General features: G+C 62.7%; 46 protein-coding genes, 1 tRNA gene and 1 riboswitch (1 of these 48 cut by a window edge). Of the genes, 27 read left to right on the top strand and 20 right to left on the bottom strand.

Annotation, left to right across the window (positions count from 1 at the left end; all coding sequences use genetic code 11):
- Positions 1 to 57 precede the first annotated feature (57 nt).
- Together shc and GJ654_RS20825 are read right to left on the bottom strand one after the other, a co-directional pair.
- Positions 58 to 2073, bottom strand: a complete 2016-nt coding sequence (gene shc / locus GJ654_RS13570; RefSeq protein ID WP_155446705.1) for a squalene--hopene cyclase — start codon at positions 2071 to 2073, stop codon at positions 58 to 60.
- An 82-nt stretch (positions 2074 to 2155) separates the two neighbouring features.
- Positions 2156 to 2767 carry a hypothetical protein gene (locus GJ654_RS20825; RefSeq protein ID WP_196305555.1) on the bottom strand — a complete coding sequence of 204 codons (612 nt, stop codon included), beginning with the start codon at positions 2765 to 2767 and terminating at the stop codon, positions 2156 to 2158.
- Between the two features lie 236 nt (positions 2768 to 3003).
- Between GJ654_RS20825 and ilvD the strand changes: the two genes are divergently transcribed.
- The 9 genes from ilvD to GJ654_RS13520 all read left to right on the top strand — a co-directional run bounded on the left by ilvD (position 3004) and on the right by GJ654_RS13520 (position 15094).
- Entirely contained in the window at positions 3004 to 4845 is a 1842-nt protein-coding gene (gene ilvD, locus GJ654_RS13560) for a dihydroxy-acid dehydratase (RefSeq protein ID WP_155446704.1), read from the top strand.
- 126 nt (positions 4846 to 4971) lie between these two features.
- A complete protein-coding gene (locus tag GJ654_RS13555) occupies positions 4972 to 5682 on the top strand; it encodes a DUF433 domain-containing protein (RefSeq protein WP_155446703.1) in 711 nt (236 codons plus the stop codon).
- Between the two features lie 9 nt (positions 5683 to 5691).
- On the top strand, positions 5692 to 6141 hold the full coding sequence (locus tag GJ654_RS13550) for a hypothetical protein (protein ID WP_155446702.1): 450 nt from the start codon (positions 5692 to 5694) through the stop codon (positions 6139 to 6141).
- Between the two features lie 490 nt (positions 6142 to 6631).
- Positions 6632 to 6946, top strand: a complete 315-nt coding sequence (locus GJ654_RS13545) for a DUF485 domain-containing protein (RefSeq protein WP_155446701.1) — start codon at positions 6632 to 6634, stop codon at positions 6944 to 6946.
- A complete protein-coding gene (locus GJ654_RS13540; RefSeq protein WP_155446700.1) occupies positions 6946 to 8640 on the top strand; it encodes a cation acetate symporter in 1695 nt (564 codons plus the stop codon). The genes GJ654_RS13545 and GJ654_RS13540 overlap by 1 nt, the downstream gene beginning before the upstream one ends.
- Before the next feature lie 69 nt (positions 8641 to 8709).
- Positions 8710 to 10500, top strand: a complete 1791-nt coding sequence (locus GJ654_RS13535) for a putative nucleotidyltransferase substrate binding domain-containing protein (protein WP_155446699.1) — start codon at positions 8710 to 8712, stop codon at positions 10498 to 10500.
- Positions 10501 to 10512: 12 nt separating this feature from the next.
- The gene (locus GJ654_RS13530) at positions 10513 to 11184 is read left to right on the top strand and encodes a 3'-5' exonuclease (protein WP_155446698.1); all 672 of its coding nucleotides are present in this window, start codon (positions 10513 to 10515) and stop codon (positions 11182 to 11184) included.
- Positions 11185 to 11553: 369 nt separating this feature from the next.
- Positions 11554 to 13533, top strand: coding sequence for an HsdM family class I SAM-dependent methyltransferase (locus GJ654_RS13525; protein ID WP_196305554.1), 1980 nt, complete (start codon positions 11554 to 11556; stop codon positions 13531 to 13533).
- A 1-nt stretch (position 13534) separates the two neighbouring features.
- Positions 13535 to 15094 (top strand): hypothetical protein, encoded by a 1560-nt coding sequence (locus GJ654_RS13520; RefSeq protein WP_155446696.1) that lies wholly within the window; start codon positions 13535 to 13537, stop codon positions 15092 to 15094.
- A 698-nt stretch (positions 15095 to 15792) separates the two neighbouring features.
- Here the strand turns inward: GJ654_RS13520 and GJ654_RS13515 are convergent.
- Entirely contained in the window at positions 15793 to 16383 is a 591-nt protein-coding gene (locus GJ654_RS13515) for an acetate uptake transporter (protein WP_155446695.1), read from the bottom strand.
- Positions 16384 to 16636: 253 nt separating this feature from the next.
- Between GJ654_RS13515 and GJ654_RS13510 the strand changes: the two genes are divergently transcribed.
- Positions 16637 to 17407, top strand: coding sequence for an enoyl-CoA hydratase (locus tag GJ654_RS13510; RefSeq protein WP_246664744.1), 771 nt, complete (start codon positions 16637 to 16639; stop codon positions 17405 to 17407).
- Between the two features lie 271 nt (positions 17408 to 17678).
- Positions 17679 to 18176, top strand: coding sequence for a helix-turn-helix domain-containing protein (locus GJ654_RS13505; RefSeq protein ID WP_196305553.1), 498 nt, complete (start codon positions 17679 to 17681; stop codon positions 18174 to 18176).
- A gap of 140 nt (positions 18177 to 18316) precedes the next feature.
- Here the strand turns inward: GJ654_RS13505 and GJ654_RS13500 are convergent, their stop codons facing one another.
- The gene (locus GJ654_RS13500) at positions 18317 to 18652 is read right to left on the bottom strand and encodes a hypothetical protein (RefSeq protein WP_155446692.1); all 336 of its coding nucleotides are present in this window, start codon (positions 18650 to 18652) and stop codon (positions 18317 to 18319) included.
- A 150-nt stretch (positions 18653 to 18802) separates the two neighbouring features.
- Here GJ654_RS13500 and GJ654_RS13495 point away from each other — a divergent pair, with 150 nt between their 5' ends.
- The 3 genes from GJ654_RS13495 to GJ654_RS13485 all read left to right on the top strand — a co-directional run bounded on the left by GJ654_RS13495 (position 18803) and on the right by GJ654_RS13485 (position 22204).
- On the top strand, positions 18803 to 19048 hold the full coding sequence (locus tag GJ654_RS13495; RefSeq protein WP_155446691.1) for a hypothetical protein: 246 nt from the start codon (positions 18803 to 18805) through the stop codon (positions 19046 to 19048).
- 103 nt (positions 19049 to 19151) lie between these two features.
- On the top strand, positions 19152 to 19583 hold the full coding sequence (locus GJ654_RS13490; RefSeq protein WP_246664743.1) for a four-helix bundle copper-binding protein: 432 nt from the start codon (positions 19152 to 19154) through the stop codon (positions 19581 to 19583).
- 431 nt (positions 19584 to 20014) lie between these two features.
- Positions 20015 to 22204: a carbamoyltransferase C-terminal domain-containing protein gene (locus tag GJ654_RS13485; RefSeq protein WP_155446690.1), complete on the top strand. Its 2190-nt coding sequence runs from the start codon at positions 20015 to 20017 to the stop codon at positions 22202 to 22204.
- A gap of 106 nt (positions 22205 to 22310) precedes the next feature.
- On the opposite strand, the gene GJ654_RS13480 is transcribed toward GJ654_RS13485, so the two are convergent.
- The 4 genes from GJ654_RS13480 to GJ654_RS13465 are packed head-to-tail and all read right to left on the bottom strand — an operon-like array spanning position 22311 to position 28863.
- Positions 22311 to 23600, bottom strand: coding sequence for a glycosyltransferase (locus GJ654_RS13480; protein ID WP_155446689.1), 1290 nt, complete (start codon positions 23598 to 23600; stop codon positions 22311 to 22313).
- Positions 23597 to 24229 carry a class I SAM-dependent methyltransferase gene (locus GJ654_RS13475; protein WP_155446688.1) on the bottom strand — a complete coding sequence of 211 codons (633 nt, stop codon included), beginning with the start codon at positions 24227 to 24229 and terminating at the stop codon, positions 23597 to 23599. The genes GJ654_RS13480 and GJ654_RS13475 overlap by 4 nt, the downstream gene beginning before the upstream one ends.
- Before the next feature lie 12 nt (positions 24230 to 24241).
- Complete coding sequence (locus GJ654_RS13470) at positions 24242 to 26527, bottom strand: glycosyltransferase family 2 protein (protein ID WP_155446687.1); 2286 nt, start codon at positions 26525 to 26527, stop codon at positions 24242 to 24244.
- Positions 26524 to 28863, bottom strand: a complete 2340-nt coding sequence (locus tag GJ654_RS13465) for a glycosyltransferase family 2 protein (protein ID WP_196305552.1) — start codon at positions 28861 to 28863, stop codon at positions 26524 to 26526. Before GJ654_RS13465 ends, GJ654_RS13470 begins: the two co-directional genes overlap by 4 nt.
- Before the next feature lie 509 nt (positions 28864 to 29372).
- On the opposite strand from GJ654_RS13465, the gene GJ654_RS13460 reads away from it, so the two are divergent.
- The 9 genes from GJ654_RS13460 to GJ654_RS13420 all read left to right on the top strand — a co-directional run bounded on the left by GJ654_RS13460 (position 29373) and on the right by GJ654_RS13420 (position 44004).
- Positions 29373 to 30452 (top strand): hypothetical protein, encoded by a 1080-nt coding sequence (locus GJ654_RS13460; protein WP_155446685.1) that lies wholly within the window; start codon positions 29373 to 29375, stop codon positions 30450 to 30452.
- A 47-nt stretch (positions 30453 to 30499) separates the two neighbouring features.
- Positions 30500 to 31372 (top strand): calcium-binding protein, encoded by an 873-nt coding sequence (locus tag GJ654_RS13455; RefSeq protein ID WP_155446684.1) that lies wholly within the window; start codon positions 30500 to 30502, stop codon positions 31370 to 31372.
- Between the two features lie 73 nt (positions 31373 to 31445).
- On the top strand, positions 31446 to 33632 hold the full coding sequence (locus GJ654_RS13450; RefSeq protein ID WP_155446683.1) for a peptidase domain-containing ABC transporter: 2187 nt from the start codon (positions 31446 to 31448) through the stop codon (positions 33630 to 33632).
- On the top strand, positions 33622 to 34971 hold the full coding sequence (locus GJ654_RS13445) for an HlyD family type I secretion periplasmic adaptor subunit (protein ID WP_155446682.1): 1350 nt from the start codon (positions 33622 to 33624) through the stop codon (positions 34969 to 34971). Before GJ654_RS13450 ends, GJ654_RS13445 begins: the two co-directional genes overlap by 11 nt.
- Positions 34968 to 36815 (top strand): tetratricopeptide repeat protein, encoded by a 1848-nt coding sequence (locus tag GJ654_RS13440; RefSeq protein WP_155446681.1) that lies wholly within the window; start codon positions 34968 to 34970, stop codon positions 36813 to 36815. Before GJ654_RS13445 ends, GJ654_RS13440 begins: the two co-directional genes overlap by 4 nt.
- Positions 36816 to 36864: 49 nt before the next feature.
- On the top strand, positions 36865 to 38877 hold the full coding sequence (locus GJ654_RS13435; protein ID WP_155446680.1) for a hypothetical protein: 2013 nt from the start codon (positions 36865 to 36867) through the stop codon (positions 38875 to 38877).
- Positions 38874 to 40157, top strand: a complete 1284-nt coding sequence (locus tag GJ654_RS13430; protein ID WP_155446679.1) for a glycosyltransferase — start codon at positions 38874 to 38876, stop codon at positions 40155 to 40157. The genes GJ654_RS13435 and GJ654_RS13430 overlap by 4 nt, the downstream gene beginning before the upstream one ends.
- A 31-nt stretch (positions 40158 to 40188) precedes the next feature.
- Positions 40189 to 40992: a hypothetical protein gene (locus tag GJ654_RS13425; protein WP_155446678.1), complete on the top strand. Its 804-nt coding sequence runs from the start codon at positions 40189 to 40191 to the stop codon at positions 40990 to 40992.
- 9 nt (positions 40993 to 41001) lie between these two features.
- On the top strand, positions 41002 to 44004 hold the full coding sequence (locus GJ654_RS13420) for a tetratricopeptide repeat protein (protein ID WP_155446677.1): 3003 nt from the start codon (positions 41002 to 41004) through the stop codon (positions 44002 to 44004).
- A 6-nt stretch (positions 44005 to 44010) separates the two neighbouring features.
- Here GJ654_RS13420 and GJ654_RS13415 read toward each other — a convergent pair whose 3' ends face one another.
- The gene (locus GJ654_RS13415) at positions 44011 to 45033 is read right to left on the bottom strand and encodes a helix-turn-helix domain-containing protein (RefSeq protein ID WP_155446676.1); all 1023 of its coding nucleotides are present in this window, start codon (positions 45031 to 45033) and stop codon (positions 44011 to 44013) included.
- 224 nt (positions 45034 to 45257) lie between these two features.
- Between GJ654_RS13415 and GJ654_RS13410 the strand changes: the two genes are divergently transcribed.
- Positions 45258 to 46559: a Hint domain-containing protein gene (locus GJ654_RS13410; protein ID WP_246664742.1), complete on the top strand. Its 1302-nt coding sequence runs from the start codon at positions 45258 to 45260 to the stop codon at positions 46557 to 46559.
- Between the two features lie 24 nt (positions 46560 to 46583).
- On the opposite strand, the gene GJ654_RS13405 is transcribed toward GJ654_RS13410, so the two are convergent.
- Positions 46584 to 47783 (bottom strand): hypothetical protein, encoded by a 1200-nt coding sequence (locus tag GJ654_RS13405; RefSeq protein WP_155446675.1) that lies wholly within the window; start codon positions 47781 to 47783, stop codon positions 46584 to 46586.
- Between the two features lie 150 nt (positions 47784 to 47933).
- Here GJ654_RS13405 and GJ654_RS13400 point away from each other — a divergent pair, with 150 nt between their 5' ends.
- A complete protein-coding gene (locus GJ654_RS13400) occupies positions 47934 to 49070 on the top strand; it encodes a polysaccharide pyruvyl transferase family protein (protein ID WP_155446674.1) in 1137 nt (378 codons plus the stop codon).
- 523 nt (positions 49071 to 49593) lie between these two features.
- On the opposite strand, the gene GJ654_RS13395 is transcribed toward GJ654_RS13400, so the two are convergent.
- The 5 genes from GJ654_RS13395 to GJ654_RS13375 all read right to left on the bottom strand — a co-directional run bounded on the left by GJ654_RS13395 (position 49594) and on the right by GJ654_RS13375 (position 51889).
- Complete coding sequence (locus GJ654_RS13395) at positions 49594 to 49878, bottom strand: hypothetical protein (RefSeq protein WP_155446673.1); 285 nt, start codon at positions 49876 to 49878, stop codon at positions 49594 to 49596.
- Positions 49879 to 50023: 145 nt separating this feature from the next.
- A complete protein-coding gene (locus GJ654_RS13390) occupies positions 50024 to 50239 on the bottom strand; it encodes a hypothetical protein (RefSeq protein WP_264586244.1) in 216 nt (71 codons plus the stop codon).
- Between the two features lie 42 nt (positions 50240 to 50281).
- Entirely contained in the window at positions 50282 to 50557 is a 276-nt protein-coding gene (gene rpsU, locus GJ654_RS13385) for a 30S ribosomal protein S21 (RefSeq protein ID WP_264586245.1), read from the bottom strand.
- Between the two features lie 576 nt (positions 50558 to 51133).
- On the bottom strand, positions 51134 to 51346 hold the full coding sequence (locus tag GJ654_RS13380; RefSeq protein ID WP_155446670.1) for a cold-shock protein: 213 nt from the start codon (positions 51344 to 51346) through the stop codon (positions 51134 to 51136).
- 467 nt (positions 51347 to 51813) lie between these two features.
- Positions 51814 to 51889, bottom strand: a tRNA-Ile gene (locus GJ654_RS13375).
- A 134-nt stretch (positions 51890 to 52023) separates the two neighbouring features.
- Between GJ654_RS13375 and GJ654_RS13370 the strand changes: the two genes are divergently transcribed.
- Complete coding sequence (locus GJ654_RS13370) at positions 52024 to 52209, top strand: hypothetical protein (protein ID WP_155446669.1); 186 nt, start codon at positions 52024 to 52026, stop codon at positions 52207 to 52209.
- A 7-nt stretch (positions 52210 to 52216) separates the two neighbouring features.
- On the opposite strand, the gene GJ654_RS13365 is transcribed toward GJ654_RS13370, so the two are convergent.
- The 5 genes from GJ654_RS13365 to GJ654_RS13345 form a co-directional block, all read right to left on the bottom strand.
- Entirely contained in the window at positions 52217 to 52639 is a 423-nt protein-coding gene (locus tag GJ654_RS13365; protein ID WP_155446668.1) for an acyl-CoA thioesterase, read from the bottom strand.
- Positions 52626 to 53141, bottom strand: coding sequence for a GNAT family N-acetyltransferase (locus GJ654_RS13360; RefSeq protein ID WP_155446667.1), 516 nt, complete (start codon positions 53139 to 53141; stop codon positions 52626 to 52628). The genes GJ654_RS13365 and GJ654_RS13360 overlap by 14 nt, the downstream gene beginning before the upstream one ends.
- 6 nt (positions 53142 to 53147) lie before the next feature.
- Entirely contained in the window at positions 53148 to 54974 is a 1827-nt protein-coding gene (gene thiC, locus GJ654_RS13355) for a phosphomethylpyrimidine synthase ThiC (RefSeq protein ID WP_155446666.1), read from the bottom strand.
- 37 nt (positions 54975 to 55011) lie between these two features.
- Positions 55012 to 55112: riboswitch (TPP riboswitch) on the bottom strand.
- Between the two features lie 50 nt (positions 55113 to 55162).
- Complete coding sequence (locus tag GJ654_RS13350; RefSeq protein ID WP_155446665.1) at positions 55163 to 56707, bottom strand: ATP-binding protein; 1545 nt, start codon at positions 56705 to 56707, stop codon at positions 55163 to 55165.
- Entirely contained in the window at positions 56704 to 57213 is a 510-nt protein-coding gene (locus GJ654_RS13345) for a hypothetical protein (protein ID WP_155446664.1), read from the bottom strand. Before GJ654_RS13345 ends, GJ654_RS13350 begins: the two co-directional genes overlap by 4 nt.
- A gap of 195 nt (positions 57214 to 57408) precedes the next feature.
- On the opposite strand from GJ654_RS13345, the gene GJ654_RS13340 reads away from it, so the two are divergent.
- Positions 57409 to 57671 carry the 5' portion of a DUF3775 domain-containing protein gene (locus tag GJ654_RS13340; protein ID WP_246664741.1) on the top strand. Its footprint extends 178 nt past the window's final position, so only the first 263 of its 441 coding nucleotides appear in the window; the start codon lies at positions 57409 to 57411; its stop codon lies beyond the right edge, outside the window.

The raw sequence follows: 57671 nt of genomic DNA, 5'->3' as shown, positions 1-57671 counted from the left end.
TTGCGACGGCGGCGTTCTCCGGCTTTCGCCTGAACGCCCGCCACGTCGCCGCATTCCTCAGCCCCGCTGTATCGCCCGCGCCAAAGCCATCAACGGGAAATAATGGCTGTAGAGCCCGTAGCGCAGCATGAACGCGCGCGACAGCTCCGGTCCCTGCTTCAGCCGCTGCGCCAGCAGGGGATCGTTGAGCCTTATGGTCTGGCCGACGCCGTAACCGGGAAAGCCCGTGCCGGTATAGTGCGGCTCGGGCCAGGTTCCCTCGCGCTGGGTCTCCAGCAGGAAATGGCAGCCGCGCTCGATGGCTTCGCGGTCCTTTGGCCTTTTGGCGGCGAGCAGCGCCATCAGCGCCCAGGCGGTCTGCGAGGCGGTGGCGTCGCCGCGCCCGGCGCCCTCGGCCTGCATGTAGGAGGCGCAGCTTTCGCCCCAGCCGCCATTGGCCTGCTGGCGCGAGACGATCCATTCGCAGGCGCGGCAGACATAGTCCTGGCTCATGTCCTCGCCGATCGCCGCCAGCGCCGGCAGCACCGCGCCGGTCCCATAAATATAGTTCACGCCCCAGCGGCCAAACCACGGGCCGTCGGGCTCCTGCTGGTCGCGGATGTAGCGCAAGGCCCGGACCATGGCGGGATGCTCACGGGAAAGCCCGAGTTTGCCAAAAGCCTCGACCACGTGGGCGGTGACGTCGACCGAGGGCGGGTCCAGCGCCTCGCCAAAATCGCAGAACGGGATTTTGGTGAGGATTTTTTTCGTGTTGTCCTTGTCGAAGGCGCCCCAGCCGCCGTTCTTGCTCTGCATGGCGATCAGCCAGTCGACGCCGAGTTGAATCGCCTCCTCGATGCCGCGCGCCTTCCATTTGTCATGGCTGCGGAACGGGGCGAGGGCGATCAGCGCCACGGCGGTGTCGTCGGTGTCGGGGTAAAAATTGTTGGCGTATTCGAACGCCCAGCCGCCCGGTTTGACCCCCGGCAGTTTGATCGACCAGTCGCCGGGAACGCGGACCTGCCGGCTCAAGAGCCAGTCCACAGCCTTGTCGGAGGCCTCGTTGTCCAGCGCCTCGGCGTCGTCGAAGGCGAGCAGCGTCAGCATGGTGTCCCAGACCGGGCTGTTGGTCGCCTGAATGAAAGTGGCGTCGCCGACATCGACCCGCCAGCCGGGATCGTTGAGCGCATCCAAACCCTTGGCGAGCACCGGATGGGTGAGCGCGTAGCCTTCGACATGCAGCGCCATCAGGCTGTAGATCCACGGCGGCTGGATGCCGCCCCAGGCGCCGTCGGCGTCCTGATGTTTGATGATCCACTCCAGCACATGGCGGATCGCGCCGTTTCGCAGGCCGGCGCGGCCGAGCCAGCCGCCTTGAAGCTTGTGCAGGATTTCATCGGTCTTGCGAAAGAATCGGTCCCAGAAATCGGGGTTCGGCTTGGCCGGCAACGTGTAGTCGAAGGTTTCGCGACCCTCCGGAAACAGGGCGTCGAGCCGGTTTTCCGGCGGCAGCGGGCGGGACGGACGTCGCGCGGACAGCACGGCGATGGGCATCAGCGTCGCCCGCGCCCATTGGGCGAAATGATAGATGTTGAAAGGGAACCACAGCGGCAGCCAGATCACTTCCGGCGGCAGGTTCGGCGTCTTCTCCCACGGCCATTCGCCGATCAGGGCCAGCCAGTAGCGGGTGAAGACGCGGATATTTTTCAGGCCGCCCTTGGCCTCGATCCAGTCTTGCGCTTTTCGCAAGGCGGGGTGGTCCGCCGAAAAGCCGGAGCAGCGCAGCGCCGCGTAAGCCTCTACCGTGGTGTTGATGTCGCCGTTGGGGGCGCCGAAATAAATCTCCCAGGCGCCGTCGGCCCGCTGCGTGTCGAGCAGGGATTGCGCGAGGCGCGCGCAAAGGGGATGGTCGTCGAGTCCCAGGAACCAGAGGGCGAGGCGCCATTGCGCCTCCATGCAGCTGTTGGATTCCGCGCGCCCCACCCAATGGCCGTCGGGTTTTTGTCGCGCGACCAGCCAGTCAACCGCCGCGCTGACGCCCGAGCGCAGCGCGGTCGTGTAATTGTCCCGCGGAACAGGAGAAGCGAAATTCAAGGTTTTTCCCTAAGCCATGACGTGATGAGTGCGAAGCCCATCCCTTAGTCGCGGCGGCGCGAAAAGCCAACCTCGCCTACGGTCACCGCCTGTGGAGCCCGCCGCCATAAGGCGCGTGCGCCAAACCGCCGCCGCCGAAGCCGCCGTAACGGCCGTGGCCGCCGCGACCCCAGGCGCCGCCGCCCCATCCGCCACGGCCGGCCCAAGCGCCGCGGCCGGCCCAAGCGCCGCGGCCGTATCCGCCGTAGCCCCCCCACGAGCCATAGCGGCCATAGCCGGCGTAGCGGCCCACACCGTAGCCGGCGGCATAGCCAAGACCCGCGGCGATGACGCCGCCGCCGTAGCCATACCCGCCGCCGTAGCCATATCCGCCATAGCCATTGTAACCGGAATAGCCGCTGTAGCCGGAATATCCGGCCTGGACCGGTTCGGAGGTGATCTGGCGTGTGTAATAGGTTCGCGGCACATATTGCGTGCGCTGCACGGTCTGGTAGCTCACCACGGGGACGAGCTGGTTGGTGACCACCGGCTGGAGCACCTGATGGGGAACCAATCGTTCGCAATTGCGCACGGTATAGGGCTGGTAATAGGTCGAGTAACTGCAGTTGACGCATTGCGCCTGGGCCGCGACGCCGGTCGCCGCCAAGACGGTCAACCCGCCGAGCGCGGCGAGAACGGAAGCCTTGCTCATCATGACAAGCTCCTGAAAATTGGACAAAACGAACGCTTGCGCAAGGCGGACATAGACGAGACGACGGCGCGGCAAAACATGCCGGAACCATGGTTTCGCTTGGTCATTCCTCGTGCCCGGCCATTGTTGCACTGTCTCGCTCAGGGTCAATTGCGAGTTTAAGACTTCCTTAACTCGCGCATGGACGCGAGGACCGCAAAGATGTAGGACACCGCAACCTCAGAAGACCAGGGTCATCCATGCCTCCCTATCGCTCCCGCACCTCCACCCACGGACGCAACATGGCCGGCGCGCGCGGCCTCTGGCGCGCCACCGGCATGAAGGACGGCGATTTCGGCAAGCCGATCATCGCCGTGGTCAACAGTTTTACGCAATTCGTGCCCGGCCACGTTCATTTGAAAGACCTGGGCCAGATGGTCGCGCGCGAGATCGAGGCGGCCGGCGGCGTCGCCAAGGAGTTCAACACCATCGCCGTGGACGACGGCATCGCCATGGGCCATTCCGGCATGCTTTACAGCCTGCCGTCCCGCGAGGTCATCGCCGACAGCGTCGAATATATGGCCAACGCCCATTGCGCCGACGCGCTGGTGTGCATCTCCAATTGCGACAAGATCACGCCCGGCATGCTGATGGCGGCGCTGCGCCTCAACATTCCCGCCATTTTCGTCTCCGGCGGCCCGATGGAGGCCGGCAAGGTTTTGTTGTCCACGGGCGCGAAAAAAGTCGACCTGATCGACGCCATGATCGCCGCCGCCGATCCGAGCAACAGCGACGAGGACGTGACGGCCATGGAGCGCTCGGCCTGCCCGACCTGCGGCTCCTGCTCCGGCATGTTCACCGCCAACAGCATGAACTGCCTGACGGAGGCCCTCGGCCTGTCGCTGCCGGGCAATGGCACGCTGCTCGCCACCCACGCCGACCGCAAGGAGCTTTTCTTGGAGGCCGGGCGGAAGATCGTGGATCTCGCCAAGCGCTATTACGAGCATAATGATGAACGCGTGCTGCCGCGCGCCATCGCCACCTTCAAGGCGTTCGAAAACGCCATGACGCTCGACATCGCCATGGGCGGCTCGACCAACACCGTTCTGCATCTGCTCGCCGCCGCCTATGAAGCCGGCGTCGATTTCAAAATGTCCGACATCGACCGCCTGTCGCGCCGCGTGCCTGTGCTGTGCAAGGTCGCGCCCTCCGTGGCCAACGTCCATCTCGAAGACGTGCATCGCGCCGGCGGCATTCACGCCATTCTGGGCGAACTCGACCGCGCCGGCCTGCTGAACCGCGACGTGCATTCCGTCCATGCGGGCAGCCTGGGTTCGGCGCTGGAGCAATGGGACATCACGCGCAGCGATTGCCCCGGCCTCGACGTGTTCCACCGCGCGGCGCCGGGCGGCGTGCCGACGCAGGAAGCCTTCAGCCAAAAGGCGCGCTACGAGGCGGTGGATTCCGACCGCGAAAAGGGCGTCATTCGCTCCGCCGAACACGCGTTTTCCAGAGACGGCGGCCTCGCCGTGCTGTTCGGCAATCTCGCCGAAGACGGCGCCATCGTGAAGACGGCGGGCGTCGATGAAAGCGTGCTCAAATTTACGGGACCGGCTGTCGTTTACGAGAGCCAGGACGACGCGGTGAAGGGGATTCTGTCCGGCGCGGTCAAGGCGGGCGACGTGGTGATCATCCGCTACGAAGGCCCGCGCGGCGGTCCGGGCATGCAGGAGATGCTCTATCCCACCAGCTATCTGAAGAGCATGGGTTTGGGCAAGGCCTGCGCGCTGATCACCGATGGCCGCTTCTCCGGCGGCACGTCAGGCCTGTCCATCGGCCACGTCTCGCCGGAGGCGGAGGAGGGCGGTGTGATCGGTCTGGTCGAATCGGGCGATTCCATCGTCATCGACATTCCCAATCGCGTGCTCAAACTCGATGTCGCCTTGTCCGAGCTGCAGCGTCGTCGCGAAAAAATGGAGGCGAAGGGCAAGGCGGCGTGGAAGCCGGTCGCCCGCGAGCGAAACGTGTCGGCGGCGCTGCGCGCTTATGCGGCGATGACCACCAGCGCCGCCAGGGGCGCGGTGCGCGTCGTCCCGGAGTGAAGGTGGCAATTGGCGAGGGACCACCAGCGCGTTTCGAGTAACGAGAAACGACAGGAGACGCGGCCAGCGCTCGGTGTTATCTTCGCCGAACGCAAAGTGTCCGGAAGTTCAGCTAGGGCGTAACAAATGGGGGTAGCGCCAATTTCGAAGTCCGCGGGCGATCCATTCGCCGGGGGATTTTACACCGTTCGAGAGGCTGCGCGCCTGCTCAACATGCCAAATGCCGGCGTCATTGCGGCTTGGCTGAAGGGGCGCGGCAAGAACGGGGCGCCCGTGATACGGCGGCAATACGCTCCAATTGGCAACGCTCAAGAGCTAGGTTTCCTTGACCTGATCGAAATTCGCTTCATCGAACATTTTCGTAAGCTGGGCTACAGCCTGCAAAGCTTGAGGAAAGCGGCTGAAACGGCTCGATTGGAGTTGAAATGCGAACATCCGTTCGCCTTATACGGCGCCAGGTTCGTTGCTGAACGCAAGGATATATTCCTTGAGGTGGCGAGAAACGAGAACGATTCCAAACTGTTGAACTTGGTTACGAAACAGTACGCCATGTATGCGGTTTTGGAAGAGGTTCTTTCTCGCGGGCTATCGTTCGACCCGACTTCCGGCTTGGCGGAGAGGTGGCGCCCACGCGACAAGGAATTTCCGCGCGTTGTCGTTGATCCCCTTATCGCTTTCGGCCAGCCTGTGATTGATCCCGGACGTGTGCCGACGGAGTCGATCTTTACGACATGGAATGCGGAGGGTGGCGACTACTCAGTTGTCGCTGACTGGTACGAGCTTGACGAGGCGTTGGTGAAAGAAGCAGTGGAATTTGAACTCTCGCTCCCAAATTGAACGGCTTGATTGAAGATAAGAGCTGACGAGCACATTTCTCCAAAACTCATCCGAGCCGTCCAATCGATCGCGCTCTCGCAGGGATGGGAGTTGAGTCACGTTCGTGATCACAACGCCGCGCGCACCGCCGATGAAACATGGATCCCCCGTTTTGTCGCTGAGGGAGGGAAGGTAATTCTTTCTGCCGACCGAAAAATCATGGCGCGGCCGCATCAGTTGCAAGCTCTCATCCATGGCGGACTTATTGGGATATTTCTTTCAGCAAAGTGGGCTGAGTCGCGAGGGCATGCTCAAGCGGCTCATTTGCTTTGGTGGTGGCCCAAAATCGAAGCCGCCATTATTTTGAGCAAGGCTGGGCAATGTTGGAGGGTTCCGTCCGATTTTGGTGAAGGAGCCCTTGAGGAAATTAAAATCCACCTGCCTGATTTGCGCCTCAAGGGATCAAAGCCGGGATTATGATTTTCAGCGTTGAGCGACTGTTCTGGCGCGCGCGTTTTTTTTACGATTGATTGCCAAATTGTCACCCGCCGCGGCGCGTCCGTGGCGGCTATTTTCATTGATCTGCATCCTGTTCAAAGAAGTGCTAACTCACGCCGCGCCGCTCGTGATCGAAACGTGTCGGCGGCGTTGCGCGCCTATGCGGCGATGACCACCAGCGCCGCCAGGGGCGCGGTGCGCGTCGTCCCGGAATAGCGGCTGCGCCTTCTCCCGCGAGGGCGGAAGGAAATTCTCCAATCGTGTAAGAAAACTGTCACCCGCCGCGACTCGTTCGCGGCGGGTATATTCATTGATCTGCATCTTGTTCAACGAAGTGCTAACTCACGCCGCGCGGTCGGGTGGGTTAGACAGGGAAGAGACTTTCTCGGGTAAGAACCGCGGGCGTTGCGCCTGCGCGCAATCGCCAAAAAGGTTCACCCGCGAAGGTTTTGGAATACAGGGAGGAGCCTTCATGGCCGCGAGTGCAATAGACATAGAACGAAATCCGAAATTCCAGCAGCTGGTGGCCGCGCGCAAGTCGCTCGGCTGGACTCTGTCGATCGTGATGCTGGCGATCTATTTCGGCTTCATCCTGCTGGTCGCCTTCAACAAGGACCTCGGCAATTTTCTTGGCTGGCCGCTTTACTCAGGAGCCGTCGCCACGGTCGGCATCGTGATCGGCCTTTTCGTCATCGTCTCCGCTTTCGTTCTCACCGGCATCTACGTCGTCAAGGCCAACAAGCGTTACGACGAACTGACCCGCCAGATCGTCGAGGAGAGCCGCTGATGACCCGCATCAAGACCCTCGTTTCCGGCGCCGCGCTCGCGGCGCTGGCGTCTCCCGCCTTCGCCGACGCCATCGCCGGCGGCGCGCAGAAGCAGGCGACCAACTGGTCCGCCATCATCATGTTCGGCATCTTCGTGGTGCTGACGCTGGGCATCACCTATTGGGCGGCCAAGCGCACCCGGTCGGCGGCGCAGTTCTACACCGCCGGCGGCGGCATCACCGGCTTCCAGAACGGCCTCGCCATCGCCGGCGACTACATGTCGGCGGCGTCCTTCCTCGGCATTTCCGGCCTCGTCTACCTCTCCGGTTTCGACGGCCTGATCTATTCGGTGGGCTGGCTGGTCGGCTGGCCGATCGTCACCTTCCTGATCGCGGAGCCGCTGCGCAACCTCGGCAAGTTCACCTTCGCCGACGTCGCCTCGTTCCGCTTCAAGCAGGCGCCGATCCGCGTCATGGCGGCCTGCGGCACGCTGGTGACCGTGGCCTTCTACCTGATCGCGCAAATGGTGGGCGCGGGGTCGCTCATCAAACTGCTGTTCGGCCTCGACTACGCCTATGCGGTGGTCATCGTCGGCGTGCTGATGATCGTCTATGTGACCTTCGGCGGCATGGTGGCGACCACCTGGGTGCAGATCATCAAGGCCTGCCTGCTGCTCGCGGGCGCGACCTTCATGGCGATCATGGTGCTGGCGACCTTCGGCTTCTCGCCGGAAGCGCTGTTCGCCAAGGCTGTGGAAGTCCATCCCAAGCATCTGGCGATCATGCAGCCAGGCACGCTGATCAACAGTCCGCTCTCGGCGATCTCGCTGGGTCTCGCGCTGATGTTCGGCACCGCCGGTCTGCCGCACATCCTGATGCGCTTCTTCACCGTGGCTGACGCCAAGGCGGCGCGCAAGTCGGTGTTCTACGCCACCGGCTTCATCGGCTACTTCTACATCCTGACCTTCATCATCGGCTTCGGCGCGATCGTGCTGGTCTCGACCAATCCGGAATTCCTGAACGCGGATCTGATCGCCAAGGGCAAGTCCGGCATCGAGGCCATCAAGGGCGGCAACAACATGGCGGCGATCGATCTCGCCGGCGCGGTTGGCGGCAATATCTTCTTAGGTTTCATCTCGGCGGTGGCCTTCGCCACGATCCTCGCGGTCGTGTCCGGCCTGACGCTGGCGGGCGCCTCGGCGATTTCGCACGACCTCTACGCCACCGTGATCAAGCGCGGCCAGGCCAACGAACAGGACGAAATCCGCGTCTCGAAGATCGCGACCATCGTGCTCGGCGTCATCGCCGTGGTGCTCGGCATCGTGTTCGAGAAGCAGAACGTCGCGTTCATGGTCGGTCTCGCCTTCTCGATCGCGGCCTCGTGCAACTTCCCGGTGCTCCTCATGTCGATGATGTGGCGCGGCATGACCACGCGCGGCGCGGTCTATGGCGGCTTCCTCGGCCTGATGTCGGCGCTGGTCGGCGTGATCTTCTCGCCGGCGGTGTGGGAAGCCACGCTCGGCAATCCGAAGGGTTCGGCTCTGTTCCAGATCTCGAACCCGGCGCTGTTCTCGATGTCGATCGCCTTCCTGGGCATCTACATCGTGTCCAAGCTGGATCGCAGCAAGCGCGCCCAGCGCGACCGCGAAGGTTTCGACGCGCAATACGTGCGTTCGCAGACCGGCATCGGCGCCTCCGGCGCCTCCGCCCACTAAGGCGTTCACGCATGCAACTCCCTCTCCCCGTCAACGGGGAGAGGGAACTTCCTCCTCCAGAGATTTGCCATGAGCGTGCTTCTCGACACGTCGGCGGCCCCGTTCGACCGGCTGACGCCGGACGAAGCCGAGGAAATGAAGGCGTCGCTGGACATCCATTATTACCGGCCGGGCGAAACCATTCTTGCCGAGGGCGCCTCGCCCGAGGGGCTCTTTCTCGTCGTCAAGGGCTGCGTCGAAGAGCGCCAGCAGAGCGAACTGCTCGGCATGCTCGGCCCCAGGGATTTTTTTGACGCGCGCGCTGTGGTTCAGGGCGCCAGCGTCAGCTCGTTCATCGCCACCGAGGAAACGCTGTGCGCCATCGCGCCGCGTGGCGAAATGTTTCGTCTCATCAACGCCAATCCGCGCTTCGGCGCGTTCTTCTATCTCGACATCACCCGGAAACTGGACGCGCTCGCCGGCGAGAGCGAGTCGAACCAGTTCAACTCGATGATGCATGCGCGCGTGCGCGATTTGCCGATGTGTCCGGCGGTGGCGATCGACGGGGATGAAAGCATCCGGGCGGCCGGCCAGATGATGCAGTCGATCGATTGCAACGCCCTGCTGGTGCGCGACGGCGAGCGCCGGGGCATCGTCACCGGGATGAATCTCGCCAAGGCCGTGATCCTGAAGGATATGTCCACCGACGAGCCGGTTAAAAACATTGCCCATTTCGATCTGGTCACGGTGACGCCGGACGATTTCGTCTCCCATGTGCTGCTGCTGATGACCAAGCACAACAAGCGCCGCGTCGTGGTGATGCAGGACGAGGCCTATTTCGGCATCGTCGAGGACATCGACCTGCTCGGCCATTTCGCCGGCAATTCCCAGCTTGTCTCCAACCGCATCGACCGCGCCGCGACGCTCGACGAACTCGCCGCCGCCGCGCGCCAGATCGCCGAACAGATCAAGCCGCTGCGCCGCCAGGGGGTGAAATTCCAGGTGGTCGCGGAAATCGTTTCCGACCTCAACCGCCGCCTGTTCGCGAAATTGTTCGAGCTCACCTGTCCTTCGGAGATCTCGGCAAAAGTCTGCCTGATCGTGATGGGCAGCGAGGGGCGCGGCGAACAGACGGTGCGCACCGACCAGGACAATGGCCTCATTCTCTCCGAACCCGTCGACCGGACGCTGCTCGACCGCTTCCGCGGCGATTTTTCCGCCGCGCTGGAAAAATTCGGCTTTCCGCCCTGTCCGGGCAATGTGATGGTCAGCAATCCCTTGTGGGTGCGCACCGTCGATGAATATGTCGCGGATTTCAGCCGCTGGACGACGACGCCCGACAATGATTCGGCGATGAATGTCGCCATCTTCTACGACGCGACCGCTGTCGCCGGCGATGCGACGCTGCTCCAGGACACGAAATGGGCGCTGCTGCAAAAGGCGCGTCGCGAGCGCGTTTTTCTGGCCCGCTTCGCGGCGGCGGTGCTCGCCTTCGAGCCGCCCATCGGCCTTTTCAACAATTTAAAACTGGCGGGCGCCGAGGGGCTGGATGTCAAGAAGGGCGGCATTTTCCCCATTGTCCACGGCGTGCGGGCGCTGGCCATCGAACAGGGCCTGGAGGAAACCAACACGTTCGAGCGCCTGCAAAAACTTGCGGAAAAGGGTCTGCTCAAGGAGGATTTCGCACGCGCCCTGGCGCAGGCGCTCGACTACCTGCTGACGCTGCGGCTCGACGCGCAGCTGGCGGCGTCCGACTCCTCCAATCTCTACAAGCCGGGGACGCTGACGAGCATGGACCGCGACCTGTTGCGCGACTCCTTCCAGCAGGTGAAGCAATTGCGCGATCTGGTGCGCCGCCGCTTCAACCTCAACATGTTTTGAGGCTGAAAAAAAATGGTCGTGCGCTGGCTGATGCGGCAGATGGACAAGGTGGCGCTGCAAGACCGCTCCTACATGTTCCTGTTCGAGCCGGGTCCGGCGGACGAATATATTTCCATTGATTGCGAAACCACCGGCCTCGACCGCAAGCGCGACGAGATCATTTCGGTCGCGGCCATTCGCATCAAGGGCAACCAGATTCTGGCGAGCGAAAGTTTTCGCGCCATCACCCGCCCGCGCATCGCCATCGATCCCGAGGCGATCAAGGTGCACGGCCTGCGCGAGCAGGACGTGGCGCAGGCGCCGACTATGGCGGAAGTGCTCCCGGAACTGCTGCATTTCATTGGGGGGCGCCCGCTGGTCGGCTATTACATCGATTTCGACCTGGAAATGCTCAACAAGCATGTGGCGGAGCTGATCGGCGTGGAGCTGCCCAATCCGGTCGTCGAGGTTTCGGGCATCTATTACGACCTGAAATACGGCAGCGCGCCGCCCGGCACCCAGGTCGACTTAAAATTCGCCAGCATTTTGCGTGATTTAAAGCTGCCGCTGTTCAACCAGCACGACGCCTATTCGGACGCGCTGATGACGGCGATGATCTATGTTGGCTTGCGCGACTTGAAGGAGCGCGGGGTCACCATTTCGCGGCCGCGCTTCAAGCCCAAGCAGGATTATTCCGGGGGGTAGGGTTGGCGCCGAGGGTGTGACGCGACAGAGGACTCGGTTTGTTGGATTTCCGGGTTGGGCTCTAAGTCGAAATTCGATTTTGTCTCGTAGTGGTCGTAGCAGCGTCGGCGGCGGACTTCTGCGGGATGTGTACTGACGGAGTTAGCTCTCAGGCAGCGGACTCCCAGAGCGCCGGCCATTATATTGGCGGAGAGGGAGGGAGGCGAACCCGATCTGTATATATTATTGTCTTTTAAGGCCTTTCAGGAGAAATCGCAAACAATTGTGTAGCGCCAAAGTGTAGCAAACTGGCGACGCGCCGGGCGGCTCCCTTCACCTATATTTAAGCGCTTGATGTTAACCAAAAGGCGATTGCTCGGAGTTAAGCGTTTGAATGAGTGGGGTTTCGCGGCTGAGGTGAGTAAGTGGTGGGAACAGGCCGCCGCTGAAAATCCCGCATGGCGCTTTCACAAAGTCCGGGTCGAAGAGAGCGTGCCGGGCAGTCGGCAGCGCAGTGATCTTGTCGTTCTTGGGGATAGTCCCGCTTTGTGTGGCGAAATTCGACTGCCGGACCACAATAATTCCTCCCCGCTCGATTTTGATAACCTCAAGGACGCTGTCTCAAAAGCTCTTGCTCACGGTTGTCGTTGGGCGTTTACGTCTGATGCACGATCGTTATTCTTGATAGATACGCAGCAAACGGGATCGTTGATTACCAAGATCGTACACAAGGAAGTACTCGGCGAAGGGTTTCGTCGCGCCGAACTCGATGATCCCGCAATTCTATCGCGCATGTCGAAGGCTTGGGTTGGCGCTTTCCATGAATTAGCACCCATAATTACGGGATTGAAAAAGCCAGAGGGCATGGCAGCCGACGCCCTTTTTGTGGAGGCGCTGCGCGAATTATTGTCTGCGCCGGTGGCGGCAATTCGCGATGCAATGCACGAAAGACGAAAGGCTGACGAGGCTTTCCAGAGCGACCTGATCGAGTGGATGGTTGATGACCAGGGGTGGGCGCACGACCCAGCAAAATGGGAGCAGGAAGTTGGACGGGCGTCAAAGTTAACAGCTTACGTCTTTGTTACCCGTCTCATGTTTTACGAGGCGCTGCGGCGTTCGAAAAGCACGCTTGACCCATTGGCGTTGCCATCAAACAATAATGCGAAGCTTGCTGAGAAAATGCTCCGCTTCCAATTCGATGAGGCGCGCCGCATTTCCGGCGATTATGAAACCTTGTTTTCATGGGACCGTGTTTCTCAATATGCGATGATTTCAGACGGGTGCGTGCCATTCTGGCGACGGATGGTCCAACATATCGAGCATTTCGATTTGAGCACGATCGACCATGATATTCTTGGACGGCTCTTTGAACGGCTTATCGAGCCTCACGAGCGTTATGAATGGGGGCAGCACTATACGTCGTCAGATGTTGTCGATTTGATGCTGTCGTTCGCTCTGCGTGATGGCTCTGGTAACTTGCTTGATCCAGCGGCGGGAGGTGGGACGTTTTTGGTTCGGGCGTACGTCAGGAAAAAAGTACTCAACCCAGAACAGACACACCAAGAACGGCTCAAGGAAATATTCGGAATTGATATATCGCGTTTTCCGGCAACGCTGGCGACCGTAAATCTGGCAATCAAACAGCTTGAATTCGAAGACAATTACCCGAGGGTCACGACAAAGAGCTTTTTTCGCGTAAAGCCTGGCGATGAGCTAATGCAGTTGCCGCTGGCCGACAGCGACGGCGACGTGAAGCAATCATCCGTACCTATTCCTTTCATGCGCGCAGTTGTCGGCAATCCGCCTTATGTTCGCATCCACAAGTTGGGCGCTCACAGGCAATCAGAGGTTCTTGGGGTTTTGGGAAAGGGGGACAGGGTTCGTACCCCTTCGAAGCTGCCTAAGTCAGCGAACTATCATGTCTATTTCTGGCTGCACGGAGCCCAATTCTTGGAACCGGGCGGTTATATCGCGCTGCTGACAGCAGGCGAATGGATGGATAGCGATTATGGCGCAGCGTTACAGGATTGGTTGTTGAGGAATTTCAAAATCGAAGCGTTCATTGAAAGCGGTGCCGAGGCTTGGTTTTCAGAGGCGCGCGTGGGAACGGTGGTCACGATTGCAAAGCAATGCTCTGACGCGAATGAGCGAGATGATAATTTCGTCCGCTTCGTCACATTGCGTCAAACGGTTCGCGCACTGCTGGGCCATCATGAAGCCGTTGAAGATCACATCAGGGCGGTAGACATGCTGAGAGACCGAATATTGGGGCTTCGCGGACATGGGGAAGCCGTCGATATGGATTGGAGCGCAGTGCGGCAGAGCGACTTGCGTGCGCTAGGGAGCAGAAGCGACGTAGTGGAGCGCTAACATGGTTTCCGACGACGCCACTGGCTTCGAGCTTTCGTCTTTCGCACCGCTCAAATATGTCGGATCAGCATGGCGTGCTCGCTTTCTTCGCGCGCCGAAGATTGCCTTAGAACTTGCGGCGCGGCCGGATTTCGCTCCGTTGGAGACAATGGCGAGCGTCAGGCTCGGTCTGAAAACCGGGGCCGACAGTTTTTTCTTTCTTGAGCGCCTTGAGGCCAAGAAGGGCGACCAGGGTCAATTGATCTCGCGTCGTGGCACTGTAACCGTCAAAGGGCTGGGCGGGTGGCAGGGTGAACTGGCTTCGGTGGACGTACAGTCCGCCATACTCAATCCGCATCAGCTTTTCAAACAAGACGACAGGTTGTTTTCGATCCCGGATACCACGAAGCATGTGTACCTCTACCCCGCCTCGGGGAAAATGAAACGCGGCTTATCGGAATATGTTCATGCTGGTGAGCTTGCAGGGATTCATCAGGGCGAACTCGTGGTCAGCAACGGGGCAGACGGCGTCTGGTATCGGCAAGCCCGGAGTTTGGTCTCAAGTGAATGGGTGCTCCCGTACAACTCGGCGTACGACTACGGGGCTTGGCATAATCCAAACAGAGCAATTTTGAATGGCCGTTTCGTCGGGGTTGAGCCACGTCCTGGGATTGATGCCGAGCTGCTAGGTGCTGTTTTGAACAGCACGTTTGCTGCGGTTGGTAGATTGATCGAAGGCGTTGCCACCGGCGTTGAAGGAGCATTTGACGTTGGGCCTCCTGCCGCACGACGCATAATGTTGCCCGCCATTTCCAATATCGAGGACAAATTTCGCGCTGCAATTCTCCAGACCCTTTCCAAAATTCGCGCCGAAAATGTCATGATTGCCGCGCCACTCCGGGATGGGTCCGCGCCCGCGCTGCGGTGGGAACTTGATACTTCGTTGCTAATCAGCCTTGGAATGACAAAAGGTCAGGCCGTTGCTCTGCTAGAGAGACTGTATTCCAGCTATGGCCGTTGGCGCGGGAATATCGAGGATGTTGAAACACAGATGCGCGCCAACCGTCGCCAAATGCAAGCGACGGGTCAAAGCCGCGATCAGCGCCCGGTCGAACTTTCCGGTCGGCGCGTATGGGAGGAGGTCGAACATCTCGCTCCGCTTTTTCCAAGAGCATTTTTGCCGAAAGACGAGGTCCTTGAACTTGTAAATATTCCTTCCAACGCTGTACTGCCTTCGAGCAAGCCGCTGTTTGATGAGGGGATCATACGAACGAAGTCGAAGGCAGTTGACCTGGGTGCTTTCGAGCGCGTGCGATACGTTGCAATGTTGAGAGATGTGGGCTTGGTCGGAAACGTCGATGTGCCGACTTCGCCGGTGAAATGTGGGGCCATCGCCGACTTGTTTGAACAAGAGCGGGCAAAATTCGATGCGGTCGCCGCCGAAAACGCCGCAAAGTATGTCTCCGCTCCGGACGCGCTACGTGAGGTCGTTGGCATTGCAAGAAATCATTGGTTTGCGGCTTGCAGGAAAAATTCGTTGCAAAAACGTGAAGCCACCAAGAAAAAGTTGCGGATGAATTGAAAGATGCTGCCCAGACAGGCATCGTGCAGGCATTCAAGCATTCGCGGGGTGGATTGCTTCACTTCGTTCGCAATGACGGTTTTTTTGCGGGAACGGTCCGTGTCGGATGGGAGGGGCGCCGCGCGCTGGTTGCGCGATTTTGGCTGGCGATTTCTGGTTTGGTTTTGGCGCCCTTGTATTGGCGTTTGGGGCGGCGATTTTGGCGAAATTCTACTTTCGGTTGAATCTTAACCGCGCAAAACTGTGAAAAATGCGCGAATTCTTGCGAAAAACGCGCGATTTTTGATCGAAATCGCGCGATTTTCGCGCGTGCAACCTTAGGGTTGTCGGCGTGTGGCGGGGTGGGACTTGGCGCGGCGGCGGCGCCGGGTCATGCGCTCCGGAGCGCATTCGTTATTGTAAAACAATGGGTTATAGCTGTGTTTGTGTGGCGGCAGGCCTAGTTTCACGTGAAACAAAACGTGAACAAAATTTCGCCAAAATCGCTGAAATGGCGGATTTTCGATTTTCACTTTTGGCGGAAAAACTTGTTTTGGGCGGTCCACGCGGCGTGGCGTCGCGAAAAATTTGAGACTTGTCTGTTGCGGCTCGGCGTGGATGCCCGGCACAAGGCCGGGCATGACGTCCGTGGGCTGATTTGGTTTGAAGACAATCAATTCCCCGATCGGCCGCGCTCGCGCGGCGAGGGGGTTTGTTCGTCAGAAAATCGGCTTGCCGACCGACAGGACGGGGCGTCCGAAAACGCTGGCGAAAATGATGCCGAACATCATGTACCAGGCGAGCAGGGCGCAGACGATCAGGTCCCAGGCCGCCCAGGCCTTCAACTGCGGGAAACCCCAGAACGAGAGGTCGAGCAGGATGAAGCCGGCGAGCAGCGTGGTGAAGGCGAGCAGCATCACCTTGCTGATCTTCCAGGAGGCGATCCACAGGCCGAAGGTAAAAATGGTCCAGGCGAACATGAAGAAGCCCAGGTCGGTCGCGGACAGTTTCAGGATCGGCAGGCCGCTGGCGTCGCCGAGCAGGTAGCCGCACAGGCAGATCCAGAACAGGCCGTAGGCGGAGAAGACCGCGTAGCCGAAATTGTTGCCGGTCTTCTGTTCCTGCAAGCCGGCGATGAACTGGCCGAGGCCGCCGAAGAAGAAGCCGGCCCAGATCACGGGCGCCGTGCCCATCCAGCCGAGGTTGTGGAATTGCAGCAGAAGCGTGGTGAGGCCGAAGCCTCCCAGGCCGACGACGGCGGGGTTGCCGAGCGTGATGGCCGGCTTTTGCAGGGTCAGAGTTTCAGCCATTGCGTTTTCCTATGCGGATGTTTGGTTCCTGAGATTCATGTCGGCTGACCTCCCGCTTTGTGGCGCCAGTTTTTTTGGCTTATCCTTGGGCAAGCGCTGCTTATCGGATCGTTCCGGGCGTGACGATTGAGACATTGTGCGTAAGCCGAATGCCTCTTCGGGCGGCGCCATGACTTACCGCCCTTGTGCGGCGCGCGGCGCTCGGCTTTCAGATTTTCGCGCGCCACACAGGCGCGTTCCGCAGGAGCCCCTCTTGACCGACATCACCTTGTTCGAAGCGCGCGGCGAGATCGCCCATTTCGTCTTCAACCGCCCGCAGGCCAGAAACGCCCTCACCTTCGAAATGTACGAGCAGCTCTACGAGGCGGTGCTGCGCGTGAACGCGGACAAGAGCGTCAAGGCGCTGGTGATTTCAGGCGCGGGCGGAAAGGCTTTCGCGGCGGGCACCGACATCGCCGAGTTCCGCGTCCTCGCTTCGGACCAGGACTGCATCGACTACGAGATCAAGATCGAGCGCATTCTCTCCGCGCTGGAGCACTGCCGCGTTCCTACGCTCGCGGCGATCGCCGGAGCCTGCACGGGGGGCGGCGCGGCCATCGCCGCCTGCTGCGACCTGCGCATCGCGGCCTCGGACGCCAAGTTCGGCTTCCCCATCGCGCGCACGCTCGGCAATTGCCTGTCGGTCGCCAATTACGGCCGCCTCGCGCATCTGATCGGCGCCGCGCGCGTCAAGGATCTGATTTTTACCGCGCGGCTGATCGATGCGGAGGAGGCGAGGGTTTTTGGGTTGGTCGGCGAGATCGTCGCGCCGGATGTCCTGATGACGCGCGCGGAGGACCTGGCCCAGACGGTGGCCGGCCATGCGCCCCTGACGCTCTCCGCCACCAAGCAGGCGCTGCTGCGGCTGCGTCCGCCGATGGAGACCGGCGCGGATCTGGTGGTGATGTGCTACCGCAGCCAGGATTTCCAGGAGGGCATGGAAGCCTTTCTCGCCAAGCGCCCGCCCCGCTGGCGCGGTGAGTGAGCGGCCATAAGCTCGGCTGTCCATACGGTCGCCATTGTCTTGGTTCATGAGGGACGCCTCGAAGCGCGCGCCTGCTTCGGGGTGATGGGTCGAGCTTCAGCGCAGTTCGATGGAAATGAGCTTACGTACGTAACAGATTCCTTACGTCATCAGTATTACCAAAGGAAATAAGCTTCCCAACGGCAGAAAGTATTGAAATTCACGATTAAAATACGATTAAGTTGCGACGTTTTATGGTTTGAATATGATCCAATTATGGAAGATGAACTTCTTGTGGAAGGTAAAAAACCAAGGATTTCAGCCGGGATGTGCAGTCAATGCGCGCGCATCCAGGGGCGTTGATCTTGTGCCGGGACGCGAAAACCGGCTTTCCCACAGAGAATTGAGAGTAAGCATAATGTCTGATGTCAATCCCATTGATAAACATGTGGGCGCCCGCCTGCGGGCCTTGCGTGAGGCGCGTGGATTTTCGGCGGAGGCGCTGGTCCGTCCAGCCGGCCTCAGCATCGACCGGCTCGAGCGGCTGGAAGATGGTCGCGAACGTATCAGCGTCGATGACATGCGCAGGCTTTGTGAGGTTCTCGGCGCCACGCCGGCCGATTTCTTTCGCGGTCTCAATGAGGAGCGCCCCAATTCCGGACCGACCGGCGGCGATCTGTCGATCGAGGAGGAGGGGCGCTTGCTGCTCGCCGATTTCCGCGCCATTGAAGACGCCAGGAAGCGCCGCATGCTGCTGATGATCGCCGCCGCCTTTGCGAGGGAAAAGTGAGGCGGTTCAAGGGCGCAGCGCGCGTCCCGCTTTGGAGCTGAAGTATTTTCGAGCGAAGCGGATGCCGGTTCGCGTGAAGACAATGCGCAAGAACAGAGAAAGAGAGCGCGTTCGGTGAACGGGAGTTCGCTGAATCCGCTTCAGTTCAGCTTGGCCGCCGCGACGGATGCCGCCTTGGGCCTGCGGGCCGCGCGGGCGCCCTGTTCCGCGGCCGCCACCGAGGTCGCGCGGGCGCGCAGGTCGCGAAACATGGGGTCGAGCAGTTTGTGCGCGAGGGCGACGCCTTCCGCGGTCGCCTCCGACGAGGCTCCGGGAATGGTCGCAAACAATTTGCGGCGAATGGCGGACTCGAGCACGTCGATGTCCTCGCGGTATTTTCCCACGACCAATTCCGCGCTGAGCAGGCCGACCAGTTTGACCAGCGACGCCAGGGTGACGTTGGCGACCTCAATCGGATTGTTTTCGGATACCGTCATGTGAGCCTCCATTAACGTCAATATAATAAGTCCATAAATTTTGTCAACTAAAAGAAACGTGTGTCGATCAACTTTTATTGAATTTCTGAAACAGGCGTTCGCCGGTATGAGTCATGGTGTCGCCAACGGTGCGAATTCTTGGGGTGGATCATGGCGGTGGCGTTTGAAACCAACAATCTCGATGTCGCCTTGACCAAGGCGGAGGCTGGCTTCGACGTGACCTACACCGGCCCGCACCACGGCGTCTTCCGGTTCGAAAGCGTGCGGCGCAAGGCTCTGCGCGCCCGAGACAAAATCGCCCGCGCGCGGTCGGAAACCTTTGAATGTGCGCTCGAACGCCTGGTCCAGGATGCTCGGCGCGAGAGTGGCCGTTCCTTCGACGCGTTCCAGCAATAGCGCATCCACAACGTTCGCTCTGGAAAGACCCTCCGCTCCCGACGGAGGGTCTTTTTCTTTTTGGCCCCCAGATATAATGGGCGCACGGGCCCAACGGGGAGACATGACATGGAACGCCGCGAATTCATGGGCCGCATTCGGCGCCGCCGCCGTCCTCGCCGCTGCGGATCGCGCCATGGCGGAGGGCGAGCATGGCATGCACCCGCCCAAATACAAGGATCTGCAGGACGCCTGCGGCCATTGCGTCGCCACCGCCAACGATTGCCTGCGCCATTGCCTGGGCATGCTGGCGATGAAGGATTATTCCATGAGCGGCTGCATCAACACCAGCTACCAGGTCGTCGCCGCCTGCGGCGCCCTCCAGGCCCTGGCGGCCGTGAACGCGGCGCAAGTTCCGGCTTTCGCCAAGGCGACGGCGGAGGTGTGCGCCGCCTGCCAGAAGGAATGCGAGAAATATCCCGACAGCCCGGAGTGCAAGGCCTGCGCGCAGTCGTGCAAGGCCTGCGGCGAGGCGTGCAGAAAAATCGTGGCCTGAACCGCGGCCGGTCGCTTGGCAGGGCATCGGCTTGCCGCCGGCCGACAAGGCTGACAGGGTTCTCCCGCCGACCGGTATCCAAGCCGACGCTACCAAGCGGCGTGCTCCTGCTTTTCGCGCGGCAGTCCCTCACCAAAAAATTCCTCAACAGGCGAGACGACATTAAGCGCGTGCGCGCTCCCTGTCGTCGAGTCGTGACCGCCTGACCCTTTCACCATGATCCTCGCCACATGGACGCGCCTTGCGCCGGGCCCCGCGGCGCCTTACGTCCGATCGTCACAGGAACGTCACCATCCCCGCCAATGTTGCCCCGGTTGGAGGTCTTCCGCGCCAAATTCAAGTGACGCTTGCCGCAGGCGCAAGGCGACGGCTATGTATTCGACCCCGCGCTTGAGCAAAAACCTTTTCAAGACAGGTTCGAGGTGTTCCTTATGAAGCATTCCCGTTCGGCCCCGCGTTACACGCCGTTGAACCCCCGGCTTGGCAAGCTGGGGTTCCGCGTGGGCTTGGCGATTGCCGATCAATATTTTCGCACAAAGAATTTTTACAGAGCTGACAGCGTTTTGGCGGCCGAGCGGGCGCGGGAGTTGGCGGCGCGCGTCGAACGCGGCGAGACCGCCTATCTCGTCGGACTGAGCATTGGCGGATTCCACAACACGGGCGCCGCCCTGGTCGAATTCTCCCCGGTGGGTGCGCGCGTCATCTGCAACAATGAGGAGGAACGGTTTTCGGGCCAGAAACATTCCAACCATTATCCCCGTCATTCGCTCGACGCCCTGGCCGAAATCATGAGCAGTAGGGGCATTCGGCCGGATCAGATCGTCGCCTGGCTGGCGACCTACGATTACGCGCTGCTGATGGCCACGGGCGCGCGGTCGACGCTTGAGGAATTTCCGGGAAGCCTCGCCATGATGTTCGAGGAGCACGGGCCGACCTTCAACGGCGACGATCTCAAGGAAGGTCTTCGCGCCCCCGAGGATATCGCGCGCCGCTTCGGGCTCAGCGCCCCACCGCCCATCATTGGCATGCCCCACCACGACGATCACGCCTATTTCTCCCATGCGGTCTCGCCCTTCGCCAGGGAGAAGTCGCCGGTGATGGTCGTCGTCGTCGACGGCTCCGGCGACGCCGGCTCCATCTCGCTCTATCTCGCGGAGGAGGGCAAGCTGCGGCTTTTGCGCGGCAACGACAGTCTGTTCGATTCGCTCGGCATGTTCTACGCCGTGCTCAGCGCCACCCAGGGCGGCTGGACGGCGCTCAGCAGCGAGGGCCGCTACATGGGCGCGTCCGCCTATGGCGACACCAACCGCGCAACCAACCGTTTTTATGCGGGGCTGCGGGACATTTTCGAGCTGCGCGAGGGCGGCGAGGTGCGCCTCAACCGCTCGCTGGCCAACTGGCATCGCAGCATGATGCGGAACCCGTACACCCCGGAACTGGTCGAAATCATGGGGCCGCCGATTCCGCCGGAAGACATGTGGAATCCGGACGCCGTGCTGCGGGTCGAAGACATCCAGCATCACCCCAACACGCAGGAGCGGCTCGACAAGGCGGCCGCGGTGCAGATGGTGTTCGAGGACGCGCTGATCCACCTCATCGACGGCCTGATCCGCGAAACCGGGTCCGACCGGCTGGTGCTCACGGGCGGCGCGGCGCTCAACGCCGTGGCGAACATGCGCATTCTCGACCATTTTGACGCGGCCTATTACGAGCGCGTCCTGCGGCGCTCGACGCGGCTGCATCTCTGGGTTCCGCCGGTGCCGGGCGATTCCGGCGTCACCATCGGCGCCGCTTACGCTTTCGCCGCGCTGGCGGGCGTGGGCGCCGGCCCCGGCCTCGATCACGCCTTCTATTGCGGACGCGCTCCGAAAAAATGCGAAATTCTGGAGGCGCTGAAGGACGCGGACGACGTGGCCTGGGTCGAACTTGGCGACGCCGCGCAAGAATCCGAACGGGAGGCCATCGCCGACTTCATGGCCTTCATCACCGCGCGGGACGGCGTCATCGCGCTGTTCCAGGGCGCCGCCGAGACGGGCCCGCGCGCGCTGGGCCACCGGTCCTTTCTGGCGAACCCCTGCAACCCGCATACCCGAGAAACCCTGAACGCCCGCGTAAAATATCGCGAGGCGATCCGGCCGCTCGCGCCGATGGCGACGCTCGAAGCCGCCAAGGCGCTTTTCGAATTGTCCGACGGCGGCGCGGACGACGACTACAACGTCTACAACTACATGGTCCTGATCGCCCAGGCCAAGCCGCAGGCCTATGAAAAAGTTCCCGCCGTCATCCATGCCGATGGCAGCGCGCGCATCCAGATCGTGCGCGAAAACACGGATGCGCTGACCCACGCCTATCTGAAGGCGCTGGGGCGGCGCAACGGCGTCGAGGTCGCGGTCAACACGTCCTTCAATGTCGCCGGTCCCATCGCGCAAACCCCGGTCCAGGCGCTGGACACGATTCGCCGCGCCAAGGGCTTGGACGGCGTGTTCATGATCGCCGAGGAGGGAATGGCGGTCGTCGCCTGGACGAAAAAGGAAGCCAGTCAGATCGAGTCCTGGCTCGCGGAATGGAGAGCGGAACGTCAAACACGCGAGACATCGTCGTTCTGCTCGACGGAGAGCTGACACGCGGCGAAGGTTGGGACAATTGCCGCGCTGGGCGCGAGCGCGGGGCGGCGTCGCCCAGGAGGGGCGCGCCCGCCATCTTTCCGTGACGATTGCGGATCACGCTTCAACGCCCGGACGCGCGCAGCGCTTCAACGCGCGGCGGAAACGCCAAGCCAACCTCGGGTTCATGAAGGCGGCGCGGCGCCGCAAGCCCTCCGATCCATTCGATCAGCTTCGGCGTGCAAACGCCGCGCGCGTCAAAATGGTCCCGGACGAAGTTTCGCGCGCGAACGCGCCTGATCGCATGGGCCTCGGGATCGGCGAGGGCGCCGACAATGGTTTTGGCGAGCGCGTCGCGGTCGAACATGGGCGCGAGCAAACCATTGTCGCCGTCGATCATTTCGCGCACGGGGGCCGTGTCGGAGCCGATCACCAGGCAGCCGACGCTCATCGCCTCCAGCAGCGACCAGGACAGGACGAAGGGATAGGTGAGATAAACGTGCGCCGATGAAATCTGCAGCACGCGCCGATAATCGGCATAGGGCAGGCGCCCGAGAAACAGCACGCGCCTCTCGTCGATGCGTCCCCGGAGTTCATCGAGCAGCGCCGCTTTCCAGGTCGGATGTTTTCGCGGAGGAACGCCGTAGGAGACGCCGTCGTCGCCGACGATGACGATTTTCGCTCCGGGACGCGCCTCCAGCACGCGAGGCAGCGTGCGCATAAAACTGTGGAAGCCGCGGATCGGCTCCAGGCTGCGCGCCGAATAGGTGACGATTTCGTCGGCTGCGGTGAGGCGCAGCCCGTCGCCCAGATTCAGGACGGCGCCGGGGTCGGGCGCGAACAGATCGGTGTCGACGCCTTCGTGGATCACCGTGATCTTGTGCTGGAAGTCTTGCGGAAAAGTCGATTTCTGCCAGCGCGTCGGCGACAGCGCGGCGTCGCAGGAGGCGAGCGCCAGCAGGGTCGAGGCGTTCTTGCAATCGAGCGCCACGGCGCCGTCGACTCCGATGGAGGGAAACTCCGGGTCGAAGCCGACATCGCCGCCTTCGGCGCGATAGTAATATTCGCAATAGACGACGATTTTCGCCTTGGGGAAGACGGCGCGCAGCGGCAGGTTTTCGCCCCAGCCGGGATGAACCAGGATCAGGTCGGGGATGAACCCGTCATTGGCGAGCCGCGTCGCGGCATAGAGCACCTGCTCGGCGCGGCGGGTCTCGCCGTCGAACCGGCGGGAAAAGCTGTGCGCAGGCGTATGAGGCGCGACGTCCGCATAGCGGTGGAGCGACACGCCGGGCATGGCGCGCGCGGTATCGCTGCCGATCGCGGCCATTTGCACGCGCACGTCTCCCGCGAGCGCGGTCGCGAGATTGCGGAATTGCGCGGGAAAATTGTTGTGGACGAACAGGAGCTTCATGCAACGGCCTTGCGGGGTTCGGAATAATGCAGTCCCGCCGCGGCCAACTGCCGGTGGATGAGGGCGCGATCGGCGCCGCGCATAAAACCCACGGCCCAGAGGTCGTAGCCGTCGCCGCGACAACACCAGGCTTCGGCGAAGCCCGCATTGGCCAGGGCATAGCCGAGGCTCTCGCGGCTGAAGCCCATGCGATGCGCCATAAAAGCGTTGCCGGCGGCGATGGCGCTTTGGTGGCCCCACAGCATGTCCGCCGGCGAAATCGGACCGGCCGGTGAGCTGTAAACGGGCTGGTCGAACTTGCCGTCGACGATGAGCTGGGCGATGGCGACGACATCGGGACAGGTGATCAGGACAAAACCGTCGGGGCGCAACACGCGACGGAATTCGGCCAGCGCCTGCTGCGCCTCATGCGCGAAAAGATGCTCGATGTTGTGCGAAGACCAGATTGCGTCCACGCCGCCATCGGCCACCGCCGCGCGCATGTCGACCATCGACGCGACGACATCGGGCTCGACCCGCGCGTCTATGTCGAGGCGGATTTCGCGCCATCCGGCGCCCTGAAACGCCGGATGGAGTCTGCGGCGCGGTCCGCATCCGACATGGAGCACAATGTTGGGAGTATCCGTCATGCGAGTCATCCTTCAATAGCCCGGAGGCGGCTGAACGCCGGGTTGGATTTGGTTTCGGCGGGGCGCCAGGGATCTCGGCGGCCAGGCCAGGGCGGAATAGGAGGGGTCCGACAGCGCGAGCAGCGGGCTGTAAAACGGGTCGGTCGCCAATGCCTCGCCCCACTTGTGCCGGAGCATCCAGAGTTCGCGGCGGAAGCGGCCGGTGTCGTCCACCTTGCCGCGCGACGCCGACTCATGATGGGTGAGAACGGCATGCGGCGTGAACACCACCCGCAACCCCATTTCGCGCACACGGAGGCAGTAATCGACGTCGTTGAAATTGATAGGAAAACGCAGCGCGTCAAAACCGCCGAGTTCGAGAAACAGGTTTTTGCGCGTCAGCATGCACGCGGCGGTGACGGCGCAGGTTTCGCGCGCGACTTCCAGCGCGCCGAAATAGCCGGGGTCCCGGTCGATGCGATCGCGAAAGTCGTGCGCGCATCCAAAATTCACGCCGAGCGTGACGCCGCCATGTTGAACGACGCCGCTCGGCCACAGCAGCTTGGCGCCGACGACGCCCGTGGTCTCGTCGGCAAGGCGCGACACCATTTCCTCCAGCCAGTGCGCGTCCTGGGCGACGACGTCATTGTTGAGAAAGCACAGGATGTCGCCCTGGGCCTTGGCGGCGGCCAGATTGTTGATGTGGGAATAATTGAACGGCCCCGGCGCGCGCACGACGGCGACGCCCTGTTGTTCCACCTGCTGCAAATAGCGAAGCGTCTGCGGATCGCTGGACTCGTTGTCGATCACGATGATCTCGGCGCGCGCCTTAGTGGTCGCGGGAAAAATGCTGTCGATGCAGTTTCGCAGGAGCTCATGGCGGTTGCGCGTCGGAATGAGGATCGACACTTTGCCGCCCCCCCTGCGGTGGACACGGCAGCGCGGCGCCGCCGCGCCCGGAGCGGGTTCGACCGCCGCCTCGATCCGCCTGGCGCGCAGATGGCTTGAGGTCGCCTGCGCCAACAGCCCGGAATCGTCGAGGCGGCCCTCCATGCGCATCGCCGGCCCCGGCAGGTGGACGGCTGTTGCGCCGGCGCCGGCTTGGTCAAAGGCCAGATTCGCGAGCCGGAAAAGGTTTTCGGCGCTCGTTACGGCGCGCTCGACCGTGGCGCGCGGGATGAGGAAACAGGGAGCGAAATAAGCCTGTTCGAGCATGCGCTCGCAGTCGCACGCGGGCAGGGCGACCGGCCAGCCGCTGATTTCGTAATCGGCGTAGATGAGACTGGCGTCGGGATGCGCATCGGTGGCGCAGGCGAAGCGCGCGAGGGCGTCTGCGTTGAGCACGACGCCCGGCGCGAGGAACAGGAACCAGCCAATGCCGTCGGCGTGGTCGCGGAGGAAATCGGCGAGGTCCTCTGGCGCGAAGGTCAGCGCGCTTTCGGCGCGCGGCAGAACCCCGCCGGCCCAGCGGAGGTGCGTTTGCGTTTCGAGGCTCGTGAGCGTCGCCTCGACTCCGTCGCCATCGAACGCGAGCACGCCGAGCGGCGTCTCGCTCGGCGCGGGCGCGGCGGGCTGAAAATTTTCGCGCGCGCCGCCGTAGCGGCTGAAGGGCAGCGACCCCGGCATGAGCCGGTCGAAATAGTGCGCGGTCAGCCGCTGGCCGGGCGGCGCGTCCAGCGCGGCAAGCGTCGCTTCGAGGCCGCCGGGCGGGGCCACGAAGGTCACCGGACTGCCTTCGAGCTCGACGCCGCGTCCGACCAGGAACGAGGCCGTCCACACCCGCCCGTCGGCAAGATGCTCGGGGAGGGTGATGTCGAAGCCGAATTGCGCCTGGGGGCGCGGACGATCGACATGGCGCCAGTTTTCCGCATGGGCGGTGGCGACGCGTTCGCCGTCGATGAGGACGGCGATTTCCGGCGGGGCCCCATCGCCCGCGTCCGCCCAGCCGGTGAAGCGCAGGCCGCCGCTCCATTCAACAAAACCGTGCGGCGACGGCGCGACCGCTTGCGCTGGAGCGCTCCCGTTGAAGAGAAGCGGCGCGCCAACCGCTGAGCCGACATTGGCGAGCCGCGCCTCCACCATTTTCGCTTGGGCGAAAAGCCCTTCCGAAAGCACGAAGGTGAAGCCGCAGCAGCCGTCGCCAAGGCCGAGTTTTTTTGCGCGCGCGCTGGCGTGATCGGCGAGCGCGGCGCCGATGTGCAGGCCATCGACCAGCAGTTCGACAGTGAAGCGCCGCTCCGGGCGCGCGCCATCACAGACGAAGCCGGAGACCGCGCGCGCATCGAGCCGAAAGAAATCGCTGACGAGTTCGAAAGTCATGGCGCGCTCGGGTTCGGTTCCAGCCATCGCTCGATTTCGAGCAGGGTTTTCGAGGTGTCGGACGAGGGGGGCAGGGACAGGTCATCGGCGCATTCGCGAAAATTTGCGCCGGACCAGTCGAAATAGGCGGCCGGCAACGGACGCTCCCGGCGCCAGCTTTCCAGCGCCCAGTAATGCGAGCTGCGATAGGGGAGCAGATAGCGCCCGAGGCCATATTGCCTGACGACGCGGTCCCGTTCGTCGTCGCCGATCGGACCGGTGACGAACAGGCCGCGTCCCATCAGTCGCGCGTCGATCGAGGTTCCGCCGAGGACGACAGCGCCGCCGCCCGCGCGCGTCGCGGCGAGATCGAGCAGGAAGGACAAGGTTTTCGGACTCTCCTCCGGCAGGATGATCCCGAGCGCCGGCCCGGCTTCCGCGCCGCAAGCGACGCGGCCCAGCGGGAGCGCGCCGCAAGCGGCGCGGCTCAGTCCGATCTGTGGGAGCGCGCCGCAAGCGGCGCGGCTCATGGCGTCGATAGGGATTTCTCCGGTCACGGCGAGCGCGTTGGTTCGCATCGGCGCCTCCGCGACAAGGCGCAGCAGCGGCGCGCGAACTTTTGTCAGCGCGCGCAAAAGATGCGGCGCCAGTTCGCCTTCGCCGGCGATCTCGATCACATCAGGCGCAATCTCGCCTAGCAGGCCGACAGACGCGTCATCGTCGAGGCCGATGTCGAGATTTTGCGGCGCGCCGCCAAAACCTTGAAGCCGCAACCGCCAGCCGACGCCATCATGCGAGGATAGGCCGATGACGGCTTCGACACCCTTTTCGAAAAATTGGCGCGCGCGAAGAGTGAGGACGGCGCGGGCGCGGGCGGGGCCGATCAAAAGTCGCCGTCCCGGCGCATCGGCGATCAGAGCGCGCTCGATTTTTTCTCGCGCGGGGGCGAGCGGATCGCGCAGCATGTAGGCGTCGCATTCGGCTTCGTGGCCGGGAAAGCGGCGCTTGAGCACGCGAAGGTTGCGCGCCACCAGTTGACGTTTTTCGCCGCGAAACGAGCGCGATCCCAGATGCGGGGCGAAGATCGAGGGCGCGCAGACGTTTCGAAATCCGGCCTCGCGGACGCGCAGGGCGAAATCGGCGTCTTCGAGATAGCCGTTGTCATATTCCTCGCAGAGCGCGCCGACGGCGTTCAGGCAGGCGCGGGTGAGAAACAGGCAGAAGCCGATGCTGGCCGGCGTGTCGACGACGACATCGGAATTGACGGCGCCGGCGACGTCATGGACGCGCGTCCAGCGGGCGTCGACGGCGTTCTCGACGAAGGGTTTGGGAAAGCTGACGAATTCGCCGTGGTTGCTCAGCGGATTGATCGCGCCGATGCGCGGGTCCAGGTGGGCGATGCGACGGAAGCGGCTCACGATGTCCGGCGCGACGAGCGTGTCGGCGTTCAGCAGCAAGACATCGCCGTCCGGGATCAGCGCCAGCGCGCGATTGACGGTCCCGACATAGCCGCGGTTGCGTCGGTTGACCACCAGGCGCGTCATGGAGCGGCGCGAGAACTGACGCAGATGTTCGGAAAGGGACGGATTGGGCGAGGCGTCGTCGATGATCAACACATGGACGTCGGGCGTCGATTGCAGCACCGCATCGACGCAGTCCAGACAGGCGCCGGTCGCGTCGAGATCGTCATAAACGGGAACGACGATGGTCGCGGTTTCGGGGCCGCAGGGCGCCCGCGCCCGGGTCTCGTGGCCGCGCCAGCTCAGGCGCACGGAAGCGATGGCCTCGTCGCCCACGCACACTTGCGCCAGGACGCTTTCGGGGTCCGCGACCTCAAGGGAAAACGCGGTGGCGCAGCCGAAAAAGCCTGCGCGCGGATCGGCGGGATCGGGCTTGAGAATGAATGTTTCCACGCGCTCGCCAAGCACGGTGACGCGTGCTGACCGGTCCGGGCGCCAGGCCGCCCATCCCTGAATTTTTCCCGGCGGAACATGTCGGATCGAGGCGGCGCCGGCGTCGCCGCGCGCGGCGAGATGGGCGAGCGCGGTCATCACTTCGCCAGGACTGCGCGCGAGCAGACATTTGGCGGCGCCTGGACCGAGGTCGCGCACATCCAGCTCCAGGGCCTTGCGATTGGCGAGCGGATTGAGCGGATCGCGCGCGAGCGCGGCGACGAGATCGGCGTGCGCGAGATCGTCGAATCCGGCGAGACGGGCGGCCTCGCTTCTGGTCATCAGGCTGGCGGCGGTTGCGCCCCCGACGCGGCGCCAGCGGTCGGCGAAAGCCAGCGCGGATCGCGCGTCGCCACGATGGAGCGCGGCGAGCGCGGCCTCGGGCTCGCCGCCCGCCGACATCATGGCTAAGCCAATGTCCCGCGGTCGCAATTCAGGCGCTCGCGGCATGGGCGCGATCCCGCCTCGACTTGCCCTGCAAGTCAAACCTACGCAACGTCATCATAATGAGGTTCAAAAATACACCTTCGATGCTGTGGGGCTGGCTTCGTTTCATCTGTACGTCCGCTGCGGAGCCATAGGCCCTGAAGCATCCTGTATACAGAGAACGATTGATCAAATCGCAAAACATAACTTAGCCTGTCTTGCTGTGGTCGGAATTGACCTACGTAATGAAGCCATATTATCGAACATTTTAAGGTGCGATTGAAATATCAAAAACGCCAATAGTCACAGTGTTTTCGTCGCTTGGGTGAATATGATGATGAGTAATATTCGCAAAATGAAGTAGTTGCAGGTTTGATTGGAAAATTTCCGCATCATGATATGTTCTGTTAAACAGTTTTAACTTTTACGTCTGGGCGAAAACATTACATGTTGCTAACGATTGGCTGTCGAGGTCGGGAGGGCCATGCATGAGCCAGTCGGAAAACAAGGGTGAGCGCGTTGTCACGATTCCCGTCGCGCCGGGCATTTTTGTGCTGCGTTACGTGGCCGCCGGGGCTTGCGTTCCGCCGCACTTGTTTCTGCGCACGTCGCCGGCCTCGGAAAATTCCGTAGCCCTGATCTTCGCGCCGGGCGCCGAAGCCGGCGTGCTCGCCGCGCCGGGCGCCTACGCTCTGGTGGTCGCGGAGCGCAGCGGCCGCATCCAGCTCACGATCGTCGGCGCGCCCGGCGAAGACGACGGCGCGGAGATCAAGATCGAGCCCCTCGGCAAGGTGATCGAAGCCGCGAGCCTTTCCGTCGTCGCCGCCGTCGAGAAAGCGCGCGAAGAGACCCGGCAACGCGAGCAGACGCAGCCATGCATCGAAATCGCGGCGCCGCCGCGCGCGGAACCCTCGGGGCGGCGCGGGCGCCCTCCGGCCGTGTCGAGCGCCGCCGGCGTCGGCCTGGCGAAGCCGACGCGATCGGGCATCGTCGTCGCGCGCGGCGCCGGGCAGGGCGCTGCGGCGGAGTTGAGCCCCGAATTGGACGCCGCCGGCTTCGGCGTCGTCTGCCATGTTTCGCGAAAAGGCGATGTTGGCGCGACCGGCGGCGGCTGGATCGGCGGTCCCGGATCGCCTGCCGTGATCGAGGGCGTCACGCTGCACTGGAATGCGCCCGCTGGCGAAAAGCTTGAATATCAGGCGCTGGCGGCCGGCGCCGCGGGGCGGTGGTCGGAATGGACGCCCGCCGGCGCCTTCGCGGGAACGCGCGGCCGCAGCCTGCCCCTCGTCGGGTTGCGCGTGCGGATCGCGGGCGGCGCGGGCCGCTTCCGCCTCCAGGGCGAGGCGATTTTCCTTGGGCTGCCCGCGGTCGTCGACTCCGGCGAGAGCCTGGAATTTTCCAGCTATGCCGGCGTCGATCCGCTGGTCGGGCTGCGCTTGCAGCTCGTCCCGGTCGCAAGCGCCGCCACGAATGAGAGGCCCGCGGACAGTCCGGGGCCGGAGATGAAGAAGCCCGCAACAGGATTGCGGGTCTTCAAGCCGATGCGCGCGGAAGAACGCGCTGTTTGAGAGGACAGGGATGATCCCTGAGGACATCACACAACAGGAGGTTGTAAATGGCGCAATATGCTCTGGATCTTTCGACGGCCCAAACGGTTTCGGACGCCGCCGTCCAATCCATTCTCAACACGCTCAATCCCTCGCTCGGCGCTCTGTCGGACGAGCAGCTCGCCAGCTTTGAGGAGCAACTGTCCTCGATCGGGACCGGTGGCTCGCTGACGCTGCAAGGCGTGCAGATCGATCAGGCGGATTCGACCGGCGACCACACCGTTTACAATATGAAATTTGCTGTGGGTCAGGGCATCGAGGTCCAGGCGGGCGAAGGGTTCGACACGATCTCCGCGTCCGGATCGGACACGGTTTATGGGTCGACCTCCGCCACGGGCGCGGCGAAGCTCGTCGCCACTGGCGGCGACAATCTCCTGTTCGGCGGCGCCGGCGCGGATTCGATCTACGCGGGAACCGGCCACGACACGCTCGTCGGCGGCGACGGCAATCAGGCGCTCTATGGCTCGTCGTCGCACAGCGGCGCGGCGCTGTTGATTGCCGGCAGCGGCGACCAGATTCTCAAGGCGGGCTCCGGCAACGACACGCTGATGGCCACCAGCGGCGATGACAAGCTCTATGGCGGCACGGGCAATTCGACCCTGATTTCCGGCTATGGCCACGACACCATGTACGGCGGGTCCGGCCCGTTGGCCAAGACCACTTTCGTCGTCACCTCGGACACGTTCGACGGCGACGTGATCAAGGGCAGCATGACCGGTGGAACCTCCATTGTCGAGTTCGCCGATCTGAACCGAAGCGACGTCGCCATCAACACCGACGCCAAGACGGGCGTGACCACGGTGTCCTACGGCGGGCAATCCATGCAGATGAGCAAGGTCAGCGAAATCGATTTCGCCAACGGCCAGCATCTCAAGCTCTGACAAGGGTTTGGCGCGCGCATCACTATTTGCGCGCGCCGTTCGCCCGATATGACGGAAGAGGGAGCGCATACGCATGGCGGCAGGAGCGTCGAATCTCGCGGCCCTGGTCTTGGTCGCGAGGGAGCTGGAAGTGTCCCTGAGCATCGAAAAGCTCGTCGATGACAATGGACTCGAGAGCCCAAGCGTCGATTCGGACACGTTGCTGCATTGCGCGCGACGGGCCGGCCTGCGCGCCAAGAAAGTGAAACTTTCGTGGGACGGGCTCGCCAAGCTCGGCCGGGCGCTCCCCGCCATCGTCGAACTGAAGAACGGCAATTGCCTTGTTCTGACCGGCGTGCGCGACAACGAGCATCCCGTCGCCTTCGTGCGCGATCCCGTGGGCGCGTCGGACGCCGAGACGACGATCGACCGCCACCGCCTTGAAGAGGCCTGGACCGGCGAGGTCGTGCTGGTCAAGCGCCATTACGAAATCGTCGACGAGGAGCAGCCGTTTTCCATCCGTCTGATCGCCGCTCTGCTGTGGCGGGAAAAGCGGCTGGTGCGCGACCTGGCGCTCTCGGCGCTGCTGCTGGGCCTGCTGGCCCTGTCGCCGATCATCTTCTGGCGCCTGCTGTCGGACAAGGTCATCTATTACCACGCCATGAGCACGTTCAACGTGCTCTGCCTCGTCATGCTGGTGCTGACCCTGACCGAGGCGGGCCTCGCCTTCCTGCGCTCCTACCTGCTGCTGGTGCTGACGACGCGCGTCGATATCCGCATTTCCGAATACATGTTCGACAAGGTGCTGCGCCTGCCCATCGACTTCTTCGAGCGCAGCCAGGTCGGCATGATTTCGCGCGACATGAACGAGGTCTGGCGCATCCGCCAGTTCATGACCGGCCAGATGTTCGGCACCATGCTCGACTCGATGATGCTGCTGTTCTTTCTGCCAGTCATGTTCATGTTCTCGCCGCTGCTGACGTTTCTGGTGCTCGGCATTTGCGCTCTGATCGCCGGCTGGCTGCTGTTCATGCTGCCGAGCTACCGCCGCGCCACCTGGGCGGTGCTCGAGGCGGAGGGCAAGCGCGGCGCCTTCCTGATCCAGACGCTTCAGGGGATCAGAACCGTCAAATCGCTGGCGCTCGAAGACCGCCAGCAGCGCTCCTGGGACGTGCAGATCAGCCAGATCGCGCAATTGCGCCAACGCGAGGGCATGGTTTCGGCGGTGATCCAGGCGGTGGTGCGTCCGCTGGAGCGCTTCGCCGTCACCGGCGTCTACGCGGTGGGAACCTATCTCGCGCTCACCACCAACGATCCCGTTTACGTCTCCGCGCTGTTCGCCTTCTTGATGCTGTCACAGCGCGTCGCCGGCCCGCTGATGCAGATGGCGCAGCTGGTCAACCAATATGACGAGGCGCGCTCCGCCGTCCGCATCGTCGCCAACCTCGTCAACCAGCCGCGCGAAAACATTTCGAACGGTGGGGTGAAGAAGGAGCTGGACGGCCACATCCAGTTCAGCGACCTCACGTTCCGCTATCCGGGCGCGCTCAATCCGGCGCTGCAAAAAATTTCGTTCGAGGTCGCCGCCGGCATGACCCTGGGCGTGGTCGGGCGTTCCGGCTCCGGCAAATCCACGCTCACGCGCCTGTTGCAGCGTCTGCACAGCGAATATGAGGGCTCGATCAAGATCGACGGCATCGATGTGCGCGAATATGACATCGCCCATCTGCGCCGCAGCCTCGGCATCGTCCTGCAGGAGAATTTTCTCTTCACCGGCACGATCCGCGAGAACATCACCATCGCCAAGCCCAACGCCAGCCATGACGAAATGGTGCGCGCGGCGCGGCTCGCCGGCGCCGAGGAATTCATCGAGCGCCTGCCGCGCGGCTACGACACTTTCATTTACGAGGGCTCGCCGAACCTTTCGGGCGGCCAGCGGCAGAGGCTCGCCATCGCCCGCGCGCTGATCCAGGACCCGCGCATTCTGATCCTCGACGAAGCCACCAGCGCGCTCGATCCCGACAGCGAGGCCATTGTCAACGCCAACATCAAGAAGATCGCTCAAGGGCGCACGGTGATCGCGATCTCGCACCGGCTGTCGTCTCTGGTCAATTCCGACGCCATTCTGGTTCTCGATCGCGGCCGGTTCCTCGACATGGGGACGCATCGCGAGTTGCTGGAGCGTTGCGAGGTCTATTCCGGCCTGTGGAGCCAGCAGAACGACCACGTGCAAGCCGGCGCGATCCCCTTGCAGCCGAGGAGGGCGCTCCATGCCGTCTGAAGCGAAAACGCTGAAAACCGTCCGCAGCTTCCAGTCGGAAGTCGGGAACCTGCGCGAGGCGCCGGACCCGGTCGGCGCGCGCCACACGATTCACTTCATCGCCCTGGCCGTGGCGACCATCGCCGTGATCTGTTCGGTGACGCAGATCGACCGCGTCATCGCCAGCACCTCGGGCAAGATCGTGACCTCGACGCGGCCGACAATCTATCAGGCGCTCGACACCTCCATCGTGCGCAGCATCGACGTGCGCGAAGGCGATGTGGTGCGCAAGGGCGACGTGCTCGCCACCTTCGATCCGACCTTCGCGGACGCCGATGTCGGCCAGCTCGAGCGGCAGGTCGCGAGCCTCAAAGCGCAGATCGTGCGCGAACAGGCGGAGCTCGACGGCGGCGCCCTGAAATTCGCGGCGACCGACAATGTCGACCAGCGCCATTACAACAAGCTGCAAGCCGATCTGTTCGACGAGCGGCGCGCGCAATATCTGGCGCAGCTCAACTCCTACGACCAGAAATTCAAGCAGACGGAGGCGACGCTGGCCAAACTGGAGTCGGACGTCGGCAGTCTGCGCGCGCGCGCCGATATCGCCAAAAAGGTCGAGAACATGCGCGTCGCCCTTGTCGAGAAAGGCGCGGGCTCGCTGCTCAACCAGTGGACCTCGACCGACGCGCGGGTGGAAGCTGAGCGCACGCTTCAGGGGCAGGCGAACAGCATCGACGAGGCGCGCCATCAATTATCGTCGCTGCGCGCGGATCGCGAGGCTTTTGTCCGCTCCTGGTCCGGCGATCTGCGCAAGGAAATGGTGCAGGCGCAGAATGCGCTGGATCAGGCCGCCGCGCAACTGGAGAAGGCGCACCGGCATCGCGACCTCGTCCGTCTGGTCGCAGAACAGGATTCGATCATCCTGACCATCGCGAAGACCTCGCGCGGCTCTGTGATGCGCGAGGGCGAGCAATTCATCACCGCCATGCCGCTGGCCTCGCCCGTGGCGGCGGAGATCCATGTCGCCGCGCGCGATGTCGGCTTCATCCGTCCCGGCGATCCCGCCTACCTGAAGATCGACGCCTTCAATTTCGCCGAACACGGTCTCGCCGACGGCGAAGTGAAATGGATCAGCGAAAACGCCTTCGTCACCAATGAGGACACGGGCCAGCCGGTCGAGCCCTACTACCGCGTTAACATCGCCGTGACCAAGGTTGGCTTGATCAATGTGCCCGCCGGCTTCCGCCTGATCCCGGGCATGACCCTGGTCGCCGACATCAATGTCGGCAAACGCCCGCTCGGCGCCTACGTCATCGACGGCTTGGTGAGCGGTTTCAGTGGAGCGATGAGAGAGCCATGACCAAAGCCATTTTGAAAGGGATCGCCCGCCTGTTCCGCTCGCCCCTCGAACGCGGCGAGGAGGCTTATGCGTCGGGAAATTTTTTTGAGGCGTTTCGCCACTGGCAAAAAGCGAGCGACGCCGGCGAAGCCCGCGCCGATTATCTCGTGGGCAAACTGTTCGAGGACGGACAGGGCGTGTCGCGCGATGTCGTCGAAGCCGCGAAATGGCACAGGCGCGGCGCCGAGCGCGGGCACGCTGGAGCGCAATTACGGCTTGCGCGCATCCTGCTCCATGGCGGCCGCAACGCCGGCGAATTTTTCCGCGCGCCCGAAGGCCAGGGTGAGGACGACAATCGCGCCCTGCTGTTTCCCGGTGGCGCTCGGATCGACGCGAACTGCCAAGAAGCGGTCGCGCTGCTGGCCTCCGCCGCCGAGCAGGACGAGATCGAAGCGGGTGTGATTCTGGGCGCCGTCTTTTTCGAGGGCGTGAAGGCGCCGCGCGATCTCGACGCGGCGCGCCAATGGTACGAATGGGCCGCCGAGCGCGGCGACCGCAATGCGCAATTCGGTCTCGGCGACATGCACTTCAACGGCCTCGGCGTCGAGCGCAACGCGGAGCTTGGCGCCGACTGGTACGAGAAGGCTGCGCAGGCCGGGCATCCGCGCGCGCAACTGGCGCTCGCAACCGCGTTTCATCAGGGACAGGGACGTCCCCTCGATTTGGCCGCCGCCGGCGCCTGGTATGTGAAGGCGGCCGAACAGAACGATCCGCATGCGTTGCTGGCGGCGGCGAACATGCACATTTCCGGCGAAGGCCTGGAAAAGAACCTCGACCGCGCCGAAACCTATCTCAGGCGCGCCGCCAAGGCGGGGCGCCATCCAGCGGTGGTCAGGTTGGCGGAATTTTATAGCTCCGGAGGCGAGATCGAGCCGGACTTGCGCGAAGCCGCGAACTGGCATCGGCGCGCGGCGGAAATGGGAGACGCGCGCGCCCAGTACATGATCGCGGAAATGCTGTGCTCGGGCGCCGCCGGCGGCGTCAATTATCCTGAGGCCGCGCGCTGGTTTCGCGCCGCCGCGGAACAGGGACACGCCACCGCCGCCTACAATCTCGCCGCGCTCTACACGTTGGGGCAGGGCGTTGCGCGCGACGCGGAGCAGGCGTCACATTGGTATGTCGCCGCCGCCGAGCGCGGTCTGCGCCAAGCCTTCATAAAAGCCTCGGAGGCTTGCGAACGCGGGACCGATCCCGGCAAGGCGATGGAATGGCTCATGCGCGCCGCCGAAAGCGGCGACGTCGCCGCGCGGATGCGGCTGGGCGCGCGAAAATTGATCGGCGAGGGTTGCGCGGTCGATCTGGCGGAGGCGGAAAAATGGCTCGCGCAGGCCGGCGCCGCCGGCGGACGCGAAGCGCTGCTGCTGCTCGGCCACCTTCATTCCGGCCGCTATGGCGGAGTAGCGGCGCCGCAAAAGGCCGCCGAGTTCTACCGGAAGGCCGCCGAAATGGGCGACCGCGAGGCGCAATATCTGGTCGCCCTGTCCCTGCTCGACCAGAAAAATGACGCGGAAAAATTGGCGGCCGGCGTCGAAATGTTGCGGCGCGCGGGCGAGCAGGGCCACTCGGCCGCGCAGTTTCGCCTGGGCGTGATCCATTGCACGGGCGCGGGCGCGCCGGTCGATTTCGAGGAAGCCGTGCGCTGGTACGAGCGCGCCGCCGACCAGGGCAACGATCTCGCGCGCTACAACCTCGGCGTCATGCTGATGAAGGGCCAGGGCGCGCCGCAGGATGTTTCGCGAGGCCGGGAGCTGGTCGCGCAATCCGTGGAGCGCGGCGTCGCCCCAGCCGGCGCGGCGAAAGCGTGATCGCCGCGCGCACAAGATAAAGCGAATTCATCGAAGGAGTTGAGTGCCGATGGGAATGAATTTCAAGCTTGCGCCAACCGAACGGGACGGCGCGGGCGTGTTCGGCGCGGTGGACGCGTTCGATCCGCAATCCGGCTTGACCGGCTGGTGCGTGGGCCTCGCCGACGCCGCCATCGAGCGCGAGGTGGAGCTCGTGGTCAATGGCGCGCCGGTCGCGACCGCGCGCGCCACGCATGTGCGCGGCGACGTCTGCGACGCCATCGGCATGCAGGGCCGGTTCGGCTTTTGCTTCGACGCCTCCGTCTTCGACGCCTTTCTGCTTAACAAGCCGGTGTTCGCCGGCAAGGATTTCTTCGTGCGCGTGGTGGGACAGGGGGGCACGCTTCCGGCTCACGACGCGCTGCCGACTCTTGGCGCGCTGCTGGAGGCGCGCGAAGCCTGGTTGAAGCGCAGCGAAGGGCAGGCGCTGATCGAGTCGCTGGAGCTGGCGCGCCAGGGCGCCCGCGACATGCTGTTCCAGCCGCCGCGAAAGACGGCGGCCGATGCGGATGGCGTGATCGAAGCCATCGCTTTCGGCTCCGGGAATGTCGTCTGGTTCCTCGGCTGGGCGTCGAGCCGGGGCGCGGCTGAATTTCCGGCCGTCGTGCTCGACCGCCGCAAATATGCCGCGGGCCTGCGCTGCGCCTATTACCGGCGCGCCGACCTCGCGGAGCCCGCGGTCGGGATTGTCGGGGCGCTGCTCACCGACTGGCGCCCGTCGGCCGCCTCGGACGCCCTGGTGGCGTTCGGCGAGAACGGACAGAATCTCTTGCGCGCGCTGCGGCCTTTGCGCGTGACAACGCCCGGCGAAGTGTTCGGTCATTTGCAGTCCCAGGATGAGCCTTACAGCCGGGCGCTGGCGCGCTCCATGCTGGCCATCGCCGCCGAGACCGACGGCTGGGCGTTGGAAACTCCGGCGTCGAAAAAGATCAAGCTCGCCATCGACGCCGCCCAATATGTCGAGGGTTTTGGCGTGTTCATGAAGGGATGGGTCGTCAGCCCGTCGCATCGGATCACGGGCATGGCGCTCAAGCTCGGCGACGAAGTGTTGGACTGCGCGCCGTCGTCGCTGCATTTCGCGCCGCGTCCCGACCTGACCGCCGGATTCTCTGGCATGGGCGCGGCCATCGAGCGCGCCGGTTTCACCATCGTGTTTCGCGGCGATCTGCGCGACGCGGATTTTGGCGCGGCGACATTGCGGCTGACATACGAGAGCAGCAAGCCCACGCATCACCGGCTGGACGATGTGCGGATCGTCCGTCTCTCCCCCGCCGATCTCGCCGGTTTGCGCGACTTCTATCCGGTGCTCGAACGTGAGGCGTTCTTCAAGCCGCTGGCGCTCGCCGTGCATGAGTCCTGCGCACACGAGTACGGACGCGCGACGGGCGACATCGTCCACGCTTGCGCCCATGCGCTGATCTTCTGCGCGCCATCGGAGCGGCGCCTGCAATTCCACCTGTTCGAACATTTGCGCGCGCGTCTCGCCGGATGCCGCGCGCAGGGCGTCGGAATCGTGATCGTCGCCCCGGACTCCGCCCGACACGGCGAGATCGGCGAATTGTTCGCGGAATTCGCGGAAAATTTCGCCGGCGCGGCGAGCCTGGTTTTCGTCGCCGACGTGGAATGCGCGGTGTGGAGCCTGGCGTCGGTGCTGTCTCTGGCGGACGCGCGCCGCTTCGTGTTCGTCGGGCCCGATGTGGCGCTGACGGACGCCGGCTGGGCCGCGCTCGATCGTCTCGTCGGCGCCGGCGACGAACCGACCTTTTTCGACATCTGCGACCCGGACCAACCCTGGTTGCCGGCGCGGGCCGCCTCCACGGCCTTCTCCTGGTCCGCGCAGGGGTGGGGCCGCTTCCTGCGTGAAAAGAACCGTCGCCTGCCTCTGCGCCGCGCGGTCGATGGCGAGGCTTTCCCCGAGGCGCGGCGGATCGCGGGAGGCGCCGAATTCCTGCGCAGGTCTGCGCCGCCGCCGCGCCTGATCGAACATGTCAATCGCGTGCTGGCTTTGGGAGCGCTATCATGAGGAAACCGGAATTTTCGGCCGAAGCGCCGCGCATCGCCATTGTCTCGCATTCGCATCCCAGCGTGACCAAGGGCGGGGCTGAGATCGCCGCCTACACGCTCTACAAGGGTTTGCGCGCGGCGGGCGTCGACGCCATTTTCATCGCGGCCTGCGCGGAGGAGTCGCGCGCGAAACTGGCGCTGGCCTCGGAAAACGAATATGCGGTCTTCGTGCGCGGCGAGATGTTCGAGCATTTCTTCCAGCTCGGCGCCGCGCGCGTCGGCGAGGAACTGGAAGCCATCTTGCGCGCGCGCCGCGTGCAACTGGTCAATTTCCACCACTTCACCAATCTGGGCCTCGGCGCCCTGCGCCGCATCCGCGCCTTGCCGGGCCTGAAACTGGCCTTCACCCTCCACGAGTTCCTGGCGATCTGCTACAACCATGGACAGATGGTGACGCCGGTCGGACAGCGGCTGTGCCAGCGCGAGTCGAGCGACGCCTGCGCCGCCTGTTTCCCGTCGATGACGCGGCACGATTTTATTTTTCGCAAGAAACTGTTCCTCGAAACATTGCGCGGTTTCGATGTGCTGATTTCGCCGAGCCAGTTTCTCGCCGAGCGTTTTTGCGCGTGGGGACTGGAGCGCCAGAAATTCTTCGTGATCGAGAACGGCCTCGCGGAATTGCCGACCTGTTCGTCCCGCCACAACGCCGAGACGCGCAGCGCCTGGACTTTTGGATTCTTCGGCCAGATCAACCCGTTCAAGGGCGTCGACGTCATCGTCGACGCGGCAGAAAAACTGCACAAGAGCAACGTTCCCAACATCAAAATCCGCGTGCACGGCAACATCATCGGCCAGAGCGAGCAATTCGTCACGCGCTTCAAGGACGCCTGTTCCAGCGGTCTGGTCGAATATTTGGGACCCTACGACAATACGAACGTCGCGCGCCTGATGGCGGATTGCGACTATGTGCTGACGCCAAGCCGCTGGTGGGAGAATTCGCCGGTGGTGATCCAGGAGGCTTTCGCGGTCGGCTGTCCCGTGCTGTGCAGCGGGATCGGCGGTATGGCGGAGAAAGTGGTGGACGGGGTGAGCGGGAAACATTTCCGGCCCGGCGACGGCGCCGACCTCGCCCGCTGCATGATCGAGGCGGCCTGCGAGGAGACCTATTTTTCCTTGGTGGAAAATCTTCCCAAGCCATTCGACGGCCTGGAAATGGCGCGCCGCTATCTTGCGGCGTTTTCGGGACGGCGGCAGGCGCCGCCGCTCGCGGCGGAACGCGAGCCGGCGGCCCACGCCTGATGATCTCGGCAGAATTATTCGGAGAATGGGAATGTTGCGCGGCGCCATTGAACTCGTCAACGACGAAAGGATCGACGGATGGCTCTATTCTGATTTTGGCGAGGTTTTTGACCGCACGGTGCTCGCCTTCGTCGACGATCAATGCGTCGGCTCCGGCCGCATCGGCATAGTGCGCGACGACCTGAAGGCCGCCGGCCTCGCCGACGGGCGACTGGGGTTCAGCTTTCCCATCGCCGTCGACGACCCCGGCGATTTGCCGCGCGTGATCGTCAAGCTCGAAAGCAGCGATTTTTCCCTGCTCCAGAGCAGCGCCACCAAGGGGCGCTCGGACCTGTTCCAGGCGCCGGCGGCGGCGCTTGCGCGTCTCGAATGGATGCGCGGCCGGGGCATGCTGTCGCCGGCGGAAGCGGCGTTCCTGAAATATGTGCAGCAGCTCGGCGCCTTCGATCATTCCCTGGTGCAGCCGAAATCGACTGGCGGAGAGGTCTTGGCCGCGGACCCGCTGAGGAGCGCCCGAGATTTCTTGGAATTGCTGCTGCTGCGCGAATCCGAGCTTGTCGAGACCGAAATTTCGGCGGCCTGTTTCGACGAGATCGGCATGGCCGTGCTGGCGGAGGGCGGCGAGCCCCTGTCGATCGTCGCCCTGTGGAGCGCGGCGCCGGTTTCCATCGCGATCGTCGAGGGCTCGCAGAACGATCGGCGCCGCAGCGGCGGCTTTGAGGGCGCCATCGAATATCGCCTCGGACCGGACCGTCTGCTGTTCGTCGACCTCGGCGTGCAGGCGCGCATCGAGACCGACAAGCCTACGCCTCTAAAAATCTTCTCGGCCTATTGAGGAGCCGTCATGTCCAGCGCCTTCAGGACTCTTGAGGAAATGTCCGGCGCCTGCGAGGCGGCCTGGCGCCATCTCGACGCCGGCGAAGCCGATGCGGCGCGGATGGCTTTTCTCGCTTTCTGGGCGCGCAACGACATTGGCGTCAAGGCGCTGCGCGGACTGGCGCGGCAGGCGACGGCGGCAGGCGACGGCCCGGGCGCCGAGGCTTTATGGCGCACGCTCGACGCGCTCGTCCCCGGCGACCGCTGGACGCGTCACAGCCTTGGCGTCGCGCTGATGCAGTTGCACAGGTTCGAAGAGGCCGCGCAGGTGTTTTCCGAGCTGGTCGAGGCGGTTCCGGATTTCGTCGCGGCGCTGCGCGGCCTCGCTCAGTCCTGCGCGCATACAGGCGATGCCGCCGGGAGCCTGGGATGGTTCGAGAAGGCCGCGGACTGCGATCCACAAAATATCGCCAACAGGCGCGACTGCGTGACGGCGGCGATGAAGGCGCGGGAGTGGGCGCGCGCGGAGGGTCATATCGAAGTCCTGCGTCGTCTCGGCGATGACGAGATGGTCGCGACGCTGGACCGTGCGCTGGACCAGGCGCGGCGACAGGCGGTCATGGTCGAACTCTGGACCCGTTTTCGAGAAGCCGAACAGGCGCGCGGCGAGGGGGCGCTGCCGGCCGCGCGGAGAGGGTTCGAAGAGATACTCGGCGAAGACCCCGGTTTCGTTCCGGCCTTGCGCAGCCTTGCGGCGCTGGAGCGTGAACAGGGCGACGAGGCGAAGGCGCGGCGCATCTTGAGCGAGGGGCTGGCGCGTCGTCCCGGCGATCCCTGGTTGTCGCTGGATCAGGCGCAGCAATGCGTCAGGGACCGTCGTTTCGATGAAGCGGAGACGCAGTTGACCGCGTTGGCCGAGGGCTACGGCGCTCCTGCCGCGGCCGCGGCGCTGGACCTGTTTTATCTCCTGCGGATGCGCGGTCGCGAACGCGCGGCTGCGGAGCTTTTGCCCGCCGCGTTGGGAAAAGCGCCGAACGACCGAGGCTTGCAATTGGCGCATGCGGGCGTGCTGCTCGCGCAAAACGATCTCGACGCGGCCGAGGCGGCCTACAGGAAACTCGCGGAAGGCCCGGCGGACCGTTACTGGCCGCTGATCGGCCTCGGCAATATTTTTCGCGCGCGCGGCCAAGCCGCTGCGGCTTCGACCCACTACCTCGCCGCCATCGACATGGCGCCGGAGCGTCCGCAAGCGTATGGTGAGCTTGCCGCGCTCGCCGGCGCGGGCGAGGCGCGCGCGAGAGCGAACGCGTCCTTGCGCGCCTGGGCGACGCGCCGTCCCGACGATCCCGAACCGCTGCGGCTGCTGACGCGCCTTGCTGCCGCCGACCGCGATTTTTCCGGCTCCGCGCATTTTTGCGCGGAGCTGCTCGCGCGCTGGCCGGAGGATGTTCCCGCAAGCCTTGAGATGTCCAATCTCCTGCTGCGCCAGGGCGACGCCGCGCGGGCGAGCCAATGGTTTGCGCGCGCCTTGGCGCTGGCGCCGGACCATGTTCCGGTGCTGGAGGCGCGGGCGCGCCGCGCGGAGTTGAGCGATGACCTGCCTCAGGCGCTGGCGCTTTACGATCAGGTGCTGGAAAAAGATCCTTCGCGTCACTGGATCGCTCTCGAAAAAGTCAAGCTGCGGCTCGCGCTCGGTCCGTTCGAGGCGGCGCTCGCGGAACTCGAAGCCTTTCGCGCCGCGCGCGGCGAGACCGCCGATTATTTCATCGCGCGCCTCGACCTGTACAAAAATGTCGGCGATCTCGGCGAAGCCGCGACGGCGGCGGAGGCTGGCCGAAAAACCTTTCCGCATCATGGGCGGCTGCGGGTCAAGGCGGCCTTGCTCGACGCGGAGCTGGGTCGTTTCCGCGCGACGGGTTTTTCGGGGCAACCCGGACTGCTCTTCGCCGAAGGCATGTCCGATCTCGCGCAATGGCGGCTCGACGCCGCCAGCGAAAAAATCGCCGCCGCGCACCGCGACGCTCCGGAAGACGGTTGGATTCTCGATCGTCTCGTTCACACGGACTTGCTGCGGTTCGATTTGGAAAAGGTTGGCGAACATCTGCGCGAACTCGCCCGCCTCAACCGTGGGATCAATCGCATAAAGGGCATCTCGGCCTCGCCCTCGCAGACGCATTACGGACAATTGTTCGACGAGTTTCGTCTCGACCGCGACGCCTGCGCGCGGACCCGCCAGGCGCTCGCATTGCAGGGCGAGGAACGGATCGACGCCCTGCGCAACATCGTTCGCGACTTTCCCGATTATACCCCAGGCGCCATCGCGCTGCTGATCGCCCTGCGCCAGTCCGGCGCCTTCCGCCGCGATTCCGTTGGTGAGGGATCGGCGCGCATCCCCTTCGTCTTGACGCAGTTCTGGGACAGCGCCGAACTCCCCGCCGATCTCGAAACCTATGTCGGCTCGTGGCGCCTCAAAAATCCCGGCCTCGCGCATCGCCGCGTGAATGAAGGCGAGGCGCGCGCCTTCTTGCGCAAGCTCGGCGGCGCCACCTTGCGCGCGTTCGATCGCGCCGCCGAACCGGCGATGAAGGCGGATATTTTTCGACTCGGCTGGCTGTTTCATCACGGCGGGATTTACGCCGATTGCGACGACCGCTGTCAGGCCGACCTTTCGCCGCTGTTGAACGACGGCGCCGAACTCGTGCTCTACCAGGAAGATATCGGCTCCGTCGGCAACAATTTTGTCGCCTGCGCGCCGCGCCATCCCCTGATCGCCGCCGCCTTCGAGCAGGCGGTGAGATCGGTCAACCAAGGCAAGACCGAAATTTTGTGGCTGGCGACCGGCCCGGGATTGATGACGCGCATTCTGGGGCAGGCGCTGGCGAAGGACCTGGACAGGCTGTCGCGCATTCGTGTGCTCGATCGTCACGAAGCGCTCGCCTCCGTCGCCATTCACTGCTCGGCGTCCTACAAGCGCACGGACCGACATTGGAGCCGCACGGCGTTCCGACCGGACGCGCGCCGCGCGGGTTGACCCCCGCTATTTCTGCAGCAATCCCAAATAATGCGACAAGCCGGCGCCGCCCGCCGTCAGGATGAGCGCGTGTTCGTCGGCGACGGGCGCCAGCGCGCGTTCACGCGCCTCCTTCGGCGACACGCCATAGGTCTCCTTGAACAGCCGATTGAACGCGGCGGGGCTGGGAAAGCCCAGGCGCATGGCGATGTGGCCGGCGCGGCAGCCGCCATTTTGCGGCGCGACAATCTCCTGGTGGGCGCGCGACAGCCGCGCGCTGCGGATGTAGGTCCCGACGCCGCCGACGGGCTCGAACAGCCGGTAGAGCGATGCGCGCGACAGGCCGAACAGGTCGGATAGCTTTTCCGCGCTGAGGCTTGGCGAGGCGATGTTCTGATCGATGTAGCGGCGTATGGCGATGAAAGACGCGATCGGTGACCCGAGCGCGGGACCAAGCTCCGCGCGCAGGCGCTGGTTGATCGCGCTGGCCGCTAGATCGACCAGGCCCGTCGCCGCCGCGTCGAATTCGTCGAGGCTCATGGATTCGGCGCGGCGCGCGAAACATTCGAGCGCGCTCGCCATAATGTCCGCCGCCGGCAGGTCGCGCGTCAGCGAGAGGCCGTGCAGCGCCAGCTCGTTGGAGAAGCCGCGCAGAATGCGCGAGCGCGGAATCCACAAGGCCAGGAAATCCGCCGCTTCCTCGTTGAGCGTGTCGAGAACGAAGGGCTGCGCGAGATCGCGGATTTCGAGGCGGTCGCCCGAAATGTCTTGCGCGCCCTCACGGTCGGCGCGGCGCAGAATCAGCGCGAAGAGATCGAGCCTGTCGCGGCTCAGGCCATGGACGTCGCGGCAGAGCCGCAGGCCATGAACGCGGCTGCGGCTCAGGACGAAAGTCCGCGTGGCGAAAATGTGCGTTCCGACGCCGGCTTGTGCGAGCGCTTGCGGTTTTGAAAACGCTTCGAACAGGCCGGCGAAGGCGCCGCCGCCTTCGATCGTGGATCGCGCCGGCCTCTGGTTCGTCGCGGGGCGCGCGAGCTTCTGCGGGTTCAAGATTGCGCCTCCAGGTTGTGTCGTGGAATCTCATAAATGCAATTTCTGTCTCAACCGTCGCGATAACATCTCAAAACCAATCGATGTCGTCGCCGTTTTGGCGCCGGCGCTTGTGCGCGCCTCCAGCATGCGTCCTCCTAAGAGTACAACGGGAGGTTGTTCAGGGCGCACGCGTCTCAGACGGAGTCCTGATTGTCTTTGATCGATTTGCAGGGAGTGATCAGATGGCCACCGACAGCAGTAAGCGTTCCGGGGATTGGGACAGCACGTCAACCTGGGTGAACGGCGTCCCGACGAGCGCCGACACGGCGGTGGTCACCGGCGGAAAACACGTCACCATCGACGACACGGAGTCCGCCGCGAATGTCACCGTGGCGGACCGCGCCGAATTGTCGCTCAATGGCGGCGTGCTGACGACGCAAGAGGTCGAAGTTGACGGCGAAATCTCCGGTCATGGCGTGATCGATGGCGCGGCTGACGGCGACGGACTGATCGTCGCGCAGGGCGGCACGCTGGAGATCAAGGGGGCCGTCGGCGCCGACAACGAAGGCCTGATCATGCGCATCGACGACGGCGCCACGCTGAAGCTCGATGGCGCGGTCGGCGGCGCCGAAACCATGCTGGACGGCGTCAGCAACACCTATATCGATTTCGCCGGCGCCGGCGTCCTCGACCTCACCGGCGAGGGGGCCGGCGGTTCCGGCGAAATGGCCAAGTTTCAGGCGACCGTCGAAAACTTCGACGGCGACGACAAGATCATGGTGGCGAGTTCCGGTCACGCCGGCGACAAGGTGCATTTCAACGCGAAAACCGACATCCTCACCGTCACGGCGGCCGATGGTTCGGTGATCGAGCAGATCCAGCTCGACGGCGACTACAAGGGCATGAAATTCTCGCTGCAGGAAAATGGCGGCGTCGACACGATCACCGTCAGCGCCATCTGCTTCTATCGCGGCACCATGATCCGCACCCCAGACGGGGAGAAGGCGGTGGAGACGCTGAAGGCCGGCGATCTCGTGATGACCACGGACGGCGTCGCGGCGCCGGTGAGCTGGCTCGGCCGCCAGACGATTTCGACCGTGTTCTCTGACCCCGAAAAGGTCTGGCCGATCCGCATCAAGTCGGGCGCGTTGGGCGAAAACGTTCCGTCACGCGATCTGGTGCTTTCGCCCGATCATGCGGTGCTCGTCGATGGCGTGCTGGTTCACGCCGGCGCATTGGTGAACGGCGTGTCCATCGTTCGCCAGTCCATCGTTCCGCGCGTGTTCACCTATTACCATGTCGAGCTCGACGACCACGCGTTGATCCTGGCGGAGAACACGCCGGCGGAAACGTTTATCGATCACCCGCGCCGCCTCGCCTTCGACAATTGGGACGAGCGCCAGGCGCTGCATCCGTTCGGCAAGGACATGGACGAAATGCCTTTTGCGCGCGCGAAGTCGTCTCGGCAGGTTCCCGTTCATATCCGCGTCGCGCTGGCCGCGCGCGCCCAGAAGCTCGGCCTTGTCGCGGCGAAAGTCGCCTGAGCGGCGAGCGATACTTGGCGGCGCTCACTTCCACGAGCAGGCGCCGCCGATGCACAGCGCGCCCGAAAATGTTTCCGGCGTCCGGCACTGCGCCTCATGGCAGTAAATCGACCCGGACACGGCAAAGGCGCTCGCGTCGTCGAACAGGGTCGCGCCGACGGCGTTGAAATGTCCGACGCGGATATTCGCGTCCTCGATGCGAACCGTCTTGACCGCCTCGTCGCGGCGAAAAATCGCGCCGGAGGCGAAGGCAATCGGTTCGTTGATGCGCAGGCTGCGAATGACCGGATGCTCCGCGCCGACGATCGAGATCAGCGCGCCGAGGCTGGTGTTCTCGAAGTGAATGTCGAGGTCGAGAAAATCGTTCGGCGCCGAATTGGCGAAGGACAGGATGAGGGCTGGTGCGCCCTCGGCATGTTGGGCGAGCGCATAGCCGTTGATGAACTTGTGCCGCACCGCGCCGCCGATCCACAGCGGCGTCGCGCCGCTCCCAAACGTTTCGAAAATGCAGGTGTCGCAAGTGTTTTCGTTGAACGACGAAAATTTCCCTTCCGTGTAGCGCTCGGCGTAGAATGCGCTCTGGAAGCCAAAGGCGTTCGTACCGTCCCACACCGCCGCATGGGCGCGGTCGCGATAATTGTAAAACCCGCCTGCAACGATTTGTGTGGTTTCCGAGGATCGGTTGTAGAAGGCGGTCAGGCCGAAACAGCCGGCGAGCGTTGGATGGTCGAGATGCACGTGGTCGGCGCCGGCTGAGAGGCTCTCGGTCTTGCGCGCGAGAACTAGGCCGATGGCCGGCGTGTCGGTTTCGCAATCGCCGGACAGGTTGAGGCCGAGCAGGGCGAATTGTCCCGACCCCGTGGCGTCGATGCAGGGTTTCGCCCCCGTGCGGCAGAGAATTTCGCTTCCCCAGAACTCGCCGACAAATCCGGACCCGTAAAGATGCGTCAGGTTGAGGGTGTTGCGGATCACGCAGCGCCGGCTGACCAGCCGGAGCTTTCCCAGATGGCCGACCGGCCAGGCGTAGCGCGAGGACACAGGCCGCTGACGAATGGTTTCGATCGCGGCGTTGATGGCGGCGGAATCGTCGTCCCCTCCGGCGCAGCGCACATCGACGGTCGCGTCGTCGGCCGCGGCGGGGTCCGCCCGCTCGAACGCGGCGCCCGGGGAGGGCAGGGCGCCCGTCAGGAGCAGGCAAACAAATATTTTCCAGGGATTTTTCATAGGAACTCGCGCGGGCCTTTGCATGTATTCATTTTTACATTACATCGCCACGAAATAAATTAATGCCTCGTGAGCATAAAAATAAGACTTAACTTGTGCGGATCAATTGGGGTGATAGAAATTTATTAACGGGCGCAAAGGAATGAAGACATGCATGTTACCAACGTAAAGTATGCGGGCGTCAGGGTTGGTCAGGATCTCGTCAATTGGTTCGAAAAACCTTTGGCGAATATGGTCTCGCAATATTTCAACACGGGGGACGTGTGTGTCTATGAATCGACCTTGCGGCTCGCGGGCGCGCGGTCGGGCGCCTATGACCTCAACATCGACCAGCCCGTCGACCCGAAGGTAGTCGCCATGCTCAAGGAGGCGAAGAGCACGATCGTGCTGCGCGGCTCGAATTATCTCCATGAGAACATGGAGTGGGGTCCATTCGCCGACTGGCTCGAAGCGCTCGATCTGCCGGTCGTCGCCTGCGGCGTCGGCGCCCAGGCCGAGACCGAACGTCCCGTCGATCTGTCGCCCCAGGGCCTGCGCGTGTGGAAGATCATCAGCGATCATTGTCATTCCATCGGCGTGCGCGGCGCCTTTTCGGCGGAAACCTTGCAGCGCAACGGCGTGAAGAACGTCGAGATCGTGGGCTGCCCGACCATTTTTCGCGACCGCAACCGGGGCCTGAAGCTGCGTCATGTCGAGGGCGGACCGAAGCGCGTCACTTTTAGCGTGCGGCGGGAAGTGGACAAGAATTACGCGCTCGATCCCGCGCAATTCGTCGAGACGCAGAAGCAGGTGATCGCGCGGCTCGATCTCGTCTCCGATCTGCATCTCTCCTGCCATGGCGAACCGGAGGAGAAGGCGTTCTTCTATCGCGCGCCGCACCAGAAGGATTGGGCGCTGGCGAAATTGACGGCGGAAGGGTGGTTCGACCACGTCTCCGGCGCGACGCTGAAGCGCCTTTATGAAAGCAAGCTCTATTATTACGCGCGCCCGAGCGACTACGATTTTTATGCGCCGCAATTTGACGCGGCCATCGGCTATCGCGTTCACGCGGTGCTGCCGGCGCTGGCGGTCGGCGTGCCCTCGGCGTTGTTCGACTATGACACGCGCTCGCGCGAATTGGCGCAAACGTTTGACTTGCCGATCTACGCGCCCGAACAGTTCATGAAGATGAGTCTGGCGGAAGCCTTCGCCCCCGCGCGCTTCGAAAAATTCGCCGCGCGTTTTCCGGAACGGTACGACCGCATGAAGGCGTTCTTTGAAAAGAATGGCATGGCGACGCGGATGTGAGGCGCGATTGGTTTCGCCAGCCCACCTCCGCGGTCCCGGGTGGAAGGCGGCGCCCATTTGACGTCAGCCGTCCAGCAGCCCAAGGCGGACGGCGCGCGCGATCGGAAGGTTTTGCCGGGCATGTGATACGGTTTCCGAAGGATCAGTTCGGAAATCGTATTCCGCTCGCGCGGAAATCCGCCCTTCGCCTGAAGGATTTCCGCGCGATTTCGTTTTCGCGGATCGCGAAGCGATCTTGCGGAAACCGTATGAGGCAAGCGGTCATGCGCGAACGCCGTCGACCGTGAGCCGTCTCCTAAGCAGGATTTCCGAAAAGTGGCCACCGAGTTTCGGATGAAAATCCTGCGAAAACAAAGGAGCCTAAGCAAACATTCGTTGGCCGACCAACGAATGTTTGCTTAGGCTGCCGCCAAGCTCTCCGCGCGAGACGTTCAGCCCGGCTCAGTCGGATGGCGCGCTGGCCAATTGGGCGGCGGACGAAGGTTTTTGCTGGCGGGTCCTGACTCGTCGGGCTTTGACGACCTCATTCATCGGCATGCGGCCCGACGGCAATGATGTCCCTGAGCGCTGAGGCGCGCTCGGCATAAGGAGGAACCTCCACCAAGGTTCCGATCAAGCGAAGCAATGCCTGATGTTCAGGCCCATTCGCATGATTGCTGAGAAACGCCGCCAGTTCGATATGCGACAGCCGACCACCGGAGGGCGCATTCGGCTGGTGAATGATGAAAGCGCGTCCATTGGCTGGCTCGCGCGCCAGGAACCAGGTGTCCCCGTTCGGACTCCGGTATAATTCTCGCCTTTCGGACATTTCAGCTCTCTTCCGTTCATGCCAAGCCTCGCATGGGAGCGACTAAGCAGGATTTCCGAAAAGTGGCCACCGGGTTTCGGATGAAAATCCTGCGAAAACAAAGGAGCCTAAGCAAACATTCGTTGGGCGACCAACGAATGTTTGCTTAGGAGCGTCGCACCATTTTGATCGCGGCCATCGGGTGACGCGAGAGCCGGGCGATTTCCTGATCTTGCGATTCGAGAAAAGCCCGGGCGGGCGCATCGCCCTCGACGCCGCCAAGAATTTCCTTCGGAACACGCCGGTTCGAACGCGTGGCGCCGTCTTCGTAAACCACGTCGAACAAGACATATTCGGATTTTGAGCCAGGTTTTCGCGCCACGCTTTCAGATCTCCAGATGACAATACGCGGGAACAGCAGAGGCTATGGCTTCGTCGCCGGGCTGGCCGCCGCCGCAGGCCGTTGCGGCGCGCGGGGCTTGCGCTTAGGCATTGGCAACAGGCCTTCGTACTGCGCCTTTTTGCGGGCCGCCTTGCGCGACCGCCTAATGGCTTCGGCCGCCTCGCGCGTGCGCTTCTCCGAGGGCTTCTCGTAAGCGCGGCGCTGCTTCATTTCGCGGAGCACCCCTTCGCGCTGCAGTTTCTTTTTCAGCACACGCAGCGCTTGATCAACATTGTTGTCTCGAACCAATACCTGCACGATATGTCCAATCTCGTCTGAGGAAGCGCCGCGTTTCCCGGAGCGACAAGCCGAAGCGCGCGAACGACCGCCACGACGAGCTTTGCTCAAGTTTTGCTGGCGCCGCGCGCCGCGGAAAAGGCGCATGAAAGCTCGCCGCCGCGGCGACGGGCGCAGCGAAACAAACCCGTCCGCTGTCTTACCTGCGAGCCGCCGCTGTCAGCAGCCGCTCGACCGCGACGCGTTCGTAACCCTCTTGCTCGTTCTTGATCCTGTATTGAAGGCCTGTTCCTCCATCGGGGAGCAGCCTCGTGACCTTGAACAGGGTGTCGTCTGATTTTCCAACCAAGATCACGTAAGCGCCGGCCGCGAACTTGTGCTTCGCAGCCGTGGCGACCGGCCGGACTTGAGGCCGCCTGTGTGTCTGTGGGTTGTCGGGCACGACACATCCTTTCGGTCGAGTTTTCCGGGGTCTGCCCAAACGAGACCCTCGAAGGGAAAAGAAAAAGCCTCGGGTGTGGCCCGAGGCTTATTGATCTCGCTCGGCATCGCGCCAGTACATCCGTGGAACTGCGATGCGTCCGCGAGACGGAAAGCTTAGTCCACGGTTTGCAGGCGCGAGGCCGAAGACTTGCCCGTGCGGCGATCCGCAACCAGTTCGTAGCTCAGCTTTTGGCCCTCGCTCAGGCCTGGAAGTCCAGCCTGTTCCACGGCGCTGATGTGAACGAACACATCATTGCTTCCATCGTCGGGCTGGAGGAAACCGAAGCCTTTTTGGCCATTGAACCATTTGACAGTGCCAGTCGCCATGCTGATGCTCCTTCGCGCAGGCTTAAACGTGGCTCATCTTCGATAGATGAACCATTTTCATCGATATTTTGGGAGGAGGTCGTCAGCTGCGTATCAAACGCGGGGCCAAGGCATCGGCCTAAATTTTCGATGTTTTAAACATAGACCCTGGTGGCGCCGAAAACAAGGATAATAATGTTTATTTCTATTTGCGTTCGCCGGCGCGCGCCATGACGAACCGCTCATGGCCCGAACTCGGCGACGGGGCCTCGCGGTCGTCTCGTCGGGCGTGTGCGGATCTGCGATGGCCACGCCGTTGGGGCTCGTTCGCCCGTCTTTTCGCTGGAATCGTCGGCCGAGCTTAAGGGGGATGCATTTAGGTCACGTGCGTCAATGGAATAGATTTCCGATCGCGGCGTTTGCTCGCGCGTTCTGCAGTTTCGTGGATTGTTTCATTGGTTTTAATATTTCCCGGAAGTGGGACACGGTGGTGGGCCGGGCAGGACTCGAACCTGCAACCAGACCGTTATGAGCGGCCGGCTCTAACCATTGAGCTACCGGCCCCACGCAGGATGGGCTTTTAAAACGTTTTTCGTGGTCTTGGCAATCCGCATGGTCCTCCCGCCCAGCGAAGCGGGTCATGACGCCATGGCAAAGTTGAGTTAACCTCGCCCGGCGATTCCAACGGAGGTCGAACCATGAAATTTGTTTACGCGCTCTTGCTGGGTATGGGTGTGATCGTCGGCGATATCGCCTCCGCCGAAGCCGTCGTGTGCGCGCGCGGCGTCTATCGCGCCGGTTGCGTCGGACCCCGCGGCGGCGCCGTGGTCGTGCGCCGCCCGGTCCGCTGCTACTGGCGCGCAGGCGTCCGCATCTGCCGCTGATTGGCCTTCACGTAGAGATCGTCTCCGTCCGCGCGCCTTGTTCCCTGGGGATCGGACGCGGGCGGCCCTGATCGTCTATGGCGACAAAGGTGAAGGTGGCGTCGGTCACCTTTTCCAGCTTGTTGGTGATGAAACGGTTCACCCAGGCCTCGATGTGAACCTTCATCGACGTGCGTCCCACGGATTCGACCTCCGTGAAGACGTTGAGCACGTCGCCGACCCGGATCGGCCGGATGAAGATCATCGTATCGACCTTGATCGTCACCACGCGGCCGCCGGCCCGATCCACCCCGGCTATGCCGCCCGCCGCGTCCATCTGCGACAACACCCATCCGCCGAAAATGTCGCCGTTCGCATTGGTGTCCGCCGGCATGGCTATGGTTTTCAGCGTCAGGTCGCCGTGCGGTTGTTGCTGTTCACCCAATTCCATTCTGTCCTCCGCCTGGCGCGAGCTTAGCTCGCGAGGCCGAGGATGGCGAGCGCGCCGAATGGCTAGCCCGTCGCTCCATGGGAACGAAGCGGAGGCCGTCGCGCATCTGTTCTGGCCCGGCGCCGCGGAAACCGAGCCGTTCATAAGCGCCAACCGCGTCCACGCTCGAGTGAACGCTCTGGGGCGGACACCGTTCGTCGACGATTTCGAACAGTCCCCGGCCTATGCCGCGCCTCCGGCAGGGGGCGGCGACAAAGAACAGCGAGACGTGGCTTTGCCTCACACGCAGCAGGCCGATGATCTCGCCTCGCTCCAGGGCGATGAGCGTGGTCGCGCCCGCCGCGTCGCGCGCGCGCATCGCGTCCGGCCGCACGTAGTCCCGGAAGACGGCGACGCCGGCGTCTGTCATGCGCGCCGACGTCTCCCGCATGAACTCACGCCAGAAGAAGGCGCACGCGGCTTCGTAGTCCTGAGCCGCGATGCGCCTGATTTCCAAGTCCACGCGGTCTCACGTCTCAAGATAGAGCTTGCCGCCCTTCTTCAAGAACTCGGCGCTCTTCTCAGCCATGCCCTGGTCGGCCAGCAACGCCGCCTCCTGCCGCAAATCCTGCGTGATCTTCATCGAGCAGAATTTCGGGCCGCACATGGAGCAGAAATGCGCGACCTTGTGCGCCTCCTTCGGCAGGGTCTCGTCGTGGAACTGTTTTGCCGTGTCCGGGTCGAGGCCGATGTGGAACTGGTCCTGCCAGCGGAAATCGAAGCGGGCGCGGCTCATGGCGTCGTCGCGCAGGCGGGCGCCGGGATGGCCTTTCGCCAGATCGGCGGCGTGCGCGGCGATGCGATAGGTGACGACGCCGGTCTTGACGTCATCGCGATCCGGCAATCCCAAATGCTCCTTGGGGGTGACATAGCAGAGCATGGCGGTGCCGAACCAGCCGATCATCGCCGCGCCGATCGCGGAGGTGATGTGGTCGTAGCCGGGCGCGATGTCGGTGGTCAGCGGTCCCAGCGTGTAGAACGGGGCCTCGCCGCATTCGCGCAACTGCTTGTCCATGTTCTCCTTGATCTTGTGCATCGGCACATGGCCGGGGCCTTCGATCATCACCTGACAGCCCTTGTCCCAGGCGATCTTTGTGAGTTCGCCGAGGGTTTCCAACTCCGCGAATTGCGCGGCGTCGTTGGCGTCGGCGATGGAGCCGGGGCGCAGACCGTCGCCCAGCGAGAACGAGACATCGTATTTGCGCATGATGTCGCAAATCTCGTCGAATTTTTCGTAGAGGAAACTTTCCTTGTGTTTTGAAAGACACCAGCGCGCCATGATCGAGCCGCCGCGCGAGACAATGCCGGTGGTTCGGGTCGCGGTCAGCGGCACATAGGCGAGGCGCACGCCGGCGTGGATGGTGAAATAGTCCACCCCCTGTTCGGCCTGCTCGATCAGCGTGTCCTTAAACACTTCCCAGTCGAGTTTCAGGGCGTCGCCGCCGACCTTTTCCAGCGCCTGGTAGATCGGCACCGTGCCGATCGGCACGGGTGCGTTGCGCAGAATCCAGTCGCGGATGTTGTGGATGTTGCGGCCGGTGGACAGGTCCATGACCGTGTCCGCGCCCCAGCGGATCGACCAGACCATTTTTTCAACTTCCTCGGCGACCGAGGAGGTGACGGCGCTGTTGCCGATGTTGGAATTGATCTTCACCAAAAAATTGCGGCCGATGATCATCGGCTCGAGTTCGGTGTGGTTGATGTTGGCGGGGATGATGGCGCGGCCTGCCGCCACTTCCGCGCGGACAAATTCGGGCGTGACGAAATCGGGAATCTGCGCGCCAAAGCTCTCGCCGTCGGCGCGGCGTTCGGCGGCGCCGGCGAGCGCGGTCTCGCGTCCCAGGTTTTCGCGATGGGCGACATAGACCATTTCTTCGGTGATGATGCCGGCGCGGGCGTATTCGAGCTGGGTGACCAGCGCGCCCTCGCGCCCACGGCGCAGGATGCGCCGGGCGGGGCAGGGTTCGGCGAGCGCCTCGTCGGTCACATTGCCGTTGTCCTCCGCCTTGACCGCGCGCCCCTGATAGGTTTCGAGCCCGTCGCGCTTGACCAGCCAGGCTTCGCGCACCTGGGGCAGGCCGGCGGCGAGGTCGATGGGCGGCTGCGCCTCGGTATAGGGGCCGGAGGGATCGTAAACCCGCAGCGGCGGCTCGCCGGAAGCGGGATCGAGCAGGATTTCACGCACGGGCACCCGCATGTCGGCGCAGCCGGGGGTGAGATAGACTTTTCGGGAGCCGGGGAGGGGGCCGGTGGTGACGCTTTCCGGCTGGCGGATTTTTGGAGGATGGACGTTCATCGCGCGCTCCCATGCGTTATTTTGATAGCGCACGGAAACAGACGCGGTCTGCCTTCCCTGCGCTGGCATTATCCAGATCAGGTCTATGGGTATGATCTCAGCCGCACGGCAACGCCAGCAGCACCCCTTGGCTCAAGAGGAAAAAAGTAGCAGGGATGGTGGGTCGGTGCAAGCTGAGCCGTGATCGGTCACTTGAAAATGGGTAGGCTCCTCAAATCCTTGGCCAGCAACTCTTTAGGTTCGGCCAAAATCAAACTGACGCTCTTGGCAGCTCGTATGCCCACGTAAAAACCAAAGTCGAGCATTAAAGCTATGAAGCGCCGGCCGGCCTCGCGAGGCGTGATTCCCTCATGCAGGAGGTGGACCAGTCTCAACGCAGCAAGCTTTTGAATGAGCCGATATCTGTCGTCAGAGTTCTTTATCTCGACCAGAAATGCGTTCTGATGTTCCTTGTTTAGGCAAAAATCTTTTATTTCATCAAGCATATATTTAACTGTTTTGATGTCTTCGCCGCTATCGAGTTCTATATCCTTAATTTTTTGTTCTGCCATCTCAGACGTTGCAGTATTGATACTGTTGACGGACACTAGTTTTTGGCCGCCAAGTAAAGCCTTCGAGAATGCGATGGAAAATAGATTCAAGGCATCGCGCGGAACGCCTGCGGCGGCGAGCACCAGTCGCGATAGCACGGGATCCCCGGCAATGTAATTGATGTTAGAAAGCCCACAATACTTCGCGTGCAAATCCAATATCTTTGTGATATGTTCCTTTGATTTCTCAGGCATTGTTAGGTTAAGGTCGAGGTTAAGAACCTGAGTGTCGTGCACTGGTTTCAGCCCAATGCTGTTCGACTCATCCCACAACCTTGTAAGTTGATCGATCCCCGATGCTTTGATAAATGCGTTGTTACCTCTTGTAGTTTTGTAAATATATGAGAGCACAAGCGGTTGTAGGTCGCTTCTAAGGACATGTATATCGTCCAAAAAAATGGTGAGCGGGACTGTCTTTGTTGCAATTTTTGTGAACAAATTGCGAACGCGCGGAATAAGTTTATCGCATCTTGTGAGGACGCTCCGCGATGAGCCTTCGCTAAGTGCAGAAAGTGTTTCGTAAATTAATGTTGCTTCAGATTGTATGTGCTCTATTGATGATATTTCGTGCAGAATTGCCGCTAGAACCGCGGGGACGACTTCTAAATCGCTCCGGTTTGCGAAAGTCTGCATTGCGATCCAGCAGAAGGGCAATTTATCGCGCTTCGCAATCTGCATAGCGTACGACAGAAGGCTAGATTTCCCCGCTCCGCGCCTACCGTAAACTATATAGTTTGCTCTGGTGATAATTTGTTGCTCAAGATCGAAAACGGATGGCGTGTAACGCGAAAAGAAGTCTCCGTCGAAACTGTGTCGATCAATGGTCAAGCATTCAGCGATCTCCATCTTCAGCATCCTTGCCTCGGGCAAAGAGAGACGCTGCTCCGGCGCTTTCTTCCTTTTTAATATCGCTGTTCGGTCTTTGAACGGATTGTCTGGCGGGATATTAGTAAGCACTTGCGCCAGAATTCGATGGTGCCGTTCTTGGGGATTCTGAAACTCGATAATTAAATAGGGGCCGTCGGCTCGATTTTTCACAAAATAGTCGGGCTCTATTCCGCCCAGCGCGGTGCCGTAAACAGCTATCACAGCTTTAGCTGCTTCCTGGTCCTCAGCCGGTATTTCTGCTGCGCGTGTATTCATAGCGGAACCGCCTTGGAGATTAGAAATTGCTTACAGTCGTCGAGGAACGCTTTTGTCTTGGAAGCTGCATCTCCAGGTGTCATGATCAAGTCTGACATTGTGGCAAGGTGGCTATAGTCGGCGATGTTTCGGTCATCACGCAACGTCTTTAGGAATGTAGCATAGGTGCTACCGTTGTTGAACCCGTCTGGCAATTTCATGATATTTTGGTGGTCGCTGCTGTCTGTTGAAAATTCGCCACTATTTTTTAGGCTTATTGCTCTCTTGGCGTTGTAAGATGCATAGTACAATCGTGATATTTTCTGTCTCCAGTTTTGATCGGCGACACGCCTGGCAAATTTGTAGTGGGCAATGCCAAGTTCATATAAGCCAATAACGTTCTTATTAATTTCGTCGGTCAGCTTGGTTATCTCGGCAGGTGCCAAAATGTGGTTCAGGTTATTCAGGAGTTTCATCATATTGCCGGATGCGAGCAATATATGTGGCGGTCGCACGTCTTTAAGCATGTCAGCACCGATGAAAAAGTCCGTTTGATTAACGAATCTGCTAACTTCCTACCATACCAGCGCAGATCTAGCCGGTCGACATGGCTCACGTTAAACCATTTCCTGACGGCCCCTTCGCGGAACGTTGAGGCCGGTCAATGCGTTTTTATACGGAGCGCGGCAGGATGCGCGATGGGGCGGAATGGCGAGAGACACATGCGCACCATCGAGGACGGTCCCAGCGGATTGAACGAAATCAACCCGGAAAAGGTTGGCTTTGTCATCGTCAAGGCGCGCGAACTGCTTTCGGAGGATGAGGGTCTGGCCCCCGACGCCTCCAACGCCGCCGACGATGGCGGGCGCGCTATCCTCACCGACAGCGCCTACGGCCCCATCCGCGCCGAACTCAAGCAATATATTGACGCCCTCGACGAGGAGGAAGCCGCCGCGCTGGTCGCCCTGCTGTGGATCGGGCGCGG

The sequence above is a fragment of the Rhodoblastus acidophilus genome (assembly GCF_009720655.1).
GTDB classification, from domain to species: domain Bacteria; phylum Pseudomonadota; class Alphaproteobacteria; order Rhizobiales; family Beijerinckiaceae; genus Rhodoblastus; species Rhodoblastus acidophilus_A.
Note: the sequence above shows the minus strand (reverse complement) of the source record. Positions and strands in the feature narration are given on the sequence as shown.

Bases quoted from the DNA above. Each gene is read 5' to 3' on its own strand.
- GJ654_RS13535 (WP_155446699.1), top strand. From the start codon at position 8,710: ATGAGCGTGCTTCTCGACACGTCGGCGGCCCCGTTCGACCGGCTGACG.
- GJ654_RS13425 (WP_155446678.1), top strand. From the start codon at position 40,189: ATGTTGCGCGGCGCCATTGAACTCGTCAACGACGAAAGGATCGACGGA.
- GJ654_RS13400 (WP_155446674.1), top strand. From the start codon at position 47,934: ATGCATGTTACCAACGTAAAGTATGCGGGCGTCAGGGTTGGTCAGGAT.
- GJ654_RS13380 (WP_155446670.1), bottom strand. From the start codon at position 51,346: ATGGCGACTGGCACTGTCAAATGGTTCAATGGCCAAAAAGGCTTCGGT.
- GJ654_RS13370 (WP_155446669.1), top strand. From the start codon at position 52,024: ATGAAATTTGTTTACGCGCTCTTGCTGGGTATGGGTGTGATCGTCGGC.
- GJ654_RS13495 (WP_155446691.1), top strand. From the start codon at position 18,803: ATGGCGGTGGCGTTTGAAACCAACAATCTCGATGTCGCCTTGACCAAG.
- GJ654_RS13500 (WP_155446692.1), bottom strand. From the start codon at position 18,652: ATGACGGTATCCGAAAACAATCCGATTGAGGTCGCCAACGTCACCCTG.
- GJ654_RS13555 (WP_155446703.1), top strand. From the start codon at position 4,972: ATGGGGGTAGCGCCAATTTCGAAGTCCGCGGGCGATCCATTCGCCGGG.
- GJ654_RS13480 (WP_155446689.1), bottom strand. From the start codon at position 23,600: ATGAAGCTCCTGTTCGTCCACAACAATTTTCCCGCGCAATTCCGCAAT.
- GJ654_RS13545 (WP_155446701.1), top strand. From the start codon at position 6,632: ATGGCCGCGAGTGCAATAGACATAGAACGAAATCCGAAATTCCAGCAG.
- GJ654_RS13445 (WP_155446682.1), top strand. From the start codon at position 33,622: ATGCCGTCTGAAGCGAAAACGCTGAAAACCGTCCGCAGCTTCCAGTCG.
- GJ654_RS13395 (WP_155446673.1), bottom strand. From the start codon at position 49,878: ATGTCCGAAAGGCGAGAATTATACCGGAGTCCGAACGGGGACACCTGG.
- GJ654_RS13410 (WP_246664742.1), top strand. From the start codon at position 45,258: ATGGCCACCGACAGCAGTAAGCGTTCCGGGGATTGGGACAGCACGTCA.
- GJ654_RS13530 (WP_155446698.1), top strand. From the start codon at position 10,513: ATGGTCGTGCGCTGGCTGATGCGGCAGATGGACAAGGTGGCGCTGCAA.
- GJ654_RS13440 (WP_155446681.1), top strand. From the start codon at position 34,968: ATGACCAAAGCCATTTTGAAAGGGATCGCCCGCCTGTTCCGCTCGCCC.
- GJ654_RS13470 (WP_155446687.1), bottom strand. From the start codon at position 26,527: ATGACTTTCGAACTCGTCAGCGATTTCTTTCGGCTCGATGCGCGCGCG.
- GJ654_RS13350 (WP_155446665.1), bottom strand. From the start codon at position 56,707: ATGAATACACGCGCAGCAGAAATACCGGCTGAGGACCAGGAAGCAGCT.
- GJ654_RS13490 (WP_246664743.1), top strand. From the start codon at position 19,152: ATGACATGGAACGCCGCGAATTCATGGGCCGCATTCGGCGCCGCCGCC.
- GJ654_RS20825 (WP_196305555.1), bottom strand. From the start codon at position 2,767: ATGATGAGCAAGGCTTCCGTTCTCGCCGCGCTCGGCGGGTTGACCGTC.
- GJ654_RS13520 (WP_155446696.1), top strand. From the start codon at position 13,535: ATGGTTTCCGACGACGCCACTGGCTTCGAGCTTTCGTCTTTCGCACCG.
- ilvD (WP_155446704.1), top strand. From the start codon at position 3,004: ATGCCTCCCTATCGCTCCCGCACCTCCACCCACGGACGCAACATGGCC.
- GJ654_RS13365 (WP_155446668.1), bottom strand. From the start codon at position 52,639: ATGGAATTGGGTGAACAGCAACAACCGCACGGCGACCTGACGCTGAAA.
- thiC (WP_155446666.1), bottom strand. From the start codon at position 54,974: ATGAACGTCCATCCTCCAAAAATCCGCCAGCCGGAAAGCGTCACCACC.
- GJ654_RS13430 (WP_155446679.1), top strand. From the start codon at position 38,874: ATGAGGAAACCGGAATTTTCGGCCGAAGCGCCGCGCATCGCCATTGTC.
- GJ654_RS13405 (WP_155446675.1), bottom strand. From the start codon at position 47,783: ATGAAAAATCCCTGGAAAATATTTGTTTGCCTGCTCCTGACGGGCGCC.
- GJ654_RS13450 (WP_155446683.1), top strand. From the start codon at position 31,446: ATGGCGGCAGGAGCGTCGAATCTCGCGGCCCTGGTCTTGGTCGCGAGG.
- GJ654_RS13485 (WP_155446690.1), top strand. From the start codon at position 20,015: ATGAAGCATTCCCGTTCGGCCCCGCGTTACACGCCGTTGAACCCCCGG.
- GJ654_RS13420 (WP_155446677.1), top strand. From the start codon at position 41,002: ATGTCCAGCGCCTTCAGGACTCTTGAGGAAATGTCCGGCGCCTGCGAG.
- GJ654_RS13515 (WP_155446695.1), bottom strand. From the start codon at position 16,383: ATGGCTGAAACTCTGACCCTGCAAAAGCCGGCCATCACGCTCGGCAAC.
- GJ654_RS13455 (WP_155446684.1), top strand. From the start codon at position 30,500: ATGGCGCAATATGCTCTGGATCTTTCGACGGCCCAAACGGTTTCGGAC.
- GJ654_RS13460 (WP_155446685.1), top strand. From the start codon at position 29,373: ATGAGCCAGTCGGAAAACAAGGGTGAGCGCGTTGTCACGATTCCCGTC.
- GJ654_RS13345 (WP_155446664.1), bottom strand. From the start codon at position 57,213: ATGCTTAAAGACGTGCGACCGCCACATATATTGCTCGCATCCGGCAAT.
- GJ654_RS13465 (WP_196305552.1), bottom strand. From the start codon at position 28,863: ATGATGTCGGCGGGCGGCGAGCCCGAGGCCGCGCTCGCCGCGCTCCAT.
- GJ654_RS13540 (WP_155446700.1), top strand. From the start codon at position 6,946: ATGACCCGCATCAAGACCCTCGTTTCCGGCGCCGCGCTCGCGGCGCTG.
- GJ654_RS13475 (WP_155446688.1), bottom strand. From the start codon at position 24,229: ATGACGGATACTCCCAACATTGTGCTCCATGTCGGATGCGGACCGCGC.
- GJ654_RS13435 (WP_155446680.1), top strand. From the start codon at position 36,865: ATGGGAATGAATTTCAAGCTTGCGCCAACCGAACGGGACGGCGCGGGC.